Here is a 49,904-nt window from a genome sequence, read left to right on the forward strand (position 1 = left end):
CCGCCGCCCGATGCGTCGGGTGGGGCAACCGTTGGCCTCGATGGGTGCGGATGTGCGTGGCCGTGATGGGGGCAACCTTGCGCCGCTGGCGGTGCAGGGGTGCAAGTTGAAAGGAACGGTGATCGGCACGCCCGTGGCTAGTGCTCAGGTGAAATCAGCCCTGCTGCTGGCTGCGCTCACGGCCGAGAGCCCCACCACGGTGATCGAACCGGCCCAGTCCCGCGATCACAGCGAACGGATGCTGAAGGCATTCGGCGCCGACCTGAGCGTGGGCGGCGAAATGGGACGGCACATCAGCATGCGTCCCGGCGCCACCCTGCATGGCCAGAACGTGGTGGTCCCCGGCGACATCAGCTCGGCGGCCTTCTGGCTTGTGGCTGGAGCCCTGATCCCAGGCGCCGATCTCACCATCGAAAACGTGGGGCTGAACCCAACACGCACCGGAATCCTAGAGGTGTTGGAGCAGATGGGTGCCCAAATCGAGGTACTCAACCCCCGCGATGTGGCAGGCGAACCGGTGGGCGATCTTCGGGTGACCCACGGGCCGTTGAAACCCTTTAACTTTGGCGAGGAGATCATGCCCCGCCTTGTGGACGAGGTGCCAATCCTCAGCGTCGCCGCCTGTTTCTGCGAGGGCGAAAGCCGGATCAGTGGAGCGTCTGAACTGCGGGTGAAGGAAACCGATCGGCTGGCGGTGATGGCACGTCAGCTCAAGGCCATGGGGGCCGACATTGACGAACATGAGGACGGCATGACCATCCGCGGCGGTCGACCGCTCAAGGGCGCCGTGCTGGACAGCGAAACCGATCACCGGGTGGCGATGAGCCTTGGCGTGGCAGCCGTGCTCGCCGACGGCAACTCCAGCCTGGCGAGAAGCGAAGCCGCAGCCGTGTCTTATCCCTCGTTCTGGGACGAACTTGAACGGCTCCGCTGCTGAGCTCGGTGCACTCCGCGCCTATCCGACAGCGGATGGCAGCTTCAGCCTGCACAGCGATCACTTCGGCGAGGCCTTTCACAACTCAGCCGGGGCCCTGAATGAGGCCCGTGCCAAGTTCGTCCAACCCGCGGAGCTGCAGCGTTTCAGCAGAGGCTCTGAGCTAAGGATCCTGGATGTGTGCCTGGGGCTCGGCTACAACACGGCCGCTGTGCTGGAGGCCTTGCCGACGGCAGGGCCAAAGCTGCAGTGGTGGGGGCTTGAGTTGGACCGCCGCCCCCTGGAACAAGCCTTGGAGCAGGCGAGCTTCCAATCCCTCTGGTCAGCCCCTGTGCTGGCGAGGCTTGAAGCCATTCGCGACCACGGCTGCTGGAAAGATCCCAACAGCCAAGGGATCCAGCTCTGGGGCGATGCCCGATCGATGCTCCAGCAGATACCTGAGTCCGTTCGCTTTGACCTGGTGCTGTTGGACGCCTTTTCCCCCCAGCGCTGCCCGGAACTGTGGAGCGAGGAATTCCTTGGAGCCCTGGCGCAGCGCTTAGCGCCACAGGGACGGTTGCTCACCTACAGCCGTTCGGCCGCAGTGCGGGCCAGCCTGAAGCGGGCGGGCTTGAGCTTGTTTTCCCTGCTGCCGGCCCCGGGTGAACGGGTGGGATGGAGCAGCGGCACGTTGGCCACGCCCGCAGACTCCGGTTGTCCGCCAAACGGCCCCGGTTGGCGCCCCCTCTCGGCGATGGAGTGGGAACACCTGCAGACCCGGGCGGCTGTGCCATTTCGTGATCCCCAGGGCAACGCCACAGCTGAAAACATTCTTGAGCGCCGCCGCCTTGAACAGGAGCATTGCGGTTACAAACCCACCAATGCCTGGCAGAGGCGCTGGCGCAGGGACAGGCCGTCCTGAGCCCGGTAGATTCCGCCCGTCTTCCCCTCGCTCCGCATGCTCGCCGTAGCCGTTCTGGCCGCTGGAAAAGGCACCCGCATGAAGAGCGCACTCCCAAAAGTGCTCCAACCCCTGGCGGGAGCCACCCTGGTGGAACGGGTGCTCGCCAGTGCCGGCAACCTGCAACCGGAACGGCGGCTGCTGATCGTTGGGCATCAAGCCGAACGGGTGGAGCAGCAGCTGGCTCCGGTCGGAGGCCTGGAATTTGTTCTGCAGCAGCCCCAGAACGGCACGGGCCATGCGGTGCAACAGCTGATTCCATCGCTGCAGGGCTTTGAAGGGGAACTGCTCGTGCTCAACGGCGATGTACCGCTGCTGCGAAGTGAAACGGTCGAAGCATTGGTGCAACAGCACCGGGCCAGCGGTGCTGATGTCACCCTGCTGACGGCACGGCTCGAGGATCCCACCGGTTACGGGCGTGTGTTCGCCGATGCCGACGGCCAGGTGAGCAGCATCATTGAGCATCGCGATTGCACGGACGAGCAACGCAGCAACAACCTCACCAACGCCGGGATCTACTGCTTCAACTGGACGGCCCTGGCCAACGTGCTGCCGAAGCTCAGCACGGACAACGATCAGGGGGAGCTGTATCTCACCGACACGGTGGCGATGCTGCCGAAGGCCATGCACCTGGAGGTGGCCGATGCCGATGAGGTGAACGGCATCAACAACCGGCGGCAACTGGCCCAGTGCGAAGCCCTGCTGCAGCAACGGTTGCGCCACCACTGGATGGATGAAGGGGTCACCTTCATTGATCCCGAAAGCTGCACCCTCAGTGAAGGCTGCAGCTTCGGCCGCGAGGTGGTGATCGAACCGCAAACCCACTTCCGCGGCCGCTGCGTGATCGGCGACAACTCCCGGATCGGCCCCGGCAGCCTGATCGAGGACGCGTCGGTTGGAACCAACGTCAGTGTGGTGCACTCCGTGGTGCGAGAGGCCAACGTCGGTAACGACGTTGCCATCGGTCCCTTTGCTCACCTGCGGCCGGCCGCCGATGTCGGCGATGGCTGCCGCATCGGCAACTTTGTGGAGGTGAAGAAAAGCCAGCTGGGAGCTGGCACCAAAGTGAACCACCTCAGCTACATCGGCGACGCCACCCTCGGGGAGACCGTCAACGTGGGGGCAGGCACGATCACCGCCAACTACGACGGCGTGAACAAGCACCGCACCGTGATCGGCAGCAACAGCAAAACGGGTGCCAATTCCGTGCTGGTCGCTCCGGTCAACATCGGAGAACGAGCCACCATCGGAGCAGGCTCGACCATCACCAAGGATGTGGCGGACGGCGCCCTGGCGATTGGACGCGCCCGCCAGATGACCAAAGAAGGTTGGGCTGAACGAAAGGTCTGATCCAGCCTTTTCAAAGGCGTGGCAACAGCGGTATCAACCGTTCCAGGGCAACACCGCGGCTGGCCTTGAGCAGCAGAACATCCCCCGCCTCCAGCCAGGCGGCCAGAGGTGCTGCGGCGTCTTCCGGATTCGACACCAACTGCAGGTGGGGTAAGGATGCCGCCACTTCAGCCATCGCCTTGCCCTCCGCTCCGCCATCCACCAGCACCAGACCGTCCAGACCGAGCTGCACGGCGCGGGCGGCAACCTCTTGATGCAGCTCAAGGCTGCGGTCTCCAAGTTCCAGCATGGTGCCCAGCACAGCAAAACGTCGCCCCGGTTGCGCCGCCAGCAGCTCAAGAGACGCCAACACCGCCTCAGGCGAGGCGTTGTAGGTCTCATCGAGGAGTGTCAAAGCACCCTGCTGCAGGCGGCGGTTGCGTCCGCCCGGCACCGTCACCTGCATGCCTTGCAACGCCTTGCGGGACAAGCCCAACTGGTCTGCAACAGCGACGGCCAAGAGCAGGTTGCGGGCGTTGTGACGTCCCTCCAGCTGTAACGGGAGACAATCCACATCGATCAGCAACTGGTCGCCGGTGACGTCTCCAACCAGATCGGCTTCAACCTCGGGATCGTCAGCCAGGCGCACGCGCAGCACGCGGCCGGACCACACCGCCGCCAAAGCCGACTCCAGCAGGGGATCACCGGCGGGAATCACCACGGTTCCCTTTGGATGCAACCCAGCCGTGATTTCACATTTAGCCGCTGCAATCGCTTCACGGCTGCCGAGACGACCGATGTGGGCCGTTCCGATGTTGGTGATCACCGCAAGATCCGGCTCGGTGCAGCGGGAGAGGCGCTCGATCTCCCCAGGCCCCCGCATGCCCATCTCAATCACGAGGGCCGCATCAGCTGCGCTGGCGCCCAGAACGGTGAGGGGAACCCCAACGTCGTTGTTGTTGTTGCCTTCGCTGGCCTGAATCGCTCCCAGAGGAGCCAATGTCGCTCGAATCAACTCCCGGGTTGTGGTTTTGCCGGCTGAGCCCGTCACCGCCACCAGAGGCTTGCCGAGGGCACGGCGGTGCAGCAAGGCCAGCTGTTGATAGGCCAGCAGAGTGTCGTCCAACCGCCAATGCAGCAGGTCTGGAGGCAACGGTTCAGTCCAGCTGCGGCTCACAACAGCAGCCTGGACCTTGTGTTCAGGCAGTTGGGCGAGAAATTGATGACCATCAAAGCGCTCGCCCACAAGGGGGACAAAAAAATCACCCGGCTGGAGCTGTCGGCTGTCGGTGCAGACCCGTCCCACCAGGGCATCGGGTTCAAAGCTGCCGCCCTGGGGGGTTCCCCAGGCATCCAGCAGCTGACGCAGCGTCAGGGTCATCCCACCAACCCGAGGTCAAACAGGATCATGCCTCCCCCAACCCGAGCTGACCGCCCCAGAAGATCGCCCTGTTCATTGACCAACTGAAGACTGGCGTAATCCAGCTCGAACGCCGACTGAAGCCAACTGGAGGCGAGGGTCTGGCGCTGATCAGGCGGCAACTGCTGCCATACGCCAACAGACAACTCCAACAGCAGGCGGTCCTGCTCCGGAACAGGCTTGGCTGAACGAAGCAGTCCTTCAGGGACGGACGTGTCCTGAAACAGCTCAAACAGGGGATCGAAACTGAGGTGGGGTTGGTTGGGCTGCTCCGGCTCCGATGGCTCCACGGCCGGCTCAGCATCCATCGCTTCCTGCACGGGTGATGGCTCCTCCGCCTTGCGCTGTGGTGCCGGGATCAGCTCCGGCGCGGGGAGCTCAAGGGGAGACGTGCGCTGCAGCTCAACCGGATCCGGACGCGGGGCGGGGCGGGAATGGTCCTGCCAGAGGCGAATCCCAGCCAGGGGCAGCAGAAGCAGCAACACCAGCAGCAGCGGCCAGAAGCTGGGGGCCAGATCCCGGGGCCAGAAGCCTGGAACCGAAAGCTCACCCTCCTGGTTCCGACGCCAGAGTTCTTGGCTCCTGAGCCGAACATCAGCGGCCATCGCCTGAAGGTTGCGGCCGAATTCCTGCCAGGGACTGACGTAGGGAGCCGGGAGATTGCCCGATGGCTCGCTGCTCTGGGACTCAGATTGAGCCTCAGAGGAGGAGTCGGATCGGGCGGGCTCGCTCAAACTCAACTGGATCGACGACCGAAGAGACGGTTCAGGGGGTTGCGGCCGGCGGAGGTCACCTCAGCAGGGGCGCTGGCCTCTTCAGTCTGCCCCTCAGAACGGGAGGGGTCAGCAGCCTGACCCTGGGAGAACTGCTCCACAAGAGCAGCATCCGGGGTGGGTTCCTTGATGCCGCAGACGTCCTTGTACATGAGGTCGTAATCGATCGCGGAACGATCCCAGCTGTAGTCCTGATTCATGCCGCGTTTCTGCAGCTCGACCCAGCTGTCCCGGTGGCGGAATGCTTCCCAGGCCCGCACCAGGGCTGTGTAAAAGTCGACCGGTTCAAAGCGATCGAAGCAGAATCCTGCGCCGCTGTCGGCAGCGGGGATGTGGGGCGGGACCGTGTCAACGAGACCTCCCACCTTGCGAACAACGGGCACTGAGCCGTAGCGCATGGCATAAAGCTGGCTGATGCCACAGGGTTCAAAACGGCTGGGCATCAGGAAGGCATCGCTGCCGCCGTAGATCAACCGCGACAGGTCATCGTCGTAGGTGAGGAAGACGGCGCACTTGCCCGGATGACGGGATGCGAGTTGCCAGAGTCCGGATTCGAGCCCCCGGTCGCCGGTTCCCAGCACAACAATCTGGGTGTCGGTGTAGGCCAGCAGCCGATCAGCCACCTGCAGCAGCAGATCAACTCCCTTCTGGTCGACAAGGCGGCTGACCATGCCGAGCACGAAGGCGTCCTCCCGCACCTCCAGCCCCATCCGCTCCTGGAGCACCTTCTTGCAGACCGCCTTGCCGGAAAGATCGTCGGCGCTGAAGTTTGCCGGCAGGGAGCGATCGGTGGCTGGATCCCAGGCATCCAGATCAATGCCGTTGAGGATGCCGCGCAGCTTGCCCGAGACGAAGTTGAGTAGACCCTCCAGCTTTTCGCCGTATTCCGCCGTTCGGATCTCCTGGGCATAGGTGGGCGACACCGCATTGACGCGGTCGGCGTAGAGCAGCGCAGCGGCCATGGTGTGATCCCCCTGCATGTACCAGGGGCACCAGGTCATCAGATCGAGCTTCCAGCGCCAGGGACCCTGGTACTTGAGGTTATGGATGGTGAACACCGTGCTGATTTCCGGGTCCTGATGCATCCACACCGGGATCATCCCGGTGTGCCAGTCGTGGCAATGCAGCACCTGGGGCTTCCAGACGTTCCAGGAGAATTCGGCAGCAGCACTGGCAAAGAAGGTGAAGCGCCAGTCCTCGTCGTCGCCGCCGTAGATGCGCTCCGGGTCGAACACCGGATGACCCACCAGGTAGATCGTCATCCCATTGGTGGGATGCTTCGTTTCATAGACGGCAAACTCGGTGCCCATGGTCTGGGCTCGCCAGATCGGCTCCGCCGGCACGTTGAGGCGGCTCCAGAGCTTGGCGTAGCCCGGCATGATCAGGCGCACGTCGTGGCCGAGCTTGGCCAATGCCGGGGGCAGAGAGCCAACAACATCGCCCATCCCTCCAACCTTGATCATCGGGGCGCATTCCGCTGCAGCGAAGAGGATGCGCATGTCTCAGATCGGCGTTGGCGCGGCGACTTTAAGGGGAATTTAGGAATCTGTTCCGTCAGGGAAGAACCGTCACCTGAGTTCCAAGCGACACCTGGCGATACAGGGCACGCACATCCTCGTTGTAAAGCCGCACACAGCCATGGGAGACGGCCCGTCCCACCGTCCAGCGGTGGGGGGTGCCATGGAACCCCGTGGTGGTGCATCCCTTGATCGTGATCCAGGCATCGCCGTCATGGGCATCACGGCCGCGGCAATCGCGATGGAAAGCGATCCAGTGGCTGCCCAAGGGATTGTTGGCCCCCTGTTCCTCCACCCGCTCGCCACTCACCGGATGCACCCACACCGGATTGGGGATCTTCTGAAGCACTTCAAAGCGTCCGGTGGGGGTTTCCCAGCCGGGCATGCCGATGGCCACCGGGAAAGCGTTGCGCAGCCTACCGTTGTCGAGCAGAAACACACGGCGACGGCCGCGCAACATCACCACATGGCGAGTGCTGTTGCCCCGCAGATCCTGAGGCAGTGAAGCCAGGCCTGCCGTCACGGAATCCTCAGCCGCCGCCTGCAGCAGGGCAAGCGGTTCCGGTGGAGGAAGAGGAAGCATTCCCGTCAGGGTAACCAGCCTGTCTCGGAAAAATCCGGAGACCGCTTCTCAAGGAAGGCATTGCGGCCTTCCACGGCTTCTTCGGTTCGATAAAAGAGATGGGTGGCATTGCCCGCCAATTCCTGCAACCCGGCGAGGCCATCGGTTTCGGCATTGAATGCGGCCTTGAGGCAACGGATGGCCGTGGGGCTGTGCTGCAGCACCTCGCGGGCCCAGCGCACCCCCTCCGCCTCCAACTGCTCCAACGGCACCACGGCGTTGACGAGCCCCATCTCCAACGCCTCCTTGGCGCCATAACGGCGGCAGAGAAACCAGATTTCACGGGCCTTGCGCTGGCCAACCACCCGCGCCAGGTAGCCCGCACCAAAGCCGCCATCAAAACTGCCGACCTTGGGGCCGGTCTGGCCGAACACAGCGTTCTCGGCGGCAAGGCTGAGGTCGCAGAGCAGATGCAACACCTGGCCGCCGCCCATGGCATAGCCGGCCACCAGGCCGATCACCACCTTGGGCAGGCTGCGAATGATGCGCTGCAGATCCAGCACGTTCAGGCGGGGCAAGCCGTCCTCACCGACGTAACCGCCGTCACCGCGAACACTCTGGTCACCGCCGGAACAGAAGGCATAGCCACCATCGGGGGCTGGACCAACGCCGGTGAACAGCACCACACCAATGTCACGGTCATCCCGGATGCGCGTGAAGGCATCACAGAGCTCCATCACCGTCTGCGGGCGGAAGGCGTTGCGCTTGGCGGGGCGGTTGATGGCCACACGCGCCAGGCCGTCAGCGCAACGGTCCACAAGGATGTCCTGGTAGCTGCCCCACGGTGTCCATTGCGCTGTTGGCGCACCGGGGAGCACCTGACGCATGTCACTCATCGGGTTCAGGGCTCGGTGCGCTCATTCTGAGCAGCGGCGCGCAGCTGCTGACGCAGGGCAGCATCACGTCCGCGGTCGCTGCACAACCGCAACAACACCGGCCGTTGCTGCGACAAGCCCCAGGCCAAGGCCTCCTGCAGATCCTCCAGACAGGCCACCTGGCGTCCAGGCACACCGTGGGCCGCCGCCAGAGCCAGGGGATCCACCTGCTGGGGCATGGCGAAGAGTGATTCGAAGCCCGGCGTGGCAATGGGCAACTGCTGAAAAATGCCGCCGCCGCCGTTATCGATCAGCAGCACCAGCAGTGGTGGTGGAGCTGCAGCAGCGGACGATGCATGGAGCCAGCCGTTGCTGTCGTGCAGCAGGGCCAGATCACCGGTCACCAGCGCCAACGGACCAAGATTCGCCGCCAGACCCATGGCAAGCGACAAGGTGCCGTCGATGCCCGAGGCGCCGCGGAAGCTGAAGCAACGGTGGCGGCCGCAGGCGGGCCCGCCCCAGGTCAACCAATCGCGCACCGGTGAACTGGCGGCCAACATCACTGGCAACCGCTCCGGCAGGAGCTGGGGAAGCCAGTGGGCCAGAGCGGGCTCATTGACGGCGCCACGCAAGGGCAGCTGGGCCTCGATCCAGGCCGAGAGGTCGTCGGTGCCAACTGATGGCTTGCTCTGCTTGTCCAGCCCAGGCTGTTGGGCAATCCAAGCGGCCAGGCACCCGGACCATTGGCTGGCCACCTGCAGCGGATCCAGCGGCCTTGAATCCCCTTCGGTGATTACCAGTTGGGGGCCCTGATGGCGCTGAAGCCAAGCCTCCAACCGCCGGCTGGCGGGCATGGGTCCCAGCCGCAACACCTGAGCGTCGTCAGGCAGGTTCAGCCGATCCAGTTGCAACTCCCAGTGCTCGATGCGGTTGGGGCAGTCAGAACCAAGAGCGGCGAGGGGATCCGCCAGCAGAGGCCAACCGCTGAGGTTCACCCAGCGATGCAGAGCCTGTTGATAGGCCTCCAGCGCGGGCGAAAGACCGCGCCAAGGGCCCGCAATCACAACCCCCGGGCGCTCTGGATCGAGGCGAGGCGCAGGCGCGATCTCGGGCGAAGGCTCAGGGCAAGCCGTGGGCGGGAGCGCAGCCGAAACCAGCTGTTGCTGCTGCTCGAGCGTGGTGTGCAGCGGCTCCTTAAAGGGCAGGTTGAGGTGAACCGCTCCCGGCGGCCCAGTGCCTGCACCCTGGGCTTGCTGCCAGGCCTGAACTGCCAGGGCAGTGAGGAAGTCGTTGGCCTGGGTGTGGACACCGTCTGTCGCTCCACTGCCGAACCATCGGCAGGCCGAGAGCAGAAAGGATTCCTGGTTAACCGTCTGGTTGGCGCCGCAGTTTTTGAGCCGAGCGGGGCGATCCGCCGTGAGCAGCAGCAAAGGCTGACAGGAGCGGTCCGCCTCCACCGCAGCGGGAAGCAGGTTGGCCACCGCGGTGCCGGAGGTGGTGACCACTGCCACGGCACGGCCATGGGCGGTCGCCATGCCGAGGGCCAGAAAGGCGGCCGAACGCTCGTCGATGGCCGTGACCAGCTGCAGCTTCGCCTGGGAGGCCAGCATTCCCGCCGCGGTTGCCAGGGGGCCGGAACGGCTGCCAGGGCAGAGCACCAGCTGCTTCAGCCCCTGGAGACAAAGAGCCTCCAGCAGCGTGAGGGCGGCCTGCAAATTGGCGCGAGCGATGGTCAGTGCAGCAGGCCAGGCTGGTGTGATCTTCGGTCAACGATGACCCAACCCACGACACCCGCTCCAGGAGAAGACAGCAAGGGCTTCTGGCGCAATCTGATTCTCTGGGCCCTGCTGGCGCTGCTGCTGCGCTGGTTGGTGGTGGAACCGCGCTGGATTCCCTCAGGCTCGATGCTGCCCACCCTGCAGCTGCAGGACCGCATCCTGGTGGAGAAGGTGAGGCCCCGCCTGGCCCGCAGCCGCCACGGCCATCTGCATCGGGGCGATGTGGTGGTGTTCGCCCCGCCGGAGCAGCTCGTGGCCGCTGGCTACGACGCATCCGCTGCACTGATCAAACGGGTGGTGGGGCTGCCTGGCGATCAATTGGAGGTGCACGACGGCAGGCTGTTCCGCAACGGTGAACTGGCTGCGGAACCCTGGTTGGCGGAAGCGATCAACTACGACATGGCTCCTATCACCGTGCCGGCGGATCAGCTGTGGGTGATGGGGGACAACCGCAATGCCAGCCTCGATTCCCACCTCTGGGGATCACTGCCGGAAACCAATGTTCTGGGCACGGCGGTGTGGAGGTATTGGCCGCTGCAGAGGTTCGGTCCGTTACGGATCACCGACAGCAGCAATGGCGGTTGATGCCAATGGCTTGCGTTAAGGTCAAGTCCGTGATGTAGATCACACACGAATGTTTAACCCCGAGTTCCTAACAACTGACAGCAGTGATGGTCACGCGGGGAACAGCCTGATCCAGTACCTGCAGGAGCAGTCGCCGGACACCTTGCAACGGGTCGCGAAATCAGCAAGCAACGATATTCAGGACATCATTCGCCACAACGTTCAGGGTCTGCTGGGAATGCTTCCTGGCGAGCACTTTGAGGTGAAGGTGACGGCCAACCGCGACAACCTCGCCAACATGCTGGCCTCGGCCATGATGACGGGTTATTTCCTGCGCCAGATGGAACAGCGCAAGGAACTGGAAGAGACCCTGTTGGCCGATGAACAGATGGCGATCGAGCCGGAAGACGAACTCAAGCTTTGATCACGGGCTGATCAGGCACAACGCCGAGATCGAGCAAACGCTGATCAATTGATCCAAGAAACTCCCAGTTCTCAGAACTTGGAGCCCAGTCCCGCTGTTGCAATGACGCGAGCAGGTGTTGCACGGTTTCGGGCGTGAATGTGACCGGCGCGCTGTAGTGGCCCGGCACCAGCCAGCGCAGCTCAGCCTGGCCGCTCAACTCCTGCAGCCATCGCAACAGAGCCTCTTTGGCTCTGGGCAACACCAACCGCTCAAGCACAGGGGCCACCTGCAGCCTGGGCGCGTCTTCACCGATCAAGCCATCAGCAGCCGCCTGCCAACCGGCCTTCCAGCGGAAGGGGTAAAGGCCGAAGTGGGCTTTGAGGGAACGAAGCCCTGGCTTGAACGCATCCCGCAGCAACTCAGGCAGCGCGGGCACCTCCAGCGGTTCCGGCCTCAGGTAGGAGGCAAACAGCACCAGCCGGGCCCAGCCGCGGCGGCGGGCTTCCGCTGAATCGCGGAGGGGCTCATCGCCGCGTTCGCGGGCATGGAACAACAGCGGCGTTGGATCGAGGTCAAACAACGCTGGGGGTTCGGCACTGATGCCCACCAGGGCGTCGGTCACCAACAGAGCGCCTGACGGGCGATGCAAACAGGAGACCTCCTGGAAACGGCCCACGCCAAGGTCGAGAGGTCCAAGGGAGAACCACTCACAAACATCGCCATGGGGAAGGTCATCGTCGAACAACACCTTGGTGCGACGGGCCGGCACACCCAACCAGGCCAGAGGCAACTGCACCGGGAAGCTCCACTGGCCCGGACACACCCAGATGTCCGCATCCGGGAAGGCGCGGGCCAGGGGACCGAGGGGAAGCTTGTGCTCTAAGCCAGAGGCGGTGGGCAGCACGATCGTGCACACGGGGCCGTGTTGTTGCTCCAGCCCGGCGATGGCTTGGCGCACTTCACCGGTGGGCGGCAGGGGGTTCACCAACATCAAGCCGCCGGGCACCTTGGCCACGGTGAGCCGCACCGGCACGGCCACGTAATACACCCCCTGCAGTTGCTCCAGGCTCCAGAGCTGGCCAGGGATCAGCTCACTGAACAGCGTGCGGCGGCGGCCGTAGGGGTAGAGCGGCAGCAGCGGCCAGAAACCCCAGCGCTGATCCGCAGGATTCACACCAGCTCCAGCCACCACACTCCCCATCAATGCAGTGATTCTGCAGAGGAATGGATCAGGCCAGGGTCAAACCACCCACTCCGGCGCAGAACAGCACCACCCGCCACGCCGGTTGACGCCAGCTCACCAACAACACAAACGCCACCAACGCCAAGCTGAACTCAGCACCACCGCGGATCCCTGTCTGCCAGACGGGCTGAAACAACGCCGCCAGCAGGATGCCCACCACTGATGCGTTGATGCCCAGCAGGGCTCGACGCATCGGAGCCAAACGGCCCAGGTCACTCCAGAAGGGCAAGAGCCCACCAACCAACAAGAACGAGGGAAAAAACAGGGCAATAAGCGCCATCACAGAACCGGCAATGCCCTGAAGCCCTGGCTGCAGATCAAAGCCAAGAAAGGCCGCGAAACTGAACATCGGCCCTGGCACCGCCTGGGCAGCGCCATACCCGGCCAGAAACTGCTGCAGGTCGATCCACCCGTTGGGCACCAGCGCCTGCTCCAACAAGGGGAGCACCACATGACCACCGCCGAAGACCAAGGCACCCGTGCGCAGGAAACCACTGAGCTGCTGCACCAGCAGCGGTCTGGCCTCAGCAGACAACCAGGGCAGAGCCACCAACAGCAGCACAGCGAAACCGAGCAAAACCACCGCCACCGAGCGCCGCAGCGGAACCACGAGACGTTCCGGTGCCGATGGCTCCAGAGCAGGTGGGGTCAACGCGCACCAACCCACCAATCCACCAAGCAGCAGGGCCAACAGCTGGGCCCAAACGCGAGGCACCAACAGCACCAACACAGCAGCCGCAACCATCAGGCTGGCCCGCTGCCGATCGGGAGCCAGCCTGCGCTGCAGGCCCAGAACGGCCTGGGCCACCACGGCCACAGCCGCCACCATCAAGCCATGCACCCAGCCCCCGTCGATCCAACGGGGATGGGCTGAAAGCAGCGACGCCGCCAGAACCATCAACACAGCCGAAGGCAACGTGAACCCTGCCCAGGCCGCCAGTGCGCCAAGCCAACCGGCCCGGATCAGCCCCAGGCCCATGCCCACCTGGGAACTCGAAGGGCCCGGCAACAGCTGACAGAGACCAACGAGATCGGCGTAGGCCTCAGCGGCGATCCAACGCTCCCGCTGCACAAAACGCTCGTGGAAATAACCGAGGTGCGCCACGGGGCCACCGAAGGAGGACAGCCCCAACACGAAGAACTGAACGAACACCTGCAGTGGAGCGGGCATCGTGCTGCTCATCTCAGGCGGGGAACAGGCGTCGGTTCCGGTTGGCCATCGCCACCAGCGACAACATCACCGGAACCTCCACCAGCACACCAACAACCGTGGCCAAGGCAGCCCCGGAGTTCAAACCGAACAGGCTGATGGCCACCGCAACTGCCAACTCAAAAAAGTTGGACGCGCCGATCATGGCCCCAGGTGCCGCAATCGATCGTGGCTGCCCTGCTGAGCGCATCCAGATCGCTGTGATCCAGAAGATCAAATAGGTCTGGAGGATCAGAGGAATGGCAATCAAAACGATGGCCAGCGGATTGGCCAGGATCGCCTGGGCCTGCACCATGAACAGCAGCAACACAGTGGCGATCAACGCGCCAATCGACAGGGGCTTGAGCCGCGTCTCCAACCGCTCAATCCGGCGAGTACTGCGCAGGCTCAGCCGCGTGAACCATCCGGTCACCAGGGGGACCACGACAAACAGACCGACTGCCGTGAGCATCGTGTCCCAAGGCACAAACACATCCGAAACCCCCAGCAAAAGCGCCGCAATCGGGGCGAAGGCGAAGACCATGATCAGGTCGTTCAACGCTACCTGCGCAAGGGTGTAGTTGGGATCACCGTCGCTGAGACGACTCCACACGAACACCATCGCCGTGCAGGGCGCGACGCCAAGAAGAATCATTCCGGCCACGTACTCCTGACCGATGGCTGCCGGAATCCAGGCGGAAAACACGCCACGGATGAACAACCAGGCCAGAGCTGTCATGGTGAAGGGCTTGATCAGCCAGTTCACAAGAGCTGTCACCAAAAGCCCCCGCGACTGCTGGCGAATCGCTCCGATGGAGGAGAAGTCGACCGCGAGCATCATCGGGAAGATCATTCCCCAGATCAGCACCGCGATCGGCAGATTGATCCCCGCAGCCTCCAGGGCCGCAATGCTTACCGCCGCATCAGGGAACCAAGCGCCAAGGCCAACCCCAACCACGATCGCCAGGGCAATCCAGACGGAGAGATAGCGCTCGAACAGACCGATTAATCCATCAAGAAATCTTGATGCGATAACACTACATCCAACAGGTTCCGGTCACAAAGGATGTGTTCTGGAATACATGAACAACTGCCTTAAATAGCGACAAAGCCACCAGTCAAAACAAGAGCGAGCTGGATTAGGCCAAAAAATGTTGGATTACAAATCTGCCTGCCTCACGCTACTTGTTGTACTTGCGTCGATCAACACAGTGATCAACCTTCGAGCTCACCGGAGGCGCTGAGGGAGAGCATAAATTTGCCCACACTCTTCATCGAACAGAGCCATGAACCCATCAAGGGATGCTGATGCGATGAGCCAGGAGAGACAGGCTCCGATCACAGGAAGCCATAGGTTATGAATGCAATAAGATCAGACCAAGAAATTTAAAAAATAGCAAGCGATAAGCAAGCCTCTACCAGTCCTTATCCATTTGTTAATCGTCAGCGTCAGATGAAGGCTAGATTTTCTGAGTAAGTGCTCTGGAGAACAAGGCAATGAAAGAGCTATTAAGTATCCAGCAATTATCGGTTTCATTTGGAGAAAACAATTTCGCAGTCCGAGATATCAATTTCTCGCTCCAAGATGGAGAATTTGTTGTTCTTCTGGGCTCCTCCGGAGCAGGAAAATCAACGCTGCTTCGCTCCCTAAATGGGTTGGTTCAGCCCTGTTCAGGAAGCATCCGATCACTCCATCACGGAGAAATCAGTGCGAGCACCAACCGGCAGCTCCGCGCCCACCGAAGGGACACGGCGATGGTCTTCCAGCAGCACCAGCTGATTGACCGCTTGTCCGTGCTCGACAACGTGCTGATGGGGCGCTTGGGATACCACTCCTTCCTGCGTTCACTGCTTCCACTTCCGGAAAGCGATCGGCAAAAAGCCCTCTCAGCCCTGGAGCGCGTGGGTTTGATCGACAAAGCACTGGCCCGCGTTAAAGACCTCAGCGGAGGCCAGCAGCAACGCGTCGGCATCGCGCGGGCCCTGGTTCAGGAACCCCGTCTGATTCTTGCGGACGAGCCAATCGCCAGCCTGGATCCAGAAAGTTCAGTACAGATTCTCTCGCTGTTGAAAGACATCTGTCAGCGGGACCTTATTGCTGTTCTGGTAAGCCTTCACCAGGTGGAATTCGCACGCCAGTTTGCTGATCGAATCATTGGCATGGCCGCTGGTCGCATCATTTGCGACCAACACTCGGTGACGCTGGAAGAAAGCGAAATTCACGCCCTGTATCGCCACAAGCTCGAGGCAGCGGTCACCTAATCATCCGCCGTCTCGACTTCAGGCTTGCTCTTCATTTCATCCCCATGTTGTCCCAAGCTGCGCGTTTTTCAGCCGTTGCTTTTGCCTCTGCTGCGATTGTTCTGACTGGTTGCTCCAGCCAAACAACAACTGGCAAGTCTGCCGACTCCAGTGATCCCGACAAGCTGATTGTTGCCCTGATCCCGGATGAAAATGCCGCAACTGTGATTCAGGACAACCAAGGGCTGAAGGATTACCTCAACCAGAAGCTCGGCAAGGAAATTGAACTGGTGGTCACCACCGATTACTCCTCCATGATCGAGGCGGCTCGCAACGATCGCCTCGACCTGGCCTACTTCGGACCACTGTCCTACGTGCTGGCCAAATCCAAGAGCGAAATCGAGCCCTTCGCCGCGCGAATCAAAGGTGGCACCAAGACCTACCAGTCATGCCTGATCGGCAACACCGAAGCCGGCGTGACCGACTTTGAGGCGATCAAAGGCAAAACCTTTGCCTTTGGAGATCCAGCCTCAACCTCCAGCCGTCTGTTCCCGGAACTGACCCTCAAAGAAAATGATCTCGTCAAGGGTGAGGATTACGAGGGTGTGTTCCTCGGCGCCCATGACGCTGTGGCCCTGGCCGTTCAGAACGGCAACGCTCAGGCCGGTGGCGTGGCTTGCCCGATTTTCGAATCACTGAAGGAGAAGGGCAAGATCGACGACACCAAGGTGACCTTGATCGCCAAATCAGCGCCGATCCCGCAGTACCCCTGGACGATGCGCACGTCATTGAAGCCCGAGCTGAAGGACACCATCAGCACCACTTTCATTGAACTGAATGACGACAGCGTGCTGAAGCCGTTCAAGGCCGATGGGTTCGCCGTGATCACCGATCAGGACTACGACGGCATCCGCAAGGCGGGTGATCTGCTGGGCCTCGACCTCGGCAAGTTCGTCAACTGAACACGTTCCTTTGTCCCGATGGTTCACACCATCGGGACCTTTTTGTCTTTCCCTTATGAGTGCTTCCGTTGATTCCCATCGCGCCATTCTTCGGCGCCATGAGCTGCGATGGCGGCAGCAATTCCTCCGTGTTCTGGTAATTCTCACGGCGGTTGTTGGTTCCTTGGCCGTTGTTGGCCTGTTTGATCCGAATCGAATCGCCACTGGGGTGCCGGCGATTCTCAACTTGCTGCCAGAGATGTTTCCACCGGACTTCGCACGGTGGCCGTTCTGGATCAAGCCTTTAATCGACTCAATGGCGATGAGCATCGCAGGCACCTCCATCGCGGTGTTCTTTTCGCTCCTCCTATGTTTTTTTGCAGCCCGTAACACCAGCCCCAGCCCGGCGCTTTACGTGATCGCCACGGCAGTGCTCAACGTGACCCGAGCCGTTCCCGAGTTGATTCTCGGCATGATTCTTGTGGCTGCTGTTGGCTTCGGAGCACTGCCCGGAACTCTGGCGCTTGGCCTTCACTCCGTGGGGATGCTCGGCAAGTTCTACGCCGAGGCGATCGAACTCTGCGATCAGGAGCCGATCGAAGCCGCCCGCTCATCGGGGGCATCTGAACTGCAGGTGATCGTTCACAGCATCCTTCCTCAGGTGTTTCCAGCCATGGCGGATGTCACCTTCTACCGCTGGGAATACAACTTCCGGGCTTCGATGGTGGTGGGCGCCGTGGGCGCCGGCGGCATCGGTTTGGAAATCATCAGTGCCCTGCGAATCATGGAGTACCAACAGGTCTCGGCCCTGCTGCTGGTGGTGCTTGTGGTGGTCACAGCGCTCGATTCGATGAGCAATGCTCTGCGGCATTGGATGGTGCAATGACAACCCTCATGAGCCATCAACAGCGGCCCCATCTCGTGGTCACGAACCATGTGCAGGAGGAGGTCATCGACTTCCTCTCCGAATTCGCACATGTCGCCGTCAATCGCAGCCGGGAGCCCTGGAGCCGACCCGCCCTGTTGGCAGCAGCAGCGGACGCCGACGGCCTGCTGATGTTCATGCCGGATTGCGTCGATGCCGACTTTCTGGATCACTGCCCACGGCTGGGCTCGATCTCCGGAGCCCTGCGTGGTTTCGACAACTTCGATCTCTCCGCCTGTGATGCCCGGGGCATTCGCTATCAATTCATCCCCAATTTGTTGGCGGCACCAACGGCAGAACTCACCGTTGCAATGCTGATCAGCCTGGCGCGATCCATTCCGGCAGGGGATGCCTTCGTACGCACAGGCCAGTTCCCTGGATGGCGGCCCAATTTCTACTCCAAAGGAGTGATCAACAGCACGGTTGGCATCGTAGGGATGGGGCAACTCGGCATCGAATTCGCCGAGCGCATGCGGGGCTTCGGGGCAACGCTGCTGTACAGCGATCCCGTTCGTCTTGATCGCCCATCCGAGCAACGTCTTGAGCTGCAGCATGTGGAGTTCAACGACGTGATTGAGTGCAGTGATCACCTGGTGCTGATGGTGCCGCTCACGAACGACACGCGGCATCTGATCAATGCGGATGTGTTGGCCCGGTGCAAACCGGGTGCCGTGCTGGTGAATCCATGCCGCGGCTCGGTGGTGGATGAACAGGCTGTTGTGCGCGCGCTGCAATCAGGCCAGCTGGGGGGCTACGGAGCCGATGTTTTTGAGATGGAGGACTGGGCCCGAGAGGACCACCCCTCTTCCATTCCCCATGGCTTGCTCGATCAGCGCGATCGCACCGTGCTCACCCCGCACATCGGGTCAGCCGTTCAATCGATCCGAGAAGACATCGCCATGACAGCGGCCCGCAATCTCAAGGCACTTGTTGAGTCCACCCTGACGCCGATCAGATGAGCAACATCACAACCACAACGCACTGGGATCCGAAGGATCTCCTGGAATTCAAAGGGCGTCACGAACACGACGGCGTCGTCCATGTGCCTGGCTTGGTGGCAAACGACGCCATGGCGGAGCTGCTGGCTTGGATTGACGACATCTCCAACGCATCGACATTGGGGCGCCATTACTTCGAAAGCACAGACCGTGGTCGGGTCAAAGCGCGAACCGAAGACTTCGCCAAGGATCACCCGCCCCTGCATCAGTTCCTGACCCAGGGGCGGGTGCGCGACGTGCTCGAAGCCTTGTTTGGCGAGCCGCCGGTGCTGTTCAAGGAAAAGATCAACTACAAGCACCCCGGTGCCGCCGGATACGCCCCCCATCAGGATGCCCCGGCCTACCCGTTTGGCTCGCTACACATCACGATGCTGCTGGCCTTGGATTCAGCGGATACAAGCAATGGCTGCTTGGAATTCGCAAAAGGGGCCCATCACAACGGGGTAATCGATGTGAATGCCGATGGATGCCTCCCGATTGAGCGGGCAGCTCAACTCGAATGGACGCCGATGCCTGTGGCGGCTGGAGACGCGGTGTTCTTCAACTCCTTTGCACCGCACCGCAGCGGCACCAATCGCTCCGATCGTTCGCGCCGCGCGCTGTACGTCACCTACAACGCCAGCTCCGAAGGCGATTTGCGATCGGAGTACTACGACCACAAAAAGCAGGCGCTGGCAGATGGGCGCGTCAGCTTGATCAACCACTTTCTCGGAGAGGACGTCTCATGACTGCACTGGCCGACCACGCCATCGAATGGATGAAATCCATGCAAGCGGGGAGTCGGGAAGAGCGTGTTGATCTGCTCTTCGCCTATCTCAACACCCATGGGCAATCCAGCTACGACCCATCGGTGACGCAGCTGGAACATGCTCTGCAGACAGCGCATCTGGCCCAACAGGAGTCGCAGCAGCCCCACCTGGTGGTGGCATCACTGCTTCATGACATCGGCCATCTGATGATCGATGAACACGATGAGCGAAGGGATTTCCTCGATCAAGACTGTGCCCATGAGGCCGTCGCCGCCCGAGCACTCTCGGTGTTCTTCCCCACGAAGGTCGTTGCCCCCGTACAGCGGCATGTCTCGGCCAAGCGGCTGCTGTGCTCCTTGGATGAGACGTATTACGCGGGGCTGTCGGATGCATCGAAACGCAGCTTTGCCGTGCAAGGCGGAGAGCTGAGCCGCTCTGAAGCGATGCGGCTGTTGGCCTTAGAGGGGATGGACGATGCCATGGCCCTGCGGCGCTGGGACGACCGGGCCAAGGTTCATGGGGTTGAAGTGCCCGACTTGGATGCCTACAGACAGGTGGTCTTGAACCATCTCGTGTAGAGCAGGATTCAAGCGAGGTCAGCTCCCTGGGAGTTGCACACGATTGATCCCAGTTGCACAAAATTCCAGTGACAACTCAGGGACAAGCCCCTCAGACCTGTTCCGGCAACTGATTGCTAAGTGGCAGCAGCGGCCAGGAACCCCAGCGCTGATCCGCAGGATTCACACCAGCTCCAGCCACCTCGCTCCCCATCAATGCAGTGATTAAGCCAGCGTCAAACCACCCACTCCGGCGCAGAACAGCACCACCCGCCAGGCCGGTTGCAGCTCACCAACAACACAAACGCCCCCAAAGGGATGGGCCGACCTTCCTGATGAGAAAACGACCTCTCCAGAGAGGTCCATCAGTAGTTATGAGGAAGATTCCCTTCTTACCCACCAGAAGGGGCCGGTGATGGTCCACTGTGTAGAGGACCTTTGGTCCGAGGACCCAGCGAGAAAACTCAACAACCAAATCTCGAAACTTCAAGCCCGAGTGGCCTTCCCACAGCACTGGAGCAGCGGAGAGCATGAGCAGCACATCGAAAGGCTCCGCCAGCTCAACTACGAAAAAAGCCGTCTGATCGATCGATCAGGCTCCTCTCCCATGGGGCGAACTCATCACTGAAGAACTCTCCTACAAGTCAATTGGCGCGTGGCTTGTCAATGAGCCACAGCAGCTTTATTACCAATTCACCGCTTCCAAGGATGGCTCTCAAGGCGATTCGATCGTCATGCGCAGCTTCCATTGGCGACCACCTGACGACCCGATTCCTCAGGGGAGTCAACTGATGACACGACAAGAGGCGCTGGAGAAATGGAATGCACTCAAATCCATGGGTTGGAGGAGATGCGCCGGTCCACTTCCATAGGGCAGTGAATCGGTGAGCCAGGTGCATGAAAGCATTTGGCAACTGGAGCAAAACCTGCGGTAGTCCAGAGTGCAGTCATGAAACAGCCGAACACACAGCGACTTAGGGCTCTACGGCTGTCTGCACTCGCGAGGGACAACACAGTCGTCAATGCCATTCGCTCCTCGATCACTCAGGCCCCTGATGCTCTGGTTAAGGAGTTGATGGATGTTCATGGATGGCCTGCGCATGAAGCCCTCTGCGCCGTTCAGCAGCTTCAGCAAGATGTTCTCGATGACACGACCGAACAGGCATCGGCGTGAAAGAAATCATTCGCAACGGCCAAGATTTGGTCAAGCGATCGAAGCCCTAATCAGCTCTGGCCATCTCTTGAAGTGAGGGCTCACTGGCACTCGATGCACGCACGATTCGTATGTCTACCTTGCGAGTGTCATCCTCCTCAGGGACATGGGATTCGACGGAGTCGATAGGACAGACCGCTTCATCATTGCCGCCAGGCGACGTGCGGAAGCTGCAATGCATGAGACGTCTCCAAAGCTGACGGCACTTGAGAAAGCGATGTGGCTCAAGTTGAAGCGAGGTGAACGCCCCTGCAAAAACAGCAAAGCGAGCGCCTAAAGAAGAAGTGCAAGTTCTGGGCACCGATGTGGCAGAAGGAGACGGGCTGGGCGCCTAAGGCGGGATGACGCCCAACCAGCGAACCGTGTCATCGGAATTACCTTGTTTGAAAGGAATTAAGTAACTTGAACTTGCTATCAAACGGTTAAGTGACCGCACCGCAGAGGGTTTACATAACTCATTCAGGAAATACATGGAACTCAAAACTGGATCTTCCGATTGCCTTTAGGTTCTTGCTTATGGCGTTCGCGGGGACAATCGTTGCAACCATGGCTAGATCAAAAAAAAGACTTTGCCTTGCTCGCGGGTGCCTTCCTATTAGGGCTTGGAGCCTTAGAAGCAGTCCTTAATTTCTTCGGCTTCTAGGCCTTTCTAGTAGCAGAAGGAGATGAGATGGGCTCCTGAGGCGAGTTGAGACTTTTTCTAAGACCGAAGAAATCCCATAGGGTGCCGATATGGGCATCCATCCAGCCGATCAACCGCTCCTTGAGCAGCAAGAGGAGGACAGCTTTGAGGCTTGGCAGAAGCGCAGAGCAAAAGAAGCGGAAGAGCCTTGGGCCTTCCCCGACGATGGAGCTGGATCTACAGAGGCTTCCTGAGATTGCTCCGCTAGTGAATCTTCAAGCGCGTCGAGCGCGGCGGCTTTGAGCTGAATCCAAAGGAGATTCCTCTGAGATCGTTGTTATGGCGTTCAATGGACAGGCGAGAGCACGAAAAGGAGCGTGCTTGCCTTCCAAAATGAACGAATCGATTGGCGCGCCGCCTGAGAGATGGATTGCCATAACTGAGAAAATCTTCAAACGGTCTACGGACGTATGGCTCCGAGCCGCCGATCGGCTTCCCGTACTTCACCTGATTCAAGGCCACAGGCGTGCCACCACACGGACGGGATGATCAATGGCGCAAAGGCTGATCAGAATCATTTGCAAACTCAAGGTCAGCCCAACTCAGCTCAACCCAATTAAGACCCTCCTCAATTTCTTGCTTTAGAAGTGCAGCCTCATCGTTGGCACCATCGGCGACGAGTATTAAATACTTTCTGTACTCAACCAGCCAGGCAACGAGGTTTGGAGTGCAGTTCGTCATGCTCTGCCCTTCATGCTGCATGCTAAGCAGCATCGCAACTTTGGCTGCTTAACCGTGGTGCGATGAAGGCAGGTTGCGCAAACCCAACTGTTCCCTCATCCCGTCGCCTCAGTTTGACCACCGACCTAGAGGAGGTCTGCACGAGCACGACACCCACATACTGATAACAGCCGAAAGAGATGGCACCAGTAGCAAAAAAGGATATTTACTCACCTCAGCCATGGTTATCACCCGATGGTCCACTGTGGAGGTGAACCTTGGACCGAGGACTCAACGACAAATCTCAACGACGCAATATCGGAGCTTGAGGCCCGAATCGCCAATCCACGTCATTGGAGCAAAGAAGAGAATGAGCAGAACATCGAAAAGCTGCGTCAGCTCAACTTCCAAAAGCAACTTTTGATCGACTACGCCCAGAAGTAGACAACGCACCTGGGGATAGAGGCTGGTCACCCGCAGCTGACAGGCCAACCCCACTAGAAGCTATCCATGGATTCCCACACCACGGGTCTCCTTCATGGAGGAGGCTCCAATGGCTGAACGTTCAATGCGAAGTCGGCTCACCTACAGCGGTGCAACAAGTCGAACCTATGCAGAGTCTTTGCATTGGGGCATTAGATGGGAAGGGCTGCCCAGCAACTGGTTCAGCCGCTATGGGCGCTGGGCGGAAGCAGAAGAATGCCTGGCCCGCCTTGACTACCTGGAGCGGGAATATGCGGGGGAGGCAAAGCAGGGCCGCAAGTAGCGATTAGCAACCCCAGACAGCGATAGCAGTGGTTAACGTTTCTTAACATCGCATTGAAGAGGCAGTGATCGCAGGTCTTTTCCCAATCGCTTACGCAGCTGTCTTGACGTACTTGCTCTTGCAGGCTTTTCGGATGATGCGCCCATCGTCGGCCTCTAAACCCAGCACATCGAACGACCGAACAGGTCTCAAAACCACACACCCAGAACTGCTTGATGAGAACGGTGAGGTGACCAACGAGGAGCTTTGGGCTGTTCGCTTCTAGGACGAAGGTTTGGTTCTCCCTGAGGCATGAGCATCGAATTCTGGATTTAGCCAGTAGGGTCCGATGACTCTCAGGTCAGCCTCACGTGAATCGTCACCCGAATCTGGCCTTTTTTGGCGGCACCGTGATCATCGCAATCATGGTTATTGCTGCTTTCGCCAACGTCGCCATCGCTGGCGGTTGCTCTTACAGCAAGTCCAAATCAGCCGATGCAACAACCGAAGAGATCAAATGCACAGGCGATAAAAATGCTGAGGTTGAAGCCTGATGACTGACTATTCATCAGCCATCACTGCACTCATCATCGTGACCGTGGTGATCTCTGCGGCAGTCGTTTACGTCCTGGCTCAGCCCACTGACCTGCCGAGATACAAGGAGAACGATCCGAGATCTAAGGAGGACGACCGCTGAACGTCGATCATCTTTGGCGTTCCCAGGAGCTGAAAGCCCCCTCTACCGGCTGGGCTCCTGAAACCAGGCAAGGCTGTAAACCCAGAGATCAACTTAGGCGTATAATTTATTTGTAGCAATCGATACACAACGTTCACCTCTTTCCAAGGGGCGCAGACACTCCAAGCCACGGAACGGGGACTTGGAATTTTCTGAGGAACCAACCATGACTGCTCTTCTCTACAGAGGTCACTCCTACGAAGCTCCAGAAGCATCGCCCAAAGCTTGTGTCGAGCTAACCCACCGCCGCGAGCACTACAACACATGCCGCGAAGAAGTCGCTCACAATGCCCATCCAAGCCTGACCTACAGAGGCACTTCCTACACCAAGTGATCAGGGCTTAATCAAACCCCAAACCTCTGCCTTCGGCGGGGGTTTCTTTTTGCATCTGAGGCAGCTCCGAGCCTGCCAAAAGAATTGGGCTGAGATCCTGAAGCGGGCTAACCCCAATGCGGAAACCACTGGGGAAGAAGCCCCGCACGAGCAAGGCCAAGTACGGCTGCCACTGTTACCAGCTTCACTCCCGTCAGGATTCCTGCCGTTTTCCAGGTGAACAGCGATTTCGTCAGGGTGATCAATGCACATGCTCAGCCAAAGAACATCATGTGCCATTGACGAGCTGGGCTCGTAAGACTGACTGGGTCCCTTGCTCACTGGTCGACAACTGAAGACATGATCCCGAAGCTCATTTGGAGATAGCAAGCGATCAGCTCTGCCCTCTCCAAGCTGAGAGCATCAGGGGATACAGATGATGTTCTGTGTTGAACGAAGCGATGGGCCCGACATTTGGTTTCAGGAGCAGTGCTTCAAGACTGAGTTCAAGGCTTTCACCAACGCCCGAGCCAAATCGCTGAATACTTTCGGGCTCTATCGAGTCATCTACGAAAGTCCCGGCAACTCAGGTGAGGTGATGAGGATTTCAAAAGGCAAAGCGATCCTGGCTGAAGATGACCGACTCGTTGGATAAGTGCTGATGCCTAAACAGCGGAAATTCCGTGATTTGGACTGGCGCATTAAAGGCATTGCTAGAGCAAGGGTCCAGGCAATAGCCGTGTATAACGTCGTCAAGCAAGAAGCTCCCGACCGTTGGGTCAAGGAGCTTTACCTCCAAACGGAATTCAAGGCTTACCTATGTGATCGCACAAAGTCGAAGGCGCTGATGTGCACTTACATGGTGGTTGACGCGACCACTAACAAGGTGACCTCAATCGTTCGTCATGGCATGCCCCTCATCGCATAGGAGGCGAACTCGGTCAACCCTCAAATTTATAGCTCCAAATTCTCGAGAAAAGACCAACGCAATCTCATGGCCCGGCGCTGAGGAATAACTCGGAGAACTGAATAATATTTTCTCATGTCAACGCAAATTGAAACGATTGGAGTGAATGTATTTCGACGACAGATGCAACAAGTTTGATGCTTTGTCTTGCTCTTCCACCTTGATGAGCTTCCTCACAAGGCTCCATGTGTCGTGCGCAGACATTTCACCATCTTGCTCCCATTTGATGCTCGACAATTCAGCAGGAGACATCAAGAGAAGACGCTCCTTTTCAACTTAAGGAACCTGATGCCGATGTGGCCGTTGCCACCAAGTGATGTCACTTAAGACAATCAGAAGTTGGTTTGCCTTGATACAACGTTCTGCAAGAAGGCAATAAAAAAGCCTCAGCCGCATGGGCTGAAGCCAGGTGATGGGGAACAGATGAAACATACCGGCCCTGCACCCAGAATCAAGGGCTGAGGACACCACATCTGGTGGCTGGCGCAGCCTTGCCGAGGCAATGAACACCAATGAGCTCCAGCTGCCAAACCGAAAAGGTCAGTGCGAACCGAACCAGGAGCAACAGGTGCCAAGACGGATCGTCAACAACGCCAGAACGCCGAGCGCTGCAGCCACAAACGACACTCCCATCAGCTGCTGACGACGCTTCTCACTCCTGGCCTCGACCGATTGGCTCCCGTTCAACAGAAAAATCCAGACGCGCCAACTTAAGCGTTTTCAGTAACTTGCGCTACCAAGACAGGTGTTCTACCGGCGATGCTGCGGCGGCTGCGTGCGCTGAGTTGCGTGCGCGCCCTGAGATGACGGTGACGGCGACAGGGCCTTTCATACAGATCGGCGCTGTTTTTCCACGAGCGCGGGTAAGGCCAGCTGCGTTTGACCGCAGGCGAATTGGTTGTTCTACAACACCACCAAGCGTGGAGCCACAGGGCGGTCATGCCACAGATCAAACCAGTCATGGCTGCATGATGAAACCCATCGGGGCGGCGTCAAGCGCAGGCCAGCAACCTAAGCAACGCTGGTCATCCCCCCGCAGCTCTGCATGAATGAGTGATACGGCCTGTTGCCAAGTGCCCTTGGGCCGATGCAGAACGGGTGCATCGGATCAGCAGCCATGGCCAAGCGTCGCTTTGTCGAAAAGCAACCGCTCACCGAAGCGGAAGGACTGACCGCCCTGATCATGATGGGGGTGGGGCTCACCCTGGGTGGCATCAGCGTGACCATCCTGATGGCGCTGAATGCCTCAGCAGCAGGGTCTTGGCAGGAACTCTGGCTTTCAGGTCAACTGAATTTCTGAGCTCAGGCCAACCAAGGCCAACGGATCCCGAACGCCTCCAGGGGGTCCATCACGAGCTTGTTCAGGGCTCGGCCCAACAGCACCTGGGGTTCTTCCGGACGGATCGGACGCACCGGATGCTGTGGGCAATTCGCAGCATTCGCCCCTTTCACCACCCCACTACGCACCAGTGCATTAGCTGCCATAAGGCCGCAGACGTAGGCCCGTTCCTGGCACAGCCCCTTGGCACCGTGCTCGCGTTCGCCCATCCGCACCCAATCGCCGGCGCAGACCACAGACGGAAGTGCCGTCTGCAACGGCGGCCGTTGGCTGAAACTGCCGGGGGAGAACAACGACACCGAGCCCGGGTAACGCCGCACCTCAAACTCCAGCACCTGGGCAAGCCGGAAGGCCGGCACCGCCTGGGGCAACAGCTCATTCAGCAGGGTGTCGACGATCTCCTGATCACTCAATGCTGCGATCGCCGTGGCGTTGTAGAAGTCGCTGGCCACCACGGAGCCCTGGGGCTCGCTGCCGCCCCAGAGCGCATCAAGATCCGCGTTCTGCAGCTGGTCGAGCATGAAAAAAGTGGCGCCCGCACCCTGCAAGGCATCAAAGAGCGAGAAGACATTGGCGGGATCGGCGACTGCGATGGTGCGATCCAGCCACAACCGCACCGACACCACATCGATCGCCCCCAAACCGCCAGCAGCCACCAACTCCGGCAGCACATCACTGCAACGCGGCGACTCCGCCATCAGCGCATGCATGCCCTTGGCACCCATCGCCAGCACAACCGCATCAACGTCATCGATCAGATCTGTACGTCCAGTCTCGTTCAATCGGACCTGCACCGACTGGATCGCTTCGCCTGGCTGATCAAGCTTCAGGCCCGTGGCCAACGTTCCTCCCAGAACAGTGAGCAGACCGGAGTCGATCAGGCGTTCCGCCAGGGGCGCGATCAGCTGCTCGGCAATGCTGCCGCGACAAATCCAGCGCACATCAAAAGAATCTTGATGCGCCAGGGCGTAGTAGTAGAGCAGCTCCATGGTGACGGCTGCCGATAATTCCTCCGGTGGCTTGAACAGACCCACCAAAAGAATCGGACGCAAGAATTCGTCGATCATCCGCTCCGTGATGCCCAGTTGACGGAACAGGGTCAACGCATTGATGGCGTCGTAGCGCCGGAAGGTTTCCTCGTTGCGGTTCAGATCAAGCATCGCCACCAAAAGGCCGGCAATGCTCAGGCGATCGGCAACAGGCAGGCGCTTGAAGTTCTTGATCGTTGCCATGGCCTGCCCCAAGGGGCTGGGCAACTGCAACCCGTCACCGAACACCGGGGCAGTGGCCTCCAGACCGGCGGGAGACCAGAAGGCGCTAGTGGTGAATTCCGTGAACACATCGGTGAGACCAAGCTCATCGGTCAGCGCATTGATGTTGGGGTAATCCCTCCAAAAGCCCCGGGTGCCGGCTTCGAACGGTTTACCGCTGGCGGTGCGCATCGGCGTTCTCCCCGTGGGATCCGGCATCCCGTCAACCAGGGTGACGCGAACACCGGCTTCACAGAGGGCTTTGGCTGCACCCCAGCCGGCCCAGCCTCCACCGATCACCACCACATGGGAGGCATCAGCGTTAGCGGCCTTGGAAAGCTCAGGCATCGACCAAACAGAGATGCTGGGAGAGGCTTCACATCATGCAGCCATGGCACGGAAACGGTTGCCATCGCCACAGAGAAGAAGGGATGAATAACGTCATTCGAGTTCAAACCCGCTCTATGGATTCCAACTCAGCCGTCCGCTGGCCTGTGTTCCTGCCGTTGGTGCTGTTCTTTGGTGGCATCGGCGCTGCAGCAGCGATGACCCAGTTGCTGGGATCGTTCTGAGCTTCAGGGCGCGATCAGATCAGGTTCAAAGCCTCAAGCACTTGAGCCCTAATGCCGCCGAGACGGAACCAAGCTTGAACGGCATCGGCCTTGCAGGTGTAAGGCCTCCAGTCGTCTTCATCAAGGCGCCGTTGGATGTGACGCACCACCCGTTCAGCGACGACACGATCACTGGATACTTTCAAAAGGATCTGCTGGCCGTTCAGCTCAAACGTGTCAGTCATTTTTGGGCGGTTTGATCAGCTCACCGGTCTGCAATGACACCACAGCGAAGCTGCCCACAAAGACAACCGCCACCAAGAGGAGGAAGGCCGCTGTGAGATTGCTGATCTCAAGCTGCCCAAGCATGAAGGCCAACAAGTAAGTCATCAAAAGCAGCAGTCGCTTTTGAACCTAGACGGACTCGTCGTCGTTCAGATTGACAAGAACCACGCCAGCCATCGACAAACCGATGGCAAGCATCACAACGGCTTCGATCATGCGGCCTTGGTAGAGATGCTCGGCGTCTTGAGCAGAACCGCCGCGGTGGAGGCCTTCACCGTCGCCTGTCCAGAGGAAGCGGATTGAGCCTGGGGCTGCCAGGTGGATGCTGCTGAGCAACGGGTGGGATTCTTCAACCAAGAACTGCGACCCATCAACCTTCAATCAGCTGAAGTAAGGATTGCGGCTGAAGCTCAGAAGATCTGTCTAATTGGCGACCGACGCCAAAAGTGAGCTGTTTCTTGATCAAGCACTAATGGCGTCAGGCGTTGCTGCCGACAAGCGATCACGGATCTGAACAGCAGCCTGGCAATAGGCCGCCCATCCCCCCATGCGCCTCAGATCGGCACGGCCACGGTCATCGACGGCATTCGACACACAAACACCCTCCACTTCTGCTTTTTCAAACGCCGCCAACAAGGGGATTTCCGCCTGCATCACATCCACATCAAAACCCTCCAAAATTTGACGCGCTTCCTGCGCAAGCCGTTGTTTTCGGCTGTCCACTTTCACCAACAGCGCGGCATGCATGGTGCCCATCTGCCTGAGGATTGAAGAGAGTTCGACGGTGAGCTCCACCGATCTCGCTTGCGGGGTTGTTGGGAGCAAAACAAGGTCTGCTCCGGCCGAAAGATTCTTCAGTTCGTCCTCATGGCTGCTGGCCTGCCCGTCGGTGATGATCACTTGGGCATGGCGGGTGGCCTTTGCTGCAGCCTCCACAGGCACCACCTCAAACGGAAGCATGCCTCGGGCGGCATAGGCGGTTGCCGAGCGGTTGCGATCCGCATCAACAACACACACCGACAGGCCCTGCTGGGCCCAAACACAAGCCAAGTGAATGCTGGTGCAGGTTTTTGCCACACCACCCTTCTGGCCAAAGACAGTCAAAAACATGGCTGTGATTTAAATGCGCGGAATGATCGCATCGTTGGGAAAGAACTCTTCAAACACGCAGATGCGGTCGGCCCAACGGGCCTCCACTTCCAAGCGCATCAAGCGATTGCGCACCCACATCAAGGTGTCCACATCAATGGGTTTGTGGAACTTGTGCTGCTGCGCCTTCACCCAATCATCCTTGCTCTGAGAGCTGTTCATGACCGCGAAAACTGACCTGCCCACACCGTACGGATGGCGTTCTTCGGCGCCATGAGCTTCACACTGAGTAAGCATCAAGGATCACTCAATCGCAGCCGAACTGTTCAGCAGAACAACGAATTAATAGAAGCTTTGAGTCCAAGCCAGAGCGATCAGAGCCTGAACCTCGTGATCGGTAGCCGATCCATCATTCCGACCATCCAAGCAACGACAGAATTGATTTAGTTCATCTTCAGCCTGTGATGACGCAAAAAGCACCCCAACTCAAGCCACGCCCGGTGCACACACCACCCAAACGCGCTTGAAGCACTTAAAGGCCTGAATCAACCCATCGGAGCTGAACAGATCTCCTGTTCTGTAACACCACGAACAACACGTTGATTGACACCACCCTTATAAGGGATCTGTAGCAACCGCTACGCAATCACGTTCACCTCGTCTTCGGCGAGGCGCAGTTCGACTCAGGCCATGGAACGGGGACCTGAGCTTGCTTCGATGAAACAGTTTCTCAAGCAAAGAATCAGAGAACCGTTGGCAATACAAGGATTTCGGAGGCTAAGAGATTCTCTTTTGTCCACTGTTTGTTCCACTGAGTGATCCACAGTTCTGATGCTTGGATGAGGGCTCTCTGACCCAACTTCACACCGGGTCGATTTGTCGCCACTCTGAGCAAGTCAACAAAAACGAGCCCCTTTATTCAGAGCTGGGGGGCTCTTTTTTTATGCAAGCGAAGCCACTGCCCTCGTAGAGGTGGCCTCGCCGCTCCAAGGTCAGTCGTCCAACGGAGCACTTTTGTGCTAGCCCTCTTTTGACAGGGCAGAACGCATCACCTGACACCAATCAGCAGAAGGGTGTCCTGAATCCAGGAAACAGAGATGCACAGCTGCTGAACGCATCTACCTTCTGGCTTCACTCTGAGAGCCATTCTCGGCATGTACTGCATCGAACGCCGAGGTCCTGATCATCAATGGATCAGGGAATTGAACTTTAAGACTGAGTTCAAGGCCTTGATCGGTGCTCGACGCAAGGCAATTTCAACCTTGTCTACCTATCGGATCGTCCATGCGATGTGGCCAAACCAAGCGGTTTGCTACGTGGATGGACCTGAATTGGCCAACGAGGTGGAAACAAAGGGGTGACCGCTCTGCTAAGCACACCCCCCTGAGACCGAACTCATCTTGATGAGCTCAGGCAGAGGTGATCGGACAAATCAATCCAATATGCAGGATCGGCATACCGAGGCCAGGCCTACATCCGAACTACTTGTGACGCTTTGCCTCTCTTTCGCTTCTCACCACCGAAGGTTTCAACGGGCAAGCCAATGCGCGAAATGGCGTGTGTCGTCCATCCAGGATGAGTTCGCCGAGTGATTGGGCGTGGTGAAGGTGAATCTCCATCAGATCTCCTACCAACCTCATCGGTGTAACCAGACCTCATTGCGGGTCAAGTGTCATTGGCTGCCATTTCGGCATTGCTTCTGGTTTGCCTCGTGCACCGTGGTGAGGTGTCGTCGGCACCGTGTGATGAAGATTTGGGGGTGAGCCTGGCTGCGTCCTTGGGATCGCGAGGTGGCTCTTCCTTCCCTTTCTTCCTCAAGGCGACAACAGCGCCGGTCAGTGCATCCAGGCCTGTCTCCATCCATTGTTGCCAGCCACGCTCGGTTCTGTCGAAAAAGCAAGAGTCCACAAAAGAGACACCAGTCAGTGGCCCCAATGCTTCTCGGTGTCCAGTGTTGTCAGCCAGCGCCGGACCATTCTCAACAAGCCTGCCGAATCCACACCTGGCAGGCCATGGGAAAAGAAAAGACCACCCCCTGGCAGGCCTCAAGCCACAGACTCCGGACACCCCCATGGGGTCGTTTTCGTCCCTGGCGTCTCGATATGGGGGTTTGCATTTTTCTGTGGTGAAAACGGGCTTGACCTCAGAAACTGGTTTTGTTTCTTGTGAGAAAAAGCCAGCCAATAAATGTGGTCACGTAGATAACACCAATCACCAACAGATTCAAAGGCAAGAACAGATCCCAGAGGAAAGAAATTCCAACTGAAATCACTCCTGCCCAACCCAAGCCATCAAGCCAGTCCATGACTAGCAGCAAGCATCTTCATAGTCGTCAAACTCTTGAACAAGAGATTCAGCATCGACTGGCTGTATTTGCCCGAGCAGAAGCTCTGTCCTTTGCTTCAACCATCTCGACACCTGAATCTGCTGTGCGGGTGGCACCTCATCCACAGTGATCAGCTTGAGATTCCTCCTCCAATTCTGCTCCCAATAGCTCATTATATTCAGAGCGGGGCCTTGGAAAATATCTCTATTGGAGCTGTGGTTCTGTTGCGTAGACAACCATTGGCCCTACAGCAAATCCGCCAAGGCCATTCAGACCGCACTCAACAGACACCAAGAAATCCCACACAACACACAATCAACAGCCCACACAGACGCTCTCAGGGCTCATGCAGAGCAGGCCACGTCAATCGTCGTCATCGAGAAAATCCAGCGGAATCAATCCGAGCGGATATGAAAGAACAATCTACATCGATTTCAGTCGTTCATCAATACGCAACGCGGAGAAATAAAAGGATCTGTTAACACCACAGGGACGTGATTTCTTCATTGCAAAGTGACGCTTGACGCAAATGATTTGGGATTGGGATTTCACGAAGGAATTGGGTCTGGGAAGTTGTTTCGTCAGCTCTCAGTTTTCAATTGCCAACAACGGGAGTTGCACCCGTATGTTCAAGAAGAGGGTCGAGGTGATTGCTTTCAATCAATATTGGAGGGATTGCCAATGCGCGTTCCATCCCCCCTGGAAACGAACCTCCGACAATCCACCATTGACCACCACCCGCCCCGAGAGCCGACCAAGGACCATCGGATGACGAGATGGACCAAAAGCCGCCTCAGAGGTCAACTGGTATCGCAAAGATACATTCAGTAGGATTCATTGTTGAATTCATCACAGCCAAGAACCCAGACCCAGACTGAGTTCATCAATCCACGAGCAACCAATTTCCCTGGTTTGTATCGGCGTGAACGACACAGGGATTGACCGCATGGATATAACTGATGTGTAGCAACCGCTACCCACTACGTTCAGTCAGCACTCGTGTTGACCGCAGTTCGACTCAGGCCATGGAACGGGGACCTGAGCTTGCTTCGAGGAACCCATCATGACCCTGACCTATCGCGGCCAGAAGTACAACCAGAACAACGCTGCTGCATCCAACGTTCAGCGTCCTGTTCTTGTTTATCGCGGTCAGAAAGTCGCCAGCTGACAACAGCATGACGACCTCTTGCAAGCCCCGCCTCGGCGGGGCTTTTTTATGGCTTATTTGCCTTCAGGATCGGGCTGTTTTGCCTTCCAACGTTCAAACCAAACGGCGACGGCGAGGGACACACCCACGGCAAAGCCAGCACCAATCAGCACCACACCAAATTCCACCGGCATCAACACCACCTGTTGCTGCCCCAGATCATCGGACAAGAGCGTCACTGAACCAAGGACTGATACGCCTCATTGACGCGTCGAAACGCCTCAGCAGAACCACCGAGATCAGGATGGTGCTGCTTCACCAGTTTTCGATGCGCCTGCTTGATCTCAGCGAGGGACGCGTTGGCCTCCAAGCCCAACACCCTTAAAGCGGCACGGCGTGGATCACGGGCGTGGCCATCGTCCTGACGATCCGTTTGACGTTGGTCCGTTCGGGTGCGGCGACCCTGCCGCCTTGAACCTGATTGGTCCTGCCGCTGACGCAACTGCTCCACCACACGCTGTGGATCCTCATCCAGCCATTCACTGGCCCGCACCCCAAACAAGGCAAACGCCGCCAGAACGGCCGTTGTTTGCTTGTTCGGCTTGGCTCCCACCGCCGCCATGAGATCTGTTCCCAGCCCCCGAACCAACCGATCCAACCGCTGTTCAAGGGTTAAGTGGGCAGGGAAACCACTGCGGTTGAGCTGGTCAATCAACAGCTCCAATCCGCGCTGACGCAATGCCGTCCATCCCGGCTGCTGAGCCAGGGCCTGCCCCCAGGCCCGCACCTGTTGGCTGCTGATGCGCGGTGGAGCTTGTGCCGATGGCTCACTCCAGGGGCGATGGGATCTGGGCTCCGTACGAATGCGTTGGCGTTGCTGACGTTGCAGTCGCTCCAACTCACGGTTGAGCCGCAACACCTCGCGACGCAAAGCGTCGTTCTCCGCCAGCAACGCCTCAACATTGCTGGTGACGCGTTGTTCAGGGCGTCCGCCTGACCACTGACGCGGATCAAAGCCCAAAGCGTGTCTCCCGCCTCACCACGGCAACAACTCACCATTGGCATGCCAGAAGCTGCCGCTGGTGGCCATGGTCAAATCATCGATCCGGGCCAACAGCCCCTTCACCGACTGCTCGGGGGGGATCCCGCTGGGATTGAAGCGAATCATGCGGGTGCGCACCAATCCGGGATGCAGGATCGCCACGGCGATGCCCCGCGGTTCCAGATCAATCGCCAACGACTTTCCGGCCATGTTGAGCGCCACCTTCGACATCCGATAGCCATAGGAGCCTCCCGAACTGTTGTCGTCGATGGACCCCATGCGGCTGGTCATCAGCACCAACTTCGCTCCGTTGGGCATCTGATCCACCAACGCCCTGGCCAGCAGCAAAGGAGCAAGGGCGTTCACTTCAAACTGGCGGCGAATCCCGGAGGGATCCAAATCCATCAGGCCCATCGACTGCAAAATCCCGGCGTTGAGGATGACGCCATCGAGGGGCAAACCATCCAGTCGCTGCACCAGGTCATCAATGGCTTGGCTGTCGCTCAACTCAAGGCCGGCTTCCACCCGCACCCCCAGGCACTCCAGTTCATCACTGGTTTGACGGCAAACGGCCACCACGTCATCGCCACGGGCTTTGAGCTGCCTGCAGTATTCCAAGCCGATCCCACGGTTTGCGCCGGTGACCAGAAACGTCGCCATCGGGAGGTTTCAGCAACCGCCATCCTGCCGGCTCTTGCGTCGATCCCCTGACGCGATCACGCCGGGAAATCCCCCTCGACGCCGTACTGATGCAAACACTGTTTCACCGTGAGCACGGAGACCGTGCTGCCGGTCTCTGCATCCACCAGCAGATAGGGGCAGCCTCGGAGCACGCAGCGTCGCCGTGCGTCGATATAGGCATCAAAAGCGTTGGCATGGGAACACTCCTCCACCCAACCTTCACTGCTGAGATACCGCGTGAGGATCATGCCCACAGGCCCCTGGGCCACCGGTTATGGCTCAGGACATTTCACATCCAAGAAAGAGCCTTGAAGTCTTCGGGATCACAACGGCTCTGGAAACGCCGAAGCAAGCCAGATCAATGGGGTTCAGCTGATCCCTGCACAACGGTGACCACCTGGTTCCAGGTGGCATGCACCACGCGATAGGTCTTCAACGTGGCGCGCGATTTGGTGCGGGCATTCACAAAGGCTTTGAACTCCGTTTTGAAGCAGATCTCCTGGATCCACTGCCCTCCTGTATCAAGCCTCTCGATGCAATACATCAGAGATTTAGCGGTTAAAAACATCACAACCGCAAAACATTTGCTGAGCACAAAATCGAAAGGTGCTGTTCGGGATCAATCAAAAAAAAGCCCCCGCGCTTGGCGGAGGCTCAGGTGGTGTGAGGAGTCGACGATTTTGCAACTGCCGACACCGATTTCATAGCTCGATTTCAGATCAGCAGCGGCTCCGGCCACAAAGCTTTATCCGCTACAGATACAGAACACTGGCGCGACAACGCCGGAGCGCATTACGCACAGCCTCCAGCCTCGTTTCGTCCGGCCGATGCAGTCCGGCAGGCACCACCATCTCGTCGTTCGCATCCAGATGAACCCGTGCCGAGAACCAGGTGCCAGGTCCTGGCACAGACGCACGGCAGATCGGATCCTGGTTTGCATCCAAACGTCGCTCGATCAACCAACCCTCTACCCGATCCAAGGGCTGAAACGACGAGGAGGCAGAGGCGACGGACGCCATCAGGGTGAGCAGCAACAAACGCAGGGCCTGCATCACAAGGCTGGGACGAGCGAAGCGCACCCATCGTCACAGAGAACACCGGTTCAACCGCGCCGTTGCGTTAGAAGGGCTGCGTCGCGGAGCCGTCGATGCCGTTATTTCGCTGTGAAGGGTGCTCCATGCGCATCGAGCGTTCGATGGCGGCGTACTGGCGCAACAAGGGGAAATTGCTGTGCTCAACGTGTCTCGACCGTCAGGAGATGCCTCTGAAAACAGCCGAGGGAGGCCGAAAGCAAGGTTCTTCCGAATTCCGTGCCAACAGCAACAAAAGCTGACGCCAGCTGTGGGAATGATGCTCAGGTCGTTCCCTCCCCCCCTGATCCATGGGTTTCCTCGCCGTCGCCGGATGCGTGCTCCTGGCCTCCGCCATGTCTGCTGCACTCACCACCAAGCCTTCCAAAGCCTGAGCGTTCAAAACGCAAGCAAAAGCTGAACAAAAACCGGGCCAAGCCCGGTTTTTTTATGGCGCTGAGCTGTTATCCATGGATCTTTTCTCTTGCAAAAGAGATTTAGAACTGCAAATCAGATGTGCATGGCGCCCCCTCACGGCTGTAAATCCTTGATCCACTGAGCAAATCCCATGAAGAGCATCAGTCGCATCTGTGCCACATCCAAGGGCACAACCATTGATGCCATCGGCCAGGGCCGCTATCGCGTGTGCAATCGACAGGCGGTGTGCTCTGACGTTGAAGGTCTCTGGCAGGCCTATGAAATTCTGCGGCGTCAGGAACAATCCTTAAGTTGATCGTTGCGGCCAAGAATAAGTATCAACACTTACAGCGCTTGAGTGTTCAGCACGTAACACTTGGTGCACCCCGGTGAGGGGTAATGCGTCGACTCCGGGAGGGCCTAGGGAACCCTCCTTTTTTATGCAGTTTTTCAGAAACCCAGCGTTCCTGCACTGTCCTCCCCGAACTCCAGGTAAAGGCAGCGGGCATCCTCAGCCCGGCCGCAATCAATCAGGTGTTGAACCCGTTCGCGCCACCACTGCGACACACCAGAACTCAACTCTTTATTGGGCAGACCACCGAAGGATTCACTCACAGCAATAATTCGTGCTGAGCAAACGCTAAGCAGCACGATTGACAACGCGAATTGGCTTGTTATCTGCTGTTAGCAGCTGTTGTTACCCAACAGCCATCTTCTGCAAAATCAGCCACACCAATCATTTGTAGCGGTTCACACTCCGCAGAGCATCAAAGCCGCAGACAGTGAAATTGCGGATGAAACCTAGGGTTCCGATCTCTTCACGGGGATGCCTGGTCCAAGAGGTTTCCACCGGCCTTGCCGGTTGCACGGAGGGACAAAAGCCCGGGAGACCGCCTCAACGCCCACTCCCTTGTTTGATGTCATCCCCATCGGACCCTTCAGGGGCCTTCCAGCGTTCGCATCCCAGCGAAGGCATGCAGGCACTCGAGAAGGAACGCAAGCTTCCACTCACTGGCTGGCAGCAAGAAGTTGACCAGGCCAAACGCTTCGGACTTGAAGCCGCCGAAAGCATTGTTGACCGCAACATCTCAACCTTCTCTAGAGGCGAGCTGCCGCATTTCGCCGGCATCAACACCTTCATGAAGGCGCCCTACTTGGAAGATGTGAACCAGGTGGGCAACTACGACGTCGCCATCGTTGGTGTACCCCACGACTGCGGCACCACCTACCGGCCCGGAACGCGCTTCGGCCCCCAGGGGATCCGACGAATTTCAGCGCTTTACACCCCTTACAACTACGAAATGGGGGTCGACCTGCGTGAACAGATCACCCTCTGCGATGTGGGTGACATCTTCACGATCCCGGCCAACAACGAAAAGAGTTTCGATCAGATCTCCAAAGGCATCGCCCACGTCTTCTCGAGCGGCGCCTTCCCGATCATCCTCGGTGGCGACCACTCGATCGGTTTCCCCACGGTGCGTGGGGTCTGTCGCCATCTCGGCGACAAAAAAGTGGGAATCATCCATTTCGATCGCCACGTCGACACCCAGGAGATCGACCTTGATGAGCGGATGCACACCTGCCCTTGGTTCCATGCCACAAACATGGCCAACGCCCCGGCAGAAAACCTGGTGCAGCTGGGCATTGGTGGATGGCAAGTGCCTCGCGAGGGCGTCAAGGTCTGCAGGGAGCGGGGCACCAATGTGCTCACGGTGACCGACATCACTGAAATGGGGCTGGAAGCCGCAGCCCAGTACGCCATTGAACGAGCCACCGATGGCACGGACTGCGTCTACATCTCCTTCGACATTGACTGCATCGATGCCGGCTTCGTGCCGGGAACTGGCTGGCCTGAGCCCGGTGGCCTAATGCCGCGAGAAGCGCTCAAGCTGCTCGAGCTGATCGTGCGCAACGTTCCCGTCTGCGGCCTGGAAATCGTTGAGGTTTCACCTCCATACGACATCAGTGACATGACCTCCCTGATGGCCACCCGGGTGATTTGCGACACCATGGCCCACCTTGTGGTGAGCGGTCAGTTGCCCCGCAAAGAGAAGCCGGAGTGGATCAGCGACACCTGCAACATGAACGTTGATCAGAAGTGGAGATAGGCCATGCATGAAGTCGACATGACCAAGTGCCTGCTGATCTCCCTGAATGAATGGCGCGACCGTCGCGAAGACACCTCTGCGATGGTCGAGACCCTTCATCTCGATGTGGGCCGATTCACCTGCGTTGAACCCGATCAACTGGTGACCACCTACAACGCTGCGGTGCAGGGCACCTGGCTGGATGGATCCCGGCTCACGATCAAGGAAATCCCCTTTGTGGGCCGCTGCTTGATCTGCAACGGCACCTACGACCCCGTACCCGAAAACGCCTACCGCTCTCCCTGCTGCGATCACCCGCTTGAGGAGATCGTCAGCGGTAGGGAATTGCGCATCCGCAGCATCGATTACCGCAGCGATGCCGCCGCTGCCCTTGAGTCCGCTCCAATCCAGCGTCAGCGCTGAAACCAATACCCCCCCTTTTGCCATGCATATGCCTCTTGAGGACACCCTCGGCCTCAATCTGCTTGCAGCCAACAACCATCAGGCCGAACACAACAACGAGCATTTCCAGAGCTGGGATCTGCTTTGCCTCAACCTGATGAGCAGCCCAGGCGCAGGAAAAACCGCCCTGCTCGAACGGTCCCTCCCAGCCTTGGCTCGCGAACTCAGCATGGCCGTGCTGGAAGGCGACATGACCACCCAGCTGGATGCAGACCGCTTGGAGGCCGTTGGCATCCCGGTGGTGCCCATCACCACAGGCAGAGCCTGCCACCTCGATGCGGCCATGGTGAGTGGTGGCCTGGAGTTGCTGCAACAACGGCTCGATCCTTCCGCGCTGGATTTACTGCTCGTGGAGAACGTGGGCAACCTTGTCTGCCCTGCGGAATTTGACGTTGGGGAACACCACAAAGTGGCGTTGCTCAGCGTGACCGAGGGCGATGACAAGCCGCTCAAGTACCCCCTGATGTTCCGCAACGCGGATGTGGTGCTGATCACCAAGGTGGATCTTCTGCCCCACCTGCCTGTGGATGTGGCAGCGATCCGCCGCAACATCCACAGCATCAATCCCAACGCCACGGTGATCGAGGTCTCCGCCCTGACAGGTGAAGGCCTGGATGCCTGGCACATCTGGGTGCGGCAAGCCCTCGCCAGCCGGACCACCACAACCCCTGCTCTGGCCACCGCCTGAGCAGATCAATTCAACGTCTTGTTCCTCCCGCCCATGCCATGACCAAACAACTGCGCAACCTTCTCTTCGCCGGCCTCGCCATCGTGCTGGCCGTCGCTTGCTCCAAGCCCTCCACACCGACGGTGGGTGGCACCCCGATCGTTTTGGGCTACAGCAACTGGGCCGGATGGTGGCCCTGGGCGATTGCCGTGGAGGAAAAGCTGTTCGAGAAGAACGGCGTGAATGTGGAGATGAAGTGGTTCGACGGCTACGTGCAGTCGATGGAAACCTTCGCCGCTGGCAAGATCGACGGCAACTCCCAAACCTTGAACGACACCATTTCTTTCCTGCCGGGTGAGAACGGCGGTGAAGTAGTGGTTCTGGTGAACGACAACTCTGCTGGCAATGACCAGATCATTGCCGATGCCTCCATCACATCCATCGCCGATCTCAAAGGCAAGACCGTCGCTGTTGAGGAAGGCGTTGTGGATGACTATCTGCTCAGCCTGGCCCTCAAGGATGCGGGCATGAGCCGCGACGACGTGGTGATCAAAGGCATGCCCACCGATCAGGCAGCCACTGCATTCGCGGCCGGTCAAGTTGATGCCGTTGGTGCCTTCCCTCCCTACACAGGCACCGCCATGCAGCGAGAAGGTGCCCAGGTGATCGCCAGCTCCAAGGAGTATCCCGGTGCCATTCCTGATCTGCTCACCGTCAGCGGTGATCTGATCAAGGAGCGCCCCGACGATGTGCAGAAGATCGTGAAGACCTGGTGGGACGTTCGCGAGTTCATGGAAAAGAACCCCGAAAAATCCGAGGCGATCATGGCCAAGCGTGCCGGCATTCCCACTGAGGAATACGAGCAGTACAAAGACGGCACCCGCTTCTTCTCCATCGAGGAAAACCTCGAGGCCTTCAGCACTGGTGAGGGAATGAAGTTCATGCCATTCGCCGCTGAGTCGATGGCCGACTTCATGGTTTCGGTGGGCTTCATCCCTGAGAAACCAGACATGAGCAAGCTGTTTGACGACAGCTTCATCAAGAAGGTCGCCGCCTCCTGATGACTGCCACAGCCGCCGCCGCTGCCAGCAAGGGGAGAAGCAATGGGCTTCTCTCCCTGTTCACCCTTGGTGCCATGCCATCCAAGGCCGTGCGTGGCGGCCTGCAGGTGGCATCACTTCTGGTACCACTGCTGCTCTGGACCGCCATCGCCTCCCTCGGACTGGTGGATGAAAAATTCCTTCCCTCTCCGCAGGCCGTGTTCCGCTCCCTGGCCTCCATGGCCGCAAGTGGAATCCTGTTCCAAGACATTGTGGCCAGCACCGGCCGCGTGTTTGGAGGATTTCTTCTCGCCACACTTCTGGCGGTGCCGATCGGCATCTGCATGGGGGTGTACCCAGCGATCTGCGCAATCTGCGAGCCGCTGATCGCCATGCTGCGTTACATGCCTGCAGCGGCATTCATCCCTCTGCTGATCATCTACCTCGGCATCGGGGAGGAACCCAAGATCGCTCTGATTTTTCTCGGCACGATCTACTTCAACATCCTGATGGTGATGGATGCGGTGAAGTTCGTTCCCAAAGAACTCATCGAAACCACACTCACCCTGGGTGGTCGCAGCCGGCAGGTCCTGGTGCAAGTCGTCGCCCGCTACAGCCTGCCCAGCATCATCGACACGTTGCGCATCAACATCGCAACCTCCTGGAACCTTGTGGTGGTGGCTGAGCTGGTGGCCGCGGAAGTGGGCCTTGGCAAACGCATCCAGCTGGCTCAGCGCTTTTTCCGCACCGATCAGATCTTCGCCGAGTTGATCGTTCTCGGCTTGATCGGCTTCGCCATCGACATGGGATTCAGGCTGTTGCTGCGTCTCAGCTGCAAATGGGCGGTGTGAGCCTTGGAACTGATCGTTAACAACCTCAGCAAGAGTTTCGGGGAGAAATTGATCCTCGATCACCTTTCGTTTTCCATGAAATCCGGAGACTTCATGGCCCTTGTGGGCAGCTCTGGGTCCGGGAAGAGCACGATTCTGCGGCTGATTGCTGGTCTGGATCAACCGAGCAGCGGCAGCATCACTGTTGACGGCACACCAGTCTCTGGTCCCGGGCCAGACCGGGGCATGGTGTTTCAGCAATACAGCCTTTATCCATGGCTCAACGCCGCTGAGAACGTTGCCTTCGGGATGCGACTTCAGCGGATGAAAGCAGCAGAGATCAAGGAGCGAACCGCCTATTTCCTCGAAGTGGTTGGCCTCAGTGACGCCGCCACAAAATTGCCGCGCGAACTGTCTGGCGGAATGCAGCAGAGGGTGGCCATCGCCCGGGCCCTCGCCACCAACCCCAGCATCCTGTTGCTCGATGAACCCTTCGGGGCTCTGGATCTACAGATCCGGGAATCGATGCAGGACTTCCTGCTCAAGCTCTGGCAACGAACAGGCCTGACCGTTCTGCTGATTACCCACGACGTGGAAGAGGCTTTGGTGCTGGCCCAGCGCGTCCACGTGCTTGCCCCAAATCCAGGGCGAATCATTCGATCCCTCGATGTCGATCTCGATAAAACCGATCTCGATCAGCTGCGCCTAAGCAGCGACTTCCTCTCCATGCGTCGTTCCCTCTCCGCCACCATGCGGGAGCTGGAGCCGGCACTGTCCTGACTGAACTGTCTTAAGTGAAGCCGTGTTGAATCAGACGTTCCTTCCTGCATCGCTGTACCGCGGCGACGCGATGCATGAATGGGACATCCACACGTATGCCAACCACTACTGGCATCCGGTTGCACCCATCAGCCATCTCCAACCGGGAGAGGTGCTGGCCATCACCATGCTGGATCAGCCACTTCTGCTCACCTGGCCCAAGGGTGAACATCCCCGTGCTTTTCGCAACCGCTGTCCCCATCGCGGTGTTGCATTTCGGCAAGGCGGAGGAATGGGGCAGTCCTGTCGACGCCTGGTTTGTCCTTACCACGGCTGGACCTACAACCTGCGCGGAGAGCTGCTGGCCGCGGCACGTGAAGCCGATTTTGAGCAGGACTTTGACCGGCAGAGATGGGGATTGCAAGAGCTTGCCTGCCGCATCGATGGCCCACTGATCTGGATCGCTTTCAGCGACCAGGCTCTAACGCTCGAGGAGCAGCTGCAGCTGGTTCATACCGAAGCCGGAGCAGCCTGGAATACTTCATCCACCCTGCTGCGCCAGAGCCGAAGCAGCCTGGCCTGCAACTGGAAGATCGCCCACGACAACACACTTGACGACTACCACGTCGCCATTGCCCATCCGACAACGCTGCACCGCGAACAAGGGCCGGTGCGGGATTACCGCCATCGCTTCAGCCAACACAACAACCTTCTGGAGACCCCCCACTTGGACGGTGGTCGATTCCTCACCTTCGGACTGCCGCCATGGAGCCATCTGCTGGTCTGGCCAGACGGGCGGTTGGCATGGCTGGAATTCATGCCCGAACGACCCGACCGCTGCACGATGCAATTGCACCTGTTCGCAGGCAGCGGCGCCATCGATGCAGCCACTGCCGACGCCTGGCTGAGAGACATGCTCACCTTTCTGGACGAAGACAAGGCGTTGGTTGAATCAGTCCAACAGGGCTATCAAGGCGATTTCGAGCCAGGGCCTCCGCATCGGCTGGAACGGAGGATCCTGCATTGGCAGGGCCTCTACCGAGAACGATTGGGATCAGCAGGAATCAGCATTGAGGAACGCAGCCAGGAGGCCATCTCCGCATTGAGCAGCTGAACATCAGCAAGGGGTGCAGCTGTGAATGGCTGAAGCGGCATGTAGCCGTCGGGACCAAACTCAGGCGTGATCGTGACCGGCCGTTCGGGCCTCGCGCTCTGATCGAGAAACAACTGCCAACAGCGACGATGGCTCTCGAGAGCCTCAGCCCATTCCGGTGCGAAAGGGTGGCTGACGGAGGGCCCCTGAGCATGGCCGATTCGGGCATGAATGTGATCAACCCGAGCGGCCATCGCCTGAATGGGGGGGAGTTCAGGTGTCATTAACCGTTCCGATACTGCACACCAGTGACTGAGATCCGCTGTGAGCCGAAGCCGTGGATGGCGGGCTAGCCAGGCGGGCATGCGCCATGGGTCGAAGAGAGAACGACTGCGATGCGTCTCGAGCGTCACCGGAATCGCACAGGCTTCAATTTGGTCCAGAAGTCTGTCGAGAAAGCGATGCTGCTCGACTTCTTGCCAGCTATCGCTGCCGGTGATCAGAGTGATCTTGAGCGGGGCCAGCGCCATGGCTCGCTCCAAGCCGCGATGAACTTGCTCAAGATGCTGCGATGGAGAACAGTTGAGATCGGGGGTGTACTCCCCCCCGGTAACAATTTCAACAATCAAATGCTGTTTTGCATCGGAGAGGCAGCGACGGATCCCTTCAGGCTGAAGAGCGTTAAGACAAGGGTGATCGAGGTTCACCTCAAGGCCATCAAAGTGCTCGCATTCAGCGGAGGAGCAGGCCTGTTCAAGGGAGCCAGTCCAGCCCCACAGTGTTTTGAACAGCAGCAACCTGGGGCTGCTCAATGGATCTCTGTAAACAGCTGCGGCTGAATGCCGAGATAGATCGCTTCGCGGAAGAGAGCCTGCTTCGCCTTGGCATCACGGTTCTGTTCCGCCAAGCGAAACCTTTCACGCAACGATGCGATCAACGTGGTTTGACGTGGGTTGCCCGGAGTGCCGGGAGGAGAGCTTGTCACCACCAGAGCGCGATCTCGGCCTCAGTATGGGAGAGCATCAGCCAAAGGTGTTGCCGTTCCATCCCCAGCAGCTGGCCTGCACATCCTCAAACCCGATGTACATACGGTTAGCGGGGATTCCCGTCCTCGCCTGAATCAGCTCACAGAATGCAGCTGTCATCGCAGGCGGACGCAACGCACCGATCGATTTCACCTCGACATAGGCACAGGGCTCATGACTGCCGGCGAAGGTCATCGGAACGCCTGTCTCCAGAAGCGTCATCACGTAGGCCTCCGGCTTACCCGTCTGGTTGGCCAACTCAGACGAAAGCTCCTGCAACAACGCCGATCCGTCTTTCAGTGCTGGAAGCGACGTGCGCACATTGATCAGAGGCATCGGCTCAAGAATGCTGGGAGAAGCTTGGCACTCTCAAGCCATGAGTGCCAAGCCCTGGATGTTGATCTAATTGAAATATTTCCAAAAGCAAAGGCCATCAACCTGAACAATTCGAAAAAAGAAAGGCTCATAAATTTCACGTAAAAGTGATCAGCTCAATGATCCTTCTTCACTTCTTTGGCCTTGGAGACGTTCTGCGTCGCTTTGAACTCGAGCAGATCACGGGTCTCACAATCATGGGATTCAGACCACTGAGCCTGGATGAATTGATGCACTGGTCGCAAAACATGGCCGACCAGCACCACTGGGATGGGGAGGCGATTCGTCACGACGTGATGAGCACCTGGCTTGATCAAGCCGAAGACATCACCCGCTGGAGGCATCGGCTGAATCAGGCCCCTGCTGAGGTTGAACTTTTGGCTGGCATTGGCGATCAGCGCACCTGGCGAGATCATTGGGAAGGCTTGCTGCGCCAAACACCGCGTGCCGGCTGGTCATAACAAGCGGAGTGCAATGACAGGCTGTCCCCCGATCAGCGGACGAGAAGCAGACATTGCCGCTGTGATGCTGACCCCGCGTCACGTGTGGGCCAACAGCGCGATCGATCTTGAACAACTGCGTTCCGGATTTGCCTGTGCTCTTCACATGCACCAACCAACGGTGCCGGCGGGGGCGAACAACAGCTTGATCTCCCATCTTCAGTACATGCTCGATCACCCCAACGAGGGTGACAACCACAACGCAGAGCCATTCGCCCACTGCTATCGGCGTCTTGCCGACCTGCTGCCTGAACTGATCAACGAAGGCTGCAACCCAAGAATCATGCTCGACTATTCGGGCAATCTGCTCTGGGGAATCGAGCAGATGGGGCGCGGCGACATTGGCGATGCACTCCACTACCTCGCCTGTGACCCTTTGATGCAGGGACATGTGGAGTGGCTTGGAACCTTCTGGAGCCATGCCGTGGCTCCATCCACACCCATCCCAGACCTGAAACTGCAAATCAGCGCCTGGCAACAGCAGTTCGCGGCCTGTTTTGGCAGCGCTGCCCTGGAGCGAGTGAAGGGGTTCTCACCGCCTGAGATGGCTTTACCCAACCATCCCGACACCCTGTTCGAATTCATCAAAGCCCTCAAAGAAGCTGGATATCAGTGGCTTCTGGTGCAGGAGCACAGCGTTGAACGCATGGACGGCAGTCCACTGTCGCGCAGCCAATGCTTCATTCCCAATCAACTTCTCGCCAGGAACAGTCGAGGCGAGGAGATCAGCATGACGGCACTGATTAAAACCCAGGGGTCTGACACCAAACTTGTGGGCCAGATGCAGCCTTTTTACGAGGCATTGGGTTGCGAACAGCAACGTCTTGGTGACGTTGCACTGCCATCCCTGGTGAGCCAGATCGCCGACGGAGAAAACGGTGGGGTGATGATGAATGAATTCCCAGAGGCCTTCCGGCAGGCCAATCGCCACATCCGTGACAACCCCAACGGCACCGTGGCCATCAACGGCAGTGAATACCTTGAGGCCCTGGAGCGCAAGGGAGTGAATCGCCACCACTTCCCCACCATCCAGGCGGTACAACAACACCGCCTTTGGCAAGAGCTAGATAACAACGCCTCAGCCGAAGCGATGGAAGAGACCATCAGCAAATTGAGGGCTGACGACACCAGCTTCAGCATGGAGGGTGCGTCATGGACCAACGACCTGAGCTGGGTTGAGGGTTACGCCAATGTGCTGGCCCCGATGAATCAACTCAGCGCTCAGTTTCATGCGCTGTTCGACCGCTCAGTCGCCGCAGACCCCACCACCACCGGGACCCGGGCTTATCAGGAAGCTTTGCTGCATGTGCTGCTGCTGGAAACCAGTTGTTTTCGCTACTGGGGTCAAGGAACCTGGACCGACTATGCCCAGGAGATCCATCGCCGGGGAGAAGAGCTGCTGAATCAGAGAACGGCAACGACTCCAACCAGCTGAGAGATGCTTTACAAAGCGTTACATTCGTGTAACGTGATGGGAGCTGGACGCACCTGATGGGTGATTACACAACCGCAATCATCGCCATGGTGGGCATTGGCATCGTGTTGACGGCTGCTGTGGTGTTTGCCCTGATGCGTCCCAGTGACATGCCACCCATCGACGAGAACCGCAATTGAGCATGGGAATCGTTACCGAACTGCTGATCGCTGCCACGGAAATCGCAATTGCCCTGCTAGTGGCTGTTTCCCTGCCCGTCGCTGAATCACAGAACTGACTTCGAGTCAGCCGATCCCTTTTAGGCGAAATTCCATATAAATCGAAGCAGCATCGCGCTCACGATCGAGCTCTTGCAGGTCGCTGCATCGCGCTTGCATCCAGTACACCGTTTCCCTCCAAACTTCCAGGTGATAACGGCGCTCGAGATTTTGTCCAGAACCGTCCAAAGCTCTACCTGCATCACCCACAAAATATAAGCAACGCATAACGGCATCGCCTTCGATGTCAACATTTAGCGACCGGCGCTTGCGTCACATCACGATGGCAAGAACGAGGGTCAATGTTCTTTCATCCAGACCAAGTACGGAACAGCACACAGCAAGGATAAAACGTACCCGTTGTTACGACAACGCAGCATCGAGTCAATACTTTGAGCTGATCCTGCCGACGTCACCATGGAGCCCATCGCTCTGACACTTGGCCAACAATTCGACATTGAACAGCGCAGTCGCAATATCAATTCAATGACTGACGTGAAACAGCTTCAGGAGATCAGCAAAGATCTGCTTCTGGCTTGGCAGCAGGAGATTGCCCGCTCACGGGCAGCAGCCAGCCCACACAAGAAATAACGCTTCGTTACAGTTGGTTGACCTGCTTGGAAGTCATGAACCTGAGCTTGCCTCAGCAGTTCGAAGCTGAAGCGATCAAGCGGTCCATCAACGACACGAACGACCTCGACCAGTTGAAAGCTCTGGCACGGGAACTCGCAGATCTCTATGTGCGTCAGAGAGCTGCAACGGCCTGGGTGATCGCCGAGAAATAAGTCTCACACTTTGCTGTCGTTTCGCCAGCGTCGTTCCAAACGTTGACGTGCTTCGTCAACGGTTTGCCCACGGGAAAGAGTTTTGTCGCGATAGGGGCGCGTGATCGACCAAAACTTCAGGGCAGACGCCAGCGCCACCACCAACCATGCGAGCACAATCCAACCCGAAGTCGTCATCGTTGCCCAGCAATGCGCTCCATGATGGCGAACGGGACGCGAGTCTTGCCCGCATGTCCCCTCATCAGCGCAACCGTGGATCCTGAGGTGCGCCAGTTCGTGATCAGCCAGTTGGTGGTGATCGCGCTACCGGTTGGAACCCTGTTCGGCATCTGGCTTTGGATGCTGAACTGGGGCGGTCGTTCCCGCAGAGACCAGTGACCTTCCTTGCCGGCCTACTGGCCCCCGTGTTGATGCTCTTCCATCTTGCAGGCCCCGTCCCTGCGGATCTCGGCGTGCGCAACGGGGTGTTGCGCGACTGCCCGACAACAGCTCACTGCTCCAGCCAAACCTGGGAGAGCTCCAACCCGATGGCGGACTTCAGCAAGCTGAATGGGTTGGTGCAGGAGTCGCCGCGGACGGTAGTGATCGATCAAACCGAGACCTACCTGCATGCCGAGGCCAGCAGCGCTTTCTTTGGCTTTGTGGATGACCTGGAGCTGTTCGCTGATCGCGACAACAACCGGATCCAGGCACGGTCCGAGTCGCGTCTCGGCGACTCGGACCTTGGTGTGAACGCCGCACGATTGGCGGCGCTGCGGTCGGGGCTGGAGAGCTGAAGGCCGCTTAAACCTTGGCGCGACGCAGTTTGCTCAGATCGGTGATCATTTCCTTGATGCCAAGCACGAATCCGATGGCGGCCAAGGCCACGATGCTCAAGATGATCACCGTGTCGAGCAGCGAACGTGGATCGATCCAATCGGGCATGGCATGAACCGTGGGCTGATCTCGTATTAGCCAGAGCCGGATAAAATCCCAGCACGTAGCGCGAACGTTCAACACAAATCGTCAGACATGCACGACATCATTTGCCCTCACTGCAATACCGCCTTCAAGGTGGATGAGGCCGGGTATGCCGACATCCTCAAACAGGTGAGGGATCGTGAATTTGAACAGCAACTGAACAAGCGACTGGCCCTCGCCGAACAGGACAAACGCAATGCCATCGAGTTGGCCGTTGCCAAAAAAGACAGGGAAATGCAAACGCTTGAGGCCCAACTCAAGCAAAGTGCAATGCATCAGGAACTGGCGATTAAAGATGCCGTGAACAAAGCGGAGAAGCAGCGTGATCGCATTGCCGCTGAGCTCCAGCAGATTCGGGAGCAGCAGGCCACAGAACTACGCCTGGCTGAAACCAAATTCGCCAAAGAAATGCAGGCGATGACGCTGCAAAAAGACAGTGAAGTGAGAGATTTGCAGGCGAAGCTCCAGGCTGGAGCCATGCAGCGCCAGCTGGCCGTGAATGAAGCGGTCAGTTCCGTGGAGAAACAACGCGATGCACTTCAAAGCGGCTTGAAGGAAGCGGAACTGAAGCATCAACTGGAATCTCAGTCACTGAAAGATCGCTACGAAGCCCAGCTCAGCGATCGGGATCAGGCCATTGAACGCTTGCGTGACTTGAAGGCGCGGCTCTCCACCAAGATGGTGGGGGAAACCCTCGAACAACACTGCGAAACCGAATTCAACAGGATTCGTGCAGCCGCTTTTCCAAAGGCCTATTTCGAAAAAGACAACGACGCGCGCAGTGGAAGCAAGGGTGACTACATCTTCCGCGACCAGGACGACCACAACAACGAAATCATCTCGATCATGTTTGAGATGAAAAATGAGGCTGACACAACGGCCACCAAAAAGAAAAACGAAGACTTCCTCAAAGAGCTGAACAAAGACAGGAACGAAAAAAATTGCGAGTATGCAGTGCTCGTCTCCCTGCTGGAGCCTGAGAATGAGCTTTACAATTCAGGAATTGTTGATGTTTCTCATCGCTTCCCTAAAACTTATATCATTCGACCACAATTCTTCATTCCATTCATCACATTGCTCCGCAATGCAGCCATGAAGTCTCTGGAATACAAGGCTGAACTAGCTCTGGTGAAGGCACAGAACATTGATGTCACCAATTTCGAGAACGACCTGGA

At 58.6% G+C, this 49,904-nt stretch carries 70 protein-coding genes and 1 riboswitch (2 of these 71 running past the window's edge); of the genes, 39 read left to right on the forward strand and 31 right to left on the reverse strand.

What is annotated here, in order from left to right:
• The 3 genes in view from aroA to glmU are tightly spaced (at most 36 nt apart) and all read left to right on the forward strand, a layout consistent with a single transcriptional unit that may run on beyond the window.
• Positions 1 to 937 carry the 3' portion of a 3-phosphoshikimate 1-carboxyvinyltransferase gene (aroA, locus tag SynRS9902_RS08455; RefSeq protein ID WP_186508797.1) on the forward strand. Its footprint begins 389 nt before the window's first position, so 937 of the gene's 1,326 nt are visible here — the last part of the coding sequence; its start codon lies off the left edge, out of view; the stop codon is at positions 935 to 937.
• Positions 918 to 1,835, forward strand: coding sequence for a tRNA (5-methylaminomethyl-2-thiouridine)(34)-methyltransferase MnmD (locus SynRS9902_RS08460; RefSeq protein WP_186508798.1), 918 nt, complete (start codon positions 918 to 920; stop codon positions 1,833 to 1,835). Before aroA ends, SynRS9902_RS08460 begins: the two co-directional genes overlap by 20 nt.
• Positions 1,836 to 1,871: 36 nt before the next feature.
• On the forward strand, positions 1,872 to 3,224 hold the full coding sequence (gene glmU / locus SynRS9902_RS08465; protein WP_186508799.1) for a bifunctional UDP-N-acetylglucosamine diphosphorylase/glucosamine-1-phosphate N-acetyltransferase GlmU: 1,353 nt from the start codon (positions 1,872 to 1,874) through the stop codon (positions 3,222 to 3,224).
• 10 nt (positions 3,225 to 3,234) lie between these two features.
• On the opposite strand, the gene murF is transcribed toward glmU, so the two are convergent.
• From murF to menD, 6 genes are read right to left on the reverse strand one after another with little or no spacing between them, the layout of a single operon-like run.
• Positions 3,235 to 4,584: a UDP-N-acetylmuramoyl-tripeptide--D-alanyl-D-alanine ligase gene (gene murF / locus SynRS9902_RS08470; RefSeq protein ID WP_186508800.1), complete on the reverse strand. Its 1,350-nt coding sequence runs from the start codon at positions 4,582 to 4,584 to the stop codon at positions 3,235 to 3,237.
• The gene (locus SynRS9902_RS08475) at positions 4,581 to 5,357 is read right to left on the reverse strand and encodes a hypothetical protein (RefSeq protein ID WP_255446076.1); all 777 of its coding nucleotides are present in this window, start codon (positions 5,355 to 5,357) and stop codon (positions 4,581 to 4,583) included. Before SynRS9902_RS08475 ends, murF begins: the two co-directional genes overlap by 4 nt.
• A 2-nt stretch (positions 5,358 to 5,359) precedes the next feature.
• Entirely contained in the window at positions 5,360 to 6,895 is a 1,536-nt protein-coding gene (gene glgA, locus SynRS9902_RS08480) for a glycogen synthase GlgA (protein WP_186508802.1), read from the reverse strand.
• A 55-nt stretch (positions 6,896 to 6,950) separates the two neighbouring features.
• The gene (locus SynRS9902_RS08485; RefSeq protein WP_186508803.1) at positions 6,951 to 7,496 is read right to left on the reverse strand and encodes a L,D-transpeptidase; all 546 of its coding nucleotides are present in this window, start codon (positions 7,494 to 7,496) and stop codon (positions 6,951 to 6,953) included.
• A 5-nt stretch (positions 7,497 to 7,501) separates the two neighbouring features.
• Complete coding sequence (gene menB, locus SynRS9902_RS08490; RefSeq protein ID WP_114988990.1) at positions 7,502 to 8,371, reverse strand: 1,4-dihydroxy-2-naphthoyl-CoA synthase; 870 nt, start codon at positions 8,369 to 8,371, stop codon at positions 7,502 to 7,504.
• 5 nt (positions 8,372 to 8,376) lie between these two features.
• Positions 8,377 to 10,065 (reverse strand): 2-succinyl-5-enolpyruvyl-6-hydroxy-3-cyclohexene-1-carboxylic-acid synthase, encoded by a 1,689-nt coding sequence (menD, locus tag SynRS9902_RS08495; protein ID WP_186508804.1) that lies wholly within the window; start codon positions 10,063 to 10,065, stop codon positions 8,377 to 8,379.
• Between the two features lie 57 nt (positions 10,066 to 10,122).
• Between menD and lepB the strand changes: the two genes are divergently transcribed.
• Together lepB and SynRS9902_RS08505 are read left to right on the forward strand one after the other, a co-directional pair.
• The gene (lepB, locus tag SynRS9902_RS08500; protein ID WP_186508805.1) at positions 10,123 to 10,713 is read left to right on the forward strand and encodes a signal peptidase I; all 591 of its coding nucleotides are present in this window, start codon (positions 10,123 to 10,125) and stop codon (positions 10,711 to 10,713) included.
• 49 nt (positions 10,714 to 10,762) lie between these two features.
• Positions 10,763 to 11,116 carry a DUF760 domain-containing protein gene (locus SynRS9902_RS08505; RefSeq protein WP_186508806.1) on the forward strand — a complete coding sequence of 118 codons (354 nt, stop codon included), beginning with the start codon at positions 10,763 to 10,765 and terminating at the stop codon, positions 11,114 to 11,116.
• On the opposite strand, the gene SynRS9902_RS08510 is transcribed toward SynRS9902_RS08505, so the two are convergent.
• Genes SynRS9902_RS08510 through arsB form a run of 3 tightly spaced genes read right to left on the reverse strand, consistent with a single transcriptional unit; the run spans position 11,106 to position 14,536 of the window.
• Complete coding sequence (locus tag SynRS9902_RS08510) at positions 11,106 to 12,299, reverse strand: DUF4336 domain-containing protein (protein WP_186508807.1); 1,194 nt, start codon at positions 12,297 to 12,299, stop codon at positions 11,106 to 11,108. The two genes, SynRS9902_RS08505 and SynRS9902_RS08510, sit on opposite strands and share 11 nt — an antisense overlap.
• Positions 12,300 to 12,327: 28 nt before the next feature.
• The gene (gene chrA, locus SynRS9902_RS08515; RefSeq protein WP_186510584.1) at positions 12,328 to 13,512 is read right to left on the reverse strand and encodes a chromate efflux transporter; all 1,185 of its coding nucleotides are present in this window, start codon (positions 13,510 to 13,512) and stop codon (positions 12,328 to 12,330) included.
• Positions 13,513 to 13,525: 13 nt separating this feature from the next.
• The gene (gene arsB / locus SynRS9902_RS08520; RefSeq protein ID WP_186510585.1) at positions 13,526 to 14,536 is read right to left on the reverse strand and encodes an ACR3 family arsenite efflux transporter; all 1,011 of its coding nucleotides are present in this window, start codon (positions 14,534 to 14,536) and stop codon (positions 13,526 to 13,528) included.
• Between the two features lie 491 nt (positions 14,537 to 15,027).
• Between arsB and phnC the strand changes: the two genes are divergently transcribed.
• Genes phnC through SynRS9902_RS08550 form a run of 6 tightly spaced genes read left to right on the forward strand, consistent with a single transcriptional unit; the run spans position 15,028 to position 19,962 of the window.
• Positions 15,028 to 15,792, forward strand: a complete 765-nt coding sequence (gene phnC / locus SynRS9902_RS08525) for a phosphonate ABC transporter ATP-binding protein (protein ID WP_186508808.1) — start codon at positions 15,028 to 15,030, stop codon at positions 15,790 to 15,792.
• 44 nt (positions 15,793 to 15,836) lie between these two features.
• Entirely contained in the window at positions 15,837 to 16,733 is an 897-nt protein-coding gene (gene phnD / locus SynRS9902_RS08530) for a phosphate/phosphite/phosphonate ABC transporter substrate-binding protein (protein ID WP_186508809.1), read from the forward strand.
• A 55-nt stretch (positions 16,734 to 16,788) separates the two neighbouring features.
• The gene (phnE, locus tag SynRS9902_RS08535) at positions 16,789 to 17,598 is read left to right on the forward strand and encodes a phosphonate ABC transporter, permease protein PhnE (protein ID WP_186508810.1); all 810 of its coding nucleotides are present in this window, start codon (positions 16,789 to 16,791) and stop codon (positions 17,596 to 17,598) included.
• A complete protein-coding gene (locus tag SynRS9902_RS08540) occupies positions 17,595 to 18,596 on the forward strand; it encodes a phosphonate dehydrogenase (protein WP_186508811.1) in 1,002 nt (333 codons plus the stop codon). The genes phnE and SynRS9902_RS08540 overlap by 4 nt, the downstream gene beginning before the upstream one ends.
• Positions 18,593 to 19,363 carry a phytanoyl-CoA dioxygenase family protein gene (locus tag SynRS9902_RS08545; protein WP_186508812.1) on the forward strand — a complete coding sequence of 257 codons (771 nt, stop codon included), beginning with the start codon at positions 18,593 to 18,595 and terminating at the stop codon, positions 19,361 to 19,363. The genes SynRS9902_RS08540 and SynRS9902_RS08545 overlap by 4 nt, the downstream gene beginning before the upstream one ends.
• Positions 19,360 to 19,962, forward strand: a complete 603-nt coding sequence (locus tag SynRS9902_RS08550) for an HD domain-containing protein (protein WP_222929452.1) — start codon at positions 19,360 to 19,362, stop codon at positions 19,960 to 19,962. Before SynRS9902_RS08545 ends, SynRS9902_RS08550 begins: the two co-directional genes overlap by 4 nt.
• A gap of 204 nt (positions 19,963 to 20,166) precedes the next feature.
• On the opposite strand, the gene SynRS9902_RS13520 is transcribed toward SynRS9902_RS08550, so the two are convergent.
• Complete coding sequence (locus SynRS9902_RS13520) at positions 20,167 to 20,307, reverse strand: hypothetical protein (protein WP_222929453.1); 141 nt, start codon at positions 20,305 to 20,307, stop codon at positions 20,167 to 20,169.
• Between the two features lie 281 nt (positions 20,308 to 20,588).
• Between SynRS9902_RS13520 and SynRS9902_RS08555 the strand changes: the two genes are divergently transcribed.
• Both SynRS9902_RS08555 and SynRS9902_RS08560 read left to right on the forward strand, forming a co-directional pair.
• A complete protein-coding gene (locus SynRS9902_RS08555) occupies positions 20,589 to 20,813 on the forward strand; it encodes a DUF1651 domain-containing protein (RefSeq protein WP_255446275.1) in 225 nt (74 codons plus the stop codon).
• A 77-nt stretch (positions 20,814 to 20,890) separates the two neighbouring features.
• The gene (locus tag SynRS9902_RS08560) at positions 20,891 to 21,115 is read left to right on the forward strand and encodes a hypothetical protein (RefSeq protein ID WP_255446077.1); all 225 of its coding nucleotides are present in this window, start codon (positions 20,891 to 20,893) and stop codon (positions 21,113 to 21,115) included.
• A gap of 1,210 nt (positions 21,116 to 22,325) precedes the next feature.
• Here SynRS9902_RS08560 and SynRS9902_RS08565 read toward each other — a convergent pair.
• Complete coding sequence (locus SynRS9902_RS08565) at positions 22,326 to 22,517, reverse strand: hypothetical protein (protein ID WP_255446078.1); 192 nt, start codon at positions 22,515 to 22,517, stop codon at positions 22,326 to 22,328.
• Between the two features lie 234 nt (positions 22,518 to 22,751).
• On the opposite strand from SynRS9902_RS08565, the gene SynRS9902_RS13525 reads away from it, so the two are divergent.
• From SynRS9902_RS13525 to SynRS9902_RS08590, 6 genes are all read left to right on the forward strand, one after another.
• Positions 22,752 to 22,940, forward strand: a complete 189-nt coding sequence (locus SynRS9902_RS13525) for a hypothetical protein (RefSeq protein WP_222929454.1) — start codon at positions 22,752 to 22,754, stop codon at positions 22,938 to 22,940.
• A gap of 109 nt (positions 22,941 to 23,049) precedes the next feature.
• On the forward strand, positions 23,050 to 23,262 hold the full coding sequence (locus SynRS9902_RS08570) for a hypothetical protein (protein ID WP_186508815.1): 213 nt from the start codon (positions 23,050 to 23,052) through the stop codon (positions 23,260 to 23,262).
• A 64-nt stretch (positions 23,263 to 23,326) separates the two neighbouring features.
• Positions 23,327 to 23,527, forward strand: coding sequence for a DUF2973 domain-containing protein (locus SynRS9902_RS08575; protein WP_186508816.1), 201 nt, complete (start codon positions 23,327 to 23,329; stop codon positions 23,525 to 23,527).
• An 85-nt stretch (positions 23,528 to 23,612) separates the two neighbouring features.
• Entirely contained in the window at positions 23,613 to 23,795 is a 183-nt protein-coding gene (locus SynRS9902_RS08580) for a hypothetical protein (protein ID WP_186508817.1), read from the forward strand.
• Positions 23,795 to 23,938, forward strand: a complete 144-nt coding sequence (locus SynRS9902_RS08585) for a hypothetical protein (protein ID WP_006849771.1) — start codon at positions 23,795 to 23,797, stop codon at positions 23,936 to 23,938. Before SynRS9902_RS08580 ends, SynRS9902_RS08585 begins: the two co-directional genes overlap by 1 nt.
• A 205-nt stretch (positions 23,939 to 24,143) precedes the next feature.
• Entirely contained in the window at positions 24,144 to 24,311 is a 168-nt protein-coding gene (locus SynRS9902_RS08590; protein ID WP_186508818.1) for a DUF4278 domain-containing protein, read from the forward strand.
• Between the two features lie 1,486 nt (positions 24,312 to 25,797).
• On the opposite strand, the gene SynRS9902_RS08600 is transcribed toward SynRS9902_RS08590, so the two are convergent.
• Positions 25,798 to 25,944 carry a hypothetical protein gene (locus tag SynRS9902_RS08600; protein ID WP_186508820.1) on the reverse strand — a complete coding sequence of 49 codons (147 nt, stop codon included), beginning with the start codon at positions 25,942 to 25,944 and terminating at the stop codon, positions 25,798 to 25,800.
• A gap of 430 nt (positions 25,945 to 26,374) precedes the next feature.
• Between SynRS9902_RS08600 and SynRS9902_RS08605 the strand changes: the two genes are divergently transcribed.
• The gene (locus SynRS9902_RS08605) at positions 26,375 to 26,557 is read left to right on the forward strand and encodes a hypothetical protein (RefSeq protein ID WP_186508821.1); all 183 of its coding nucleotides are present in this window, start codon (positions 26,375 to 26,377) and stop codon (positions 26,555 to 26,557) included.
• 2 nt (positions 26,558 to 26,559) lie between these two features.
• On the opposite strand, the gene SynRS9902_RS08610 is transcribed toward SynRS9902_RS08605, so the two are convergent.
• The 6 genes from SynRS9902_RS08610 to SynRS9902_RS08635 form a co-directional block, all read right to left on the reverse strand.
• On the reverse strand, positions 26,560 to 28,194 hold the full coding sequence (locus tag SynRS9902_RS08610; protein ID WP_186508822.1) for an FAD-dependent oxidoreductase: 1,635 nt from the start codon (positions 28,192 to 28,194) through the stop codon (positions 26,560 to 26,562).
• A 238-nt stretch (positions 28,195 to 28,432) separates the two neighbouring features.
• The gene (locus SynRS9902_RS08615) at positions 28,433 to 28,642 is read right to left on the reverse strand and encodes a hypothetical protein (protein WP_186508823.1); all 210 of its coding nucleotides are present in this window, start codon (positions 28,640 to 28,642) and stop codon (positions 28,433 to 28,435) included.
• A complete protein-coding gene (locus SynRS9902_RS08620) occupies positions 28,635 to 28,787 on the reverse strand; it encodes a hypothetical protein (RefSeq protein WP_186508824.1) in 153 nt (50 codons plus the stop codon). Before SynRS9902_RS08620 ends, SynRS9902_RS08615 begins: the two co-directional genes overlap by 8 nt.
• Before the next feature lie 24 nt (positions 28,788 to 28,811).
• Entirely contained in the window at positions 28,812 to 29,039 is a 228-nt protein-coding gene (locus SynRS9902_RS08625; protein WP_186508825.1) for a hypothetical protein, read from the reverse strand.
• A gap of 105 nt (positions 29,040 to 29,144) precedes the next feature.
• Positions 29,145 to 29,792 (reverse strand): ParA family protein, encoded by a 648-nt coding sequence (locus tag SynRS9902_RS08630; RefSeq protein WP_186508826.1) that lies wholly within the window; start codon positions 29,790 to 29,792, stop codon positions 29,145 to 29,147.
• Between the two features lie 9 nt (positions 29,793 to 29,801).
• Positions 29,802 to 29,993, reverse strand: a complete 192-nt coding sequence (locus tag SynRS9902_RS08635; RefSeq protein ID WP_244272209.1) for a hypothetical protein — start codon at positions 29,991 to 29,993, stop codon at positions 29,802 to 29,804.
• 33 nt (positions 29,994 to 30,026) lie between these two features.
• On the opposite strand from SynRS9902_RS08635, the gene SynRS9902_RS08640 reads away from it, so the two are divergent.
• Positions 30,027 to 30,218 (forward strand): hypothetical protein, encoded by a 192-nt coding sequence (locus SynRS9902_RS08640; RefSeq protein ID WP_186510678.1) that lies wholly within the window; start codon positions 30,027 to 30,029, stop codon positions 30,216 to 30,218.
• Between the two features lie 1,696 nt (positions 30,219 to 31,914).
• Here SynRS9902_RS08640 and SynRS9902_RS08645 read toward each other — a convergent pair.
• A complete protein-coding gene (locus SynRS9902_RS08645) occupies positions 31,915 to 32,076 on the reverse strand; it encodes a hypothetical protein (RefSeq protein WP_186508827.1) in 162 nt (53 codons plus the stop codon).
• Positions 32,077 to 33,160: 1,084 nt separating this feature from the next.
• On the opposite strand from SynRS9902_RS08645, the gene SynRS9902_RS08650 reads away from it, so the two are divergent.
• Positions 33,161 to 33,265, forward strand: coding sequence for a DUF4278 domain-containing protein (locus SynRS9902_RS08650; protein WP_071823061.1), 105 nt, complete (start codon positions 33,161 to 33,163; stop codon positions 33,263 to 33,265).
• A 53-nt stretch (positions 33,266 to 33,318) separates the two neighbouring features.
• Here the strand turns inward: SynRS9902_RS08650 and SynRS9902_RS08655 are convergent, their stop codons facing one another.
• The 6 genes from SynRS9902_RS08655 to SynRS9902_RS08680 form a co-directional block, all read right to left on the reverse strand.
• On the reverse strand, positions 33,319 to 33,483 hold the full coding sequence (locus SynRS9902_RS08655; protein ID WP_186508828.1) for a hypothetical protein: 165 nt from the start codon (positions 33,481 to 33,483) through the stop codon (positions 33,319 to 33,321).
• Entirely contained in the window at positions 33,480 to 34,265 is a 786-nt protein-coding gene (locus SynRS9902_RS08660; protein ID WP_186508829.1) for a J domain-containing protein, read from the reverse strand. The genes SynRS9902_RS08655 and SynRS9902_RS08660 overlap by 4 nt, the downstream gene beginning before the upstream one ends.
• 15 nt (positions 34,266 to 34,280) lie before the next feature.
• Positions 34,281 to 34,946, reverse strand: coding sequence for an SDR family oxidoreductase (locus SynRS9902_RS08665; RefSeq protein WP_186508830.1), 666 nt, complete (start codon positions 34,944 to 34,946; stop codon positions 34,281 to 34,283).
• A 56-nt stretch (positions 34,947 to 35,002) separates the two neighbouring features.
• The gene (locus tag SynRS9902_RS08670) at positions 35,003 to 35,236 is read right to left on the reverse strand and encodes a hypothetical protein (protein WP_250397570.1); all 234 of its coding nucleotides are present in this window, start codon (positions 35,234 to 35,236) and stop codon (positions 35,003 to 35,005) included.
• An 89-nt stretch (positions 35,237 to 35,325) separates the two neighbouring features.
• The gene (locus tag SynRS9902_RS08675) at positions 35,326 to 35,535 is read right to left on the reverse strand and encodes a hypothetical protein (RefSeq protein WP_186508831.1); all 210 of its coding nucleotides are present in this window, start codon (positions 35,533 to 35,535) and stop codon (positions 35,326 to 35,328) included.
• Positions 35,536 to 35,719: 184 nt separating this feature from the next.
• On the reverse strand, positions 35,720 to 36,046 hold the full coding sequence (locus SynRS9902_RS08680) for a hypothetical protein (protein WP_255446079.1): 327 nt from the start codon (positions 36,044 to 36,046) through the stop codon (positions 35,720 to 35,722).
• Positions 36,047 to 36,144: 98 nt separating this feature from the next.
• On the opposite strand from SynRS9902_RS08680, the gene SynRS9902_RS08685 reads away from it, so the two are divergent.
• Complete coding sequence (locus SynRS9902_RS08685; RefSeq protein WP_255446000.1) at positions 36,145 to 36,300, forward strand: hypothetical protein; 156 nt, start codon at positions 36,145 to 36,147, stop codon at positions 36,298 to 36,300.
• Positions 36,301 to 36,605: 305 nt separating this feature from the next.
• Entirely contained in the window at positions 36,606 to 36,770 is a 165-nt protein-coding gene (locus SynRS9902_RS08690) for a hypothetical protein (protein ID WP_186508833.1), read from the forward strand.
• Positions 36,771 to 36,904: 134 nt separating this feature from the next.
• Here SynRS9902_RS08690 and SynRS9902_RS08695 read toward each other — a convergent pair whose 3' ends face one another.
• Positions 36,905 to 37,069, reverse strand: a complete 165-nt coding sequence (locus SynRS9902_RS08695; protein ID WP_170950588.1) for a hypothetical protein — start codon at positions 37,067 to 37,069, stop codon at positions 36,905 to 36,907.
• A gap of 175 nt (positions 37,070 to 37,244) precedes the next feature.
• Positions 37,245 to 37,345: riboswitch (guanidine-I (ykkC/yxkD leader) on the forward strand.
• A 26-nt stretch (positions 37,346 to 37,371) separates the two neighbouring features.
• Here SynRS9902_RS08695 and speB point away from each other — a divergent pair.
• The 7 genes from speB to SynRS9902_RS08730 are packed head-to-tail and all read left to right on the forward strand — an operon-like array spanning position 37,372 to position 43,413.
• Positions 37,372 to 38,562, forward strand: a complete 1,191-nt coding sequence (gene speB, locus SynRS9902_RS08700) for an agmatinase (RefSeq protein ID WP_115082116.1) — start codon at positions 37,372 to 37,374, stop codon at positions 38,560 to 38,562.
• 3 nt (positions 38,563 to 38,565) lie between these two features.
• On the forward strand, positions 38,566 to 38,964 hold the full coding sequence (locus SynRS9902_RS08705; RefSeq protein ID WP_186508834.1) for a hydrogenase maturation nickel metallochaperone HypA: 399 nt from the start codon (positions 38,566 to 38,568) through the stop codon (positions 38,962 to 38,964).
• 22 nt (positions 38,965 to 38,986) lie between these two features.
• Positions 38,987 to 39,691, forward strand: a complete 705-nt coding sequence (hypB, locus tag SynRS9902_RS08710; RefSeq protein ID WP_186510590.1) for a hydrogenase nickel incorporation protein HypB — start codon at positions 38,987 to 38,989, stop codon at positions 39,689 to 39,691.
• Between the two features lie 38 nt (positions 39,692 to 39,729).
• A complete protein-coding gene (locus SynRS9902_RS08715) occupies positions 39,730 to 40,731 on the forward strand; it encodes an ABC transporter substrate-binding protein (protein ID WP_186508835.1) in 1,002 nt (333 codons plus the stop codon).
• On the forward strand, positions 40,731 to 41,561 hold the full coding sequence (locus SynRS9902_RS08720) for an ABC transporter permease (protein WP_186508836.1): 831 nt from the start codon (positions 40,731 to 40,733) through the stop codon (positions 41,559 to 41,561). The genes SynRS9902_RS08715 and SynRS9902_RS08720 overlap by 1 nt, the downstream gene beginning before the upstream one ends.
• 3 nt (positions 41,562 to 41,564) lie before the next feature.
• Positions 41,565 to 42,320, forward strand: coding sequence for an ABC transporter ATP-binding protein (locus SynRS9902_RS08725; protein ID WP_186508837.1), 756 nt, complete (start codon positions 41,565 to 41,567; stop codon positions 42,318 to 42,320).
• Between the two features lie 22 nt (positions 42,321 to 42,342).
• Positions 42,343 to 43,413, forward strand: a complete 1,071-nt coding sequence (locus SynRS9902_RS08730; RefSeq protein ID WP_186508838.1) for an aromatic ring-hydroxylating dioxygenase subunit alpha — start codon at positions 42,343 to 42,345, stop codon at positions 43,411 to 43,413.
• Here the strand turns inward: SynRS9902_RS08730 and SynRS9902_RS08735 are convergent.
• The 3 genes from SynRS9902_RS08735 to SynRS9902_RS08745 are packed head-to-tail and all read right to left on the reverse strand — an operon-like array spanning position 43,335 to position 44,753.
• Positions 43,335 to 44,204, reverse strand: a complete 870-nt coding sequence (locus SynRS9902_RS08735) for a sugar phosphate isomerase/epimerase (protein WP_186508839.1) — start codon at positions 44,202 to 44,204, stop codon at positions 43,335 to 43,337. The two genes, SynRS9902_RS08730 and SynRS9902_RS08735, sit on opposite strands and share 79 nt — an antisense overlap.
• The gene (locus SynRS9902_RS08740; protein ID WP_255445999.1) at positions 44,201 to 44,377 is read right to left on the reverse strand and encodes a hypothetical protein; all 177 of its coding nucleotides are present in this window, start codon (positions 44,375 to 44,377) and stop codon (positions 44,201 to 44,203) included. Before SynRS9902_RS08740 ends, SynRS9902_RS08735 begins: the two co-directional genes overlap by 4 nt.
• 37 nt (positions 44,378 to 44,414) lie before the next feature.
• Complete coding sequence (locus SynRS9902_RS08745; RefSeq protein WP_186508841.1) at positions 44,415 to 44,753, reverse strand: phenylpyruvate tautomerase MIF-related protein; 339 nt, start codon at positions 44,751 to 44,753, stop codon at positions 44,415 to 44,417.
• Between the two features lie 158 nt (positions 44,754 to 44,911).
• On the opposite strand from SynRS9902_RS08745, the gene SynRS9902_RS08750 reads away from it, so the two are divergent.
• The 5 genes from SynRS9902_RS08750 to SynRS9902_RS08765 all read left to right on the forward strand — a co-directional run bounded on the left by SynRS9902_RS08750 (position 44,912) and on the right by SynRS9902_RS08765 (position 47,769).
• Positions 44,912 to 45,253 carry a hypothetical protein gene (locus SynRS9902_RS08750; protein WP_186508842.1) on the forward strand — a complete coding sequence of 114 codons (342 nt, stop codon included), beginning with the start codon at positions 44,912 to 44,914 and terminating at the stop codon, positions 45,251 to 45,253.
• A gap of 13 nt (positions 45,254 to 45,266) precedes the next feature.
• Positions 45,267 to 46,727 (forward strand): glycosyl hydrolase family 57, encoded by a 1,461-nt coding sequence (locus tag SynRS9902_RS08755; RefSeq protein WP_186508843.1) that lies wholly within the window; start codon positions 45,267 to 45,269, stop codon positions 46,725 to 46,727.
• Between the two features lie 56 nt (positions 46,728 to 46,783).
• The gene (locus SynRS9902_RS13675) at positions 46,784 to 46,906 is read left to right on the forward strand and encodes a hypothetical protein (RefSeq protein ID WP_255441949.1); all 123 of its coding nucleotides are present in this window, start codon (positions 46,784 to 46,786) and stop codon (positions 46,904 to 46,906) included.
• Positions 46,907 to 47,401: 495 nt separating this feature from the next.
• The gene (locus SynRS9902_RS08760) at positions 47,402 to 47,575 is read left to right on the forward strand and encodes a hypothetical protein (protein ID WP_186508844.1); all 174 of its coding nucleotides are present in this window, start codon (positions 47,402 to 47,404) and stop codon (positions 47,573 to 47,575) included.
• A gap of 35 nt (positions 47,576 to 47,610) precedes the next feature.
• The gene (locus SynRS9902_RS08765) at positions 47,611 to 47,769 is read left to right on the forward strand and encodes a hypothetical protein (RefSeq protein ID WP_186508845.1); all 159 of its coding nucleotides are present in this window, start codon (positions 47,611 to 47,613) and stop codon (positions 47,767 to 47,769) included.
• Positions 47,770 to 47,772: 3 nt separating this feature from the next.
• On the opposite strand, the gene SynRS9902_RS08770 is transcribed toward SynRS9902_RS08765, so the two are convergent.
• The gene (locus SynRS9902_RS08770) at positions 47,773 to 47,946 is read right to left on the reverse strand and encodes a hypothetical protein (protein WP_186508846.1); all 174 of its coding nucleotides are present in this window, start codon (positions 47,944 to 47,946) and stop codon (positions 47,773 to 47,775) included.
• 45 nt (positions 47,947 to 47,991) lie between these two features.
• Here SynRS9902_RS08770 and SynRS9902_RS08775 point away from each other — a divergent pair, with 45 nt between their 5' ends.
• Both SynRS9902_RS08775 and SynRS9902_RS08780 read left to right on the forward strand, forming a co-directional pair.
• Entirely contained in the window at positions 47,992 to 48,147 is a 156-nt protein-coding gene (locus SynRS9902_RS08775) for a hypothetical protein (RefSeq protein WP_186510679.1), read from the forward strand.
• Positions 48,144 to 48,545: a DUF1499 domain-containing protein gene (locus SynRS9902_RS08780; protein ID WP_186508847.1), complete on the forward strand. Its 402-nt coding sequence runs from the start codon at positions 48,144 to 48,146 to the stop codon at positions 48,543 to 48,545. Before SynRS9902_RS08775 ends, SynRS9902_RS08780 begins: the two co-directional genes overlap by 4 nt.
• 7 nt (positions 48,546 to 48,552) lie before the next feature.
• Here the strand turns inward: SynRS9902_RS08780 and SynRS9902_RS08785 are convergent, their stop codons facing one another.
• A complete protein-coding gene (locus tag SynRS9902_RS08785; RefSeq protein WP_186508848.1) occupies positions 48,553 to 48,693 on the reverse strand; it encodes a hypothetical protein in 141 nt (46 codons plus the stop codon).
• Between the two features lie 87 nt (positions 48,694 to 48,780).
• On the opposite strand from SynRS9902_RS08785, the gene SynRS9902_RS08790 reads away from it, so the two are divergent.
• Positions 48,781 to 49,904, forward strand: the 5' portion of a protein-coding gene (locus tag SynRS9902_RS08790) for a DUF2130 domain-containing protein (protein ID WP_186508849.1). 253 nt of this gene lie beyond the right edge of the window; 1,124 of the gene's 1,377 nt are visible here — the first part of the coding sequence; it begins with the start codon at positions 48,781 to 48,783; its stop codon lies beyond the right edge, outside the window.

The organism is Synechococcus sp. RS9902, assembly GCF_014279635.1.
Taxonomy (GTDB): Bacteria; Cyanobacteriota; Cyanobacteriia; order PCC-6307; family Cyanobiaceae; genus Parasynechococcus.

Bases quoted from the DNA above. Each gene is read 5' to 3' on its own strand.
- glmU (WP_186508799.1), top strand. From the start codon at position 1,872: ATGCTCGCCGTAGCCGTTCTGGCCGCTGGAAAAGGCACCCGCATGAAG.
- murF (WP_186508800.1), bottom strand. From the start codon at position 4,584: ATGACCCTGACGCTGCGTCAGCTGCTGGATGCCTGGGGAACCCCCCAG.
- glgA (WP_186508802.1), bottom strand. From the start codon at position 6,895: ATGCGCATCCTCTTCGCTGCAGCGGAATGCGCCCCGATGATCAAGGTT.
- SynRS9902_RS08485 (WP_186508803.1), bottom strand. From the start codon at position 7,496: ATGCTTCCTCTTCCTCCACCGGAACCGCTTGCCCTGCTGCAGGCGGCG.
- menB (WP_114988990.1), bottom strand. From the start codon at position 8,371: ATGAGTGACATGCGTCAGGTGCTCCCCGGTGCGCCAACAGCGCAATGG.
- lepB (WP_186508805.1), top strand. From the start codon at position 10,123: ATGACCCAACCCACGACACCCGCTCCAGGAGAAGACAGCAAGGGCTTC.
- SynRS9902_RS08505 (WP_186508806.1), top strand. From the start codon at position 10,763: ATGTTTAACCCCGAGTTCCTAACAACTGACAGCAGTGATGGTCACGCG.
- SynRS9902_RS08510 (WP_186508807.1), bottom strand. From the start codon at position 12,299: ATGGGGAGTGTGGTGGCTGGAGCTGGTGTGAATCCTGCGGATCAGCGC.
- chrA (WP_186510584.1), bottom strand. From the start codon at position 13,512: ATGCCCGCTCCACTGCAGGTGTTCGTTCAGTTCTTCGTGTTGGGGCTG.
- phnC (WP_186508808.1), top strand. From the start codon at position 15,028: ATGAAAGAGCTATTAAGTATCCAGCAATTATCGGTTTCATTTGGAGAA.
- phnD (WP_186508809.1), top strand. From the start codon at position 15,837: ATGTTGTCCCAAGCTGCGCGTTTTTCAGCCGTTGCTTTTGCCTCTGCT.
- phnE (WP_186508810.1), top strand. From the start codon at position 16,789: ATGAGTGCTTCCGTTGATTCCCATCGCGCCATTCTTCGGCGCCATGAG.
- SynRS9902_RS08540 (WP_186508811.1), top strand. From the start codon at position 17,595: ATGACAACCCTCATGAGCCATCAACAGCGGCCCCATCTCGTGGTCACG.
- SynRS9902_RS08545 (WP_186508812.1), top strand. From the start codon at position 18,593: ATGAGCAACATCACAACCACAACGCACTGGGATCCGAAGGATCTCCTG.
- SynRS9902_RS08550 (WP_222929452.1), top strand. From the start codon at position 19,360: ATGACTGCACTGGCCGACCACGCCATCGAATGGATGAAATCCATGCAA.
- SynRS9902_RS13520 (WP_222929453.1), bottom strand. From the start codon at position 20,307: ATGGACCTCTCTGGAGAGGTCGTTTTCTCATCAGGAAGGTCGGCCCAT.
- SynRS9902_RS08560 (WP_255446077.1), top strand. From the start codon at position 20,891: ATGAAACAGCCGAACACACAGCGACTTAGGGCTCTACGGCTGTCTGCA.
- SynRS9902_RS08565 (WP_255446078.1), bottom strand. From the start codon at position 22,517: ATGACGAACTGCACTCCAAACCTCGTTGCCTGGCTGGTTGAGTACAGA.
- SynRS9902_RS13525 (WP_222929454.1), top strand. From the start codon at position 22,752: ATGGTCCACTGTGGAGGTGAACCTTGGACCGAGGACTCAACGACAAAT.
- SynRS9902_RS08570 (WP_186508815.1), top strand. From the start codon at position 23,050: ATGGCTGAACGTTCAATGCGAAGTCGGCTCACCTACAGCGGTGCAACA.
- SynRS9902_RS08585 (WP_006849771.1), top strand. From the start codon at position 23,795: ATGACTGACTATTCATCAGCCATCACTGCACTCATCATCGTGACCGTG.
- SynRS9902_RS08590 (WP_186508818.1), top strand. From the start codon at position 24,144: ATGACTGCTCTTCTCTACAGAGGTCACTCCTACGAAGCTCCAGAAGCA.
- SynRS9902_RS08605 (WP_186508821.1), top strand. From the start codon at position 26,375: ATGGCCAAGCGTCGCTTTGTCGAAAAGCAACCGCTCACCGAAGCGGAA.
- SynRS9902_RS08610 (WP_186508822.1), bottom strand. From the start codon at position 28,194: ATGCCTGAGCTTTCCAAGGCCGCTAACGCTGATGCCTCCCATGTGGTG.
- SynRS9902_RS08615 (WP_186508823.1), bottom strand. From the start codon at position 28,642: ATGACTGACACGTTTGAGCTGAACGGCCAGCAGATCCTTTTGAAAGTA.
- SynRS9902_RS08620 (WP_186508824.1), bottom strand. From the start codon at position 28,787: ATGACTTACTTGTTGGCCTTCATGCTTGGGCAGCTTGAGATCAGCAAT.
- SynRS9902_RS08630 (WP_186508826.1), bottom strand. From the start codon at position 29,792: ATGTTTTTGACTGTCTTTGGCCAGAAGGGTGGTGTGGCAAAAACCTGC.
- SynRS9902_RS08635 (WP_244272209.1), bottom strand. From the start codon at position 29,993: ATGAACAGCTCTCAGAGCAAGGATGATTGGGTGAAGGCGCAGCAGCAC.
- SynRS9902_RS08640 (WP_186510678.1), top strand. From the start codon at position 30,027: ATGGCGTTCTTCGGCGCCATGAGCTTCACACTGAGTAAGCATCAAGGA.
- SynRS9902_RS08645 (WP_186508827.1), bottom strand. From the start codon at position 32,076: ATGGACTGGCTTGATGGCTTGGGTTGGGCAGGAGTGATTTCAGTTGGA.
- SynRS9902_RS08650 (WP_071823061.1), top strand. From the start codon at position 33,161: ATGACCCTGACCTATCGCGGCCAGAAGTACAACCAGAACAACGCTGCT.
- SynRS9902_RS08665 (WP_186508830.1), bottom strand. From the start codon at position 34,946: ATGGCGACGTTTCTGGTCACCGGCGCAAACCGTGGGATCGGCTTGGAA.
- SynRS9902_RS08675 (WP_186508831.1), bottom strand. From the start codon at position 35,535: ATGTTTTTAACCGCTAAATCTCTGATGTATTGCATCGAGAGGCTTGAT.
- SynRS9902_RS08685 (WP_255446000.1), top strand. From the start codon at position 36,145: ATGCGCATCGAGCGTTCGATGGCGGCGTACTGGCGCAACAAGGGGAAA.
- SynRS9902_RS08690 (WP_186508833.1), top strand. From the start codon at position 36,606: ATGAAGAGCATCAGTCGCATCTGTGCCACATCCAAGGGCACAACCATT.
- speB (WP_115082116.1), top strand. From the start codon at position 37,372: ATGTCATCCCCATCGGACCCTTCAGGGGCCTTCCAGCGTTCGCATCCC.
- SynRS9902_RS08705 (WP_186508834.1), top strand. From the start codon at position 38,566: ATGCATGAAGTCGACATGACCAAGTGCCTGCTGATCTCCCTGAATGAA.
- hypB (WP_186510590.1), top strand. From the start codon at position 38,987: ATGCATATGCCTCTTGAGGACACCCTCGGCCTCAATCTGCTTGCAGCC.
- SynRS9902_RS08715 (WP_186508835.1), top strand. From the start codon at position 39,730: ATGACCAAACAACTGCGCAACCTTCTCTTCGCCGGCCTCGCCATCGTG.
- SynRS9902_RS08720 (WP_186508836.1), top strand. From the start codon at position 40,731: ATGACTGCCACAGCCGCCGCCGCTGCCAGCAAGGGGAGAAGCAATGGG.
- SynRS9902_RS08745 (WP_186508841.1), bottom strand. From the start codon at position 44,753: ATGCCTCTGATCAATGTGCGCACGTCGCTTCCAGCACTGAAAGACGGA.
- SynRS9902_RS08750 (WP_186508842.1), top strand. From the start codon at position 44,912: ATGATCCTTCTTCACTTCTTTGGCCTTGGAGACGTTCTGCGTCGCTTT.
- SynRS9902_RS08755 (WP_186508843.1), top strand. From the start codon at position 45,267: ATGACAGGCTGTCCCCCGATCAGCGGACGAGAAGCAGACATTGCCGCT.
- SynRS9902_RS13675 (WP_255441949.1), top strand. From the start codon at position 46,784: ATGGGTGATTACACAACCGCAATCATCGCCATGGTGGGCATTGGCATC.
- SynRS9902_RS08760 (WP_186508844.1), top strand. From the start codon at position 47,402: ATGGAGCCCATCGCTCTGACACTTGGCCAACAATTCGACATTGAACAG.
- SynRS9902_RS08765 (WP_186508845.1), top strand. From the start codon at position 47,611: ATGAACCTGAGCTTGCCTCAGCAGTTCGAAGCTGAAGCGATCAAGCGG.
- SynRS9902_RS08770 (WP_186508846.1), bottom strand. From the start codon at position 47,946: ATGACGACTTCGGGTTGGATTGTGCTCGCATGGTTGGTGGTGGCGCTG.
- SynRS9902_RS08785 (WP_186508848.1), bottom strand. From the start codon at position 48,693: ATGCCCGATTGGATCGATCCACGTTCGCTGCTCGACACGGTGATCATC.